Source organism: Longitalea luteola (assembly GCF_017356035.1).
GTDB classification, from domain to species: Bacteria; Bacteroidota; Bacteroidia; order Chitinophagales; family Chitinophagaceae; genus Niastella; species Niastella luteola.
Genome location: NZ_JAFIQX010000001.1, coordinates 519,043 through 576,713, shown reverse-complemented (window position 1 = coordinate 576,713; position 57,671 = coordinate 519,043). Strand labels below are relative to the sequence as shown.

33 protein-coding genes (1 of these 33 running past the window's edge) are annotated in these 57,671 nt (G+C 48.0%); 25 read left to right on the top strand and 8 right to left on the bottom strand.

Annotated elements, in window-relative coordinates; translation table 11 throughout:
* The 5 genes from JUB15_RS02130 to JUB15_RS02110 form a co-directional block, all read left to right on the top strand.
* On the top strand, positions 1-349 hold the final stretch of the coding sequence (locus tag JUB15_RS02130) for an AraC family transcriptional regulator (protein WP_207510668.1). The gene continues 524 nt to the left of window position 1, outside the view; 349 of the gene's 873 nt are visible here — the last part of the coding sequence; the start codon falls outside the window, past its left edge; the stop codon is at positions 347-349.
* Positions 350-476: 127 nt separating this feature from the next.
* Positions 477-1,019, top strand: coding sequence for a YceI family protein (locus tag JUB15_RS02125; RefSeq protein ID WP_207510667.1), 543 nt, complete (start codon positions 477-479; stop codon positions 1,017-1,019).
* Positions 1,020-1,338: 319 nt separating this feature from the next.
* On the top strand, positions 1,339-1,875 hold the full coding sequence (locus JUB15_RS02120) for a YceI family protein (RefSeq protein WP_207510666.1): 537 nt from the start codon (positions 1,339-1,341) through the stop codon (positions 1,873-1,875).
* Positions 1,876-1,979: 104 nt separating this feature from the next.
* Complete coding sequence (locus JUB15_RS02115) at positions 1,980-2,918, top strand: ring-cleaving dioxygenase (RefSeq protein ID WP_207510665.1); 939 nt, start codon at positions 1,980-1,982, stop codon at positions 2,916-2,918.
* A gap of 4 nt (positions 2,919-2,922) precedes the next feature.
* A complete protein-coding gene (locus JUB15_RS02110; RefSeq protein ID WP_207510664.1) occupies positions 2,923-3,552 on the top strand; it encodes an alpha/beta hydrolase in 630 nt (209 codons plus the stop codon).
* Between the two features lie 192 nt (positions 3,553-3,744).
* On the opposite strand, the gene JUB15_RS02105 is transcribed toward JUB15_RS02110, so the two are convergent.
* The 3 genes from JUB15_RS02105 to JUB15_RS02095 form a co-directional block, all read right to left on the bottom strand.
* The gene (locus JUB15_RS02105) at positions 3,745-4,926 is read right to left on the bottom strand and encodes an efflux RND transporter periplasmic adaptor subunit (protein ID WP_207510663.1); all 1,182 of its coding nucleotides are present in this window, start codon (positions 4,924-4,926) and stop codon (positions 3,745-3,747) included.
* A gap of 91 nt (positions 4,927-5,017) precedes the next feature.
* Positions 5,018-8,296 carry an efflux RND transporter permease subunit gene (locus JUB15_RS02100; protein ID WP_207510662.1) on the bottom strand — a complete coding sequence of 1,093 codons (3,279 nt, stop codon included), beginning with the start codon at positions 8,294-8,296 and terminating at the stop codon, positions 5,018-5,020.
* 206 nt (positions 8,297-8,502) lie between these two features.
* Positions 8,503-9,879, bottom strand: a complete 1,377-nt coding sequence (locus tag JUB15_RS02095; RefSeq protein WP_207510661.1) for a TolC family protein — start codon at positions 9,877-9,879, stop codon at positions 8,503-8,505.
* A 346-nt stretch (positions 9,880-10,225) separates the two neighbouring features.
* Here JUB15_RS02095 and JUB15_RS02090 point away from each other — a divergent pair, with 346 nt between their 5' ends.
* Together JUB15_RS02090 and JUB15_RS02085 are read left to right on the top strand one after the other, a co-directional pair.
* Positions 10,226-11,116, top strand: a complete 891-nt coding sequence (locus JUB15_RS02090; protein ID WP_207510660.1) for an AraC family transcriptional regulator — start codon at positions 10,226-10,228, stop codon at positions 11,114-11,116.
* A gap of 104 nt (positions 11,117-11,220) precedes the next feature.
* Complete coding sequence (locus tag JUB15_RS02085; RefSeq protein WP_207510659.1) at positions 11,221-12,375, top strand: MFS transporter; 1,155 nt, start codon at positions 11,221-11,223, stop codon at positions 12,373-12,375.
* A 214-nt stretch (positions 12,376-12,589) separates the two neighbouring features.
* On the opposite strand, the gene JUB15_RS02080 is transcribed toward JUB15_RS02085, so the two are convergent.
* Entirely contained in the window at positions 12,590-16,672 is a 4,083-nt protein-coding gene (locus JUB15_RS02080; protein ID WP_207510658.1) for a glycosyl hydrolase family 18 protein, read from the bottom strand.
* A 1,028-nt stretch (positions 16,673-17,700) separates the two neighbouring features.
* On the opposite strand from JUB15_RS02080, the gene JUB15_RS02075 reads away from it, so the two are divergent.
* From JUB15_RS02075 to JUB15_RS02060, 4 genes are all read left to right on the top strand, one after another.
* On the top strand, positions 17,701-19,152 hold the full coding sequence (locus tag JUB15_RS02075) for a carbohydrate-binding protein (protein WP_207510657.1): 1,452 nt from the start codon (positions 17,701-17,703) through the stop codon (positions 19,150-19,152).
* A 26-nt stretch (positions 19,153-19,178) separates the two neighbouring features.
* A complete protein-coding gene (locus tag JUB15_RS02070) occupies positions 19,179-20,780 on the top strand; it encodes a glycosyl hydrolase family 18 protein (protein ID WP_207510656.1) in 1,602 nt (533 codons plus the stop codon).
* A 147-nt stretch (positions 20,781-20,927) separates the two neighbouring features.
* Positions 20,928-23,540: an Ig-like domain-containing protein gene (locus tag JUB15_RS02065; RefSeq protein WP_207510655.1), complete on the top strand. Its 2,613-nt coding sequence runs from the start codon at positions 20,928-20,930 to the stop codon at positions 23,538-23,540.
* A gap of 302 nt (positions 23,541-23,842) precedes the next feature.
* Positions 23,843-24,163, top strand: coding sequence for an SHOCT domain-containing protein (locus tag JUB15_RS02060; RefSeq protein WP_207510654.1), 321 nt, complete (start codon positions 23,843-23,845; stop codon positions 24,161-24,163).
* Between the two features lie 80 nt (positions 24,164-24,243).
* Here the strand turns inward: JUB15_RS02060 and JUB15_RS02055 are convergent, their stop codons facing one another.
* The gene (locus JUB15_RS02055; RefSeq protein WP_207510653.1) at positions 24,244-24,792 is read right to left on the bottom strand and encodes a Crp/Fnr family transcriptional regulator; all 549 of its coding nucleotides are present in this window, start codon (positions 24,790-24,792) and stop codon (positions 24,244-24,246) included.
* A 567-nt stretch (positions 24,793-25,359) separates the two neighbouring features.
* On the opposite strand from JUB15_RS02055, the gene JUB15_RS02050 reads away from it, so the two are divergent.
* The 9 genes from JUB15_RS02050 to JUB15_RS02010 all read left to right on the top strand — a co-directional run bounded on the left by JUB15_RS02050 (position 25,360) and on the right by JUB15_RS02010 (position 44,175).
* The gene (locus JUB15_RS02050; RefSeq protein WP_242696162.1) at positions 25,360-28,350 is read left to right on the top strand and encodes a SusC/RagA family TonB-linked outer membrane protein; all 2,991 of its coding nucleotides are present in this window, start codon (positions 25,360-25,362) and stop codon (positions 28,348-28,350) included.
* Positions 28,351-28,410: 60 nt separating this feature from the next.
* Complete coding sequence (locus tag JUB15_RS02045; protein ID WP_207510652.1) at positions 28,411-30,045, top strand: RagB/SusD family nutrient uptake outer membrane protein; 1,635 nt, start codon at positions 28,411-28,413, stop codon at positions 30,043-30,045.
* A gap of 394 nt (positions 30,046-30,439) precedes the next feature.
* The gene (locus tag JUB15_RS02040) at positions 30,440-31,741 is read left to right on the top strand and encodes an NCS2 family permease (protein WP_207510651.1); all 1,302 of its coding nucleotides are present in this window, start codon (positions 30,440-30,442) and stop codon (positions 31,739-31,741) included.
* A 661-nt stretch (positions 31,742-32,402) separates the two neighbouring features.
* Complete coding sequence (locus tag JUB15_RS02035) at positions 32,403-35,672, top strand: SusC/RagA family TonB-linked outer membrane protein (RefSeq protein ID WP_207510650.1); 3,270 nt, start codon at positions 32,403-32,405, stop codon at positions 35,670-35,672.
* Between the two features lie 17 nt (positions 35,673-35,689).
* Positions 35,690-37,189 (top strand): SusD/RagB family nutrient-binding outer membrane lipoprotein, encoded by a 1,500-nt coding sequence (locus JUB15_RS02030; RefSeq protein WP_207510649.1) that lies wholly within the window; start codon positions 35,690-35,692, stop codon positions 37,187-37,189.
* A 77-nt stretch (positions 37,190-37,266) separates the two neighbouring features.
* Entirely contained in the window at positions 37,267-39,582 is a 2,316-nt protein-coding gene (locus JUB15_RS02025) for an arylsulfatase (protein WP_207510648.1), read from the top strand.
* Positions 39,583-39,735: 153 nt separating this feature from the next.
* A complete protein-coding gene (locus tag JUB15_RS02020) occupies positions 39,736-40,809 on the top strand; it encodes a sterol desaturase family protein (protein WP_207510647.1) in 1,074 nt (357 codons plus the stop codon).
* 242 nt (positions 40,810-41,051) lie between these two features.
* Complete coding sequence (locus tag JUB15_RS02015) at positions 41,052-41,333, top strand: hypothetical protein (RefSeq protein ID WP_207510646.1); 282 nt, start codon at positions 41,052-41,054, stop codon at positions 41,331-41,333.
* Between the two features lie 640 nt (positions 41,334-41,973).
* Positions 41,974-44,175: an alpha-N-acetylglucosaminidase gene (locus JUB15_RS02010; protein WP_207510645.1), complete on the top strand. Its 2,202-nt coding sequence runs from the start codon at positions 41,974-41,976 to the stop codon at positions 44,173-44,175.
* Between the two features lie 85 nt (positions 44,176-44,260).
* On the opposite strand, the gene JUB15_RS02005 is transcribed toward JUB15_RS02010, so the two are convergent.
* The 3 genes from JUB15_RS02005 to JUB15_RS01995 form a co-directional block, all read right to left on the bottom strand.
* Positions 44,261-45,256 carry a phosphatase PAP2 family protein gene (locus tag JUB15_RS02005; protein WP_207510644.1) on the bottom strand — a complete coding sequence of 332 codons (996 nt, stop codon included), beginning with the start codon at positions 45,254-45,256 and terminating at the stop codon, positions 44,261-44,263.
* Positions 45,257-45,425: 169 nt separating this feature from the next.
* Positions 45,426-46,595 carry a mannonate dehydratase gene (gene uxuA / locus JUB15_RS02000; protein ID WP_207510643.1) on the bottom strand — a complete coding sequence of 390 codons (1,170 nt, stop codon included), beginning with the start codon at positions 46,593-46,595 and terminating at the stop codon, positions 45,426-45,428.
* Between the two features lie 188 nt (positions 46,596-46,783).
* A complete protein-coding gene (locus JUB15_RS01995; RefSeq protein ID WP_369411483.1) occupies positions 46,784-48,730 on the bottom strand; it encodes a sialate O-acetylesterase in 1,947 nt (648 codons plus the stop codon).
* Positions 48,731-49,205: 475 nt separating this feature from the next.
* Between JUB15_RS01995 and JUB15_RS01990 the strand changes: the two genes are divergently transcribed.
* The 5 genes from JUB15_RS01990 (at position 49,206) to JUB15_RS01970 (ending at position 57,526) form a co-directional block, all read left to right on the top strand.
* Positions 49,206-50,246, top strand: a complete 1,041-nt coding sequence (locus tag JUB15_RS01990; protein WP_207510642.1) for a LacI family DNA-binding transcriptional regulator — start codon at positions 49,206-49,208, stop codon at positions 50,244-50,246.
* Between the two features lie 154 nt (positions 50,247-50,400).
* Positions 50,401-52,545 carry an alpha-glucuronidase family glycosyl hydrolase gene (locus JUB15_RS01985; protein ID WP_207510641.1) on the top strand — a complete coding sequence of 715 codons (2,145 nt, stop codon included), beginning with the start codon at positions 50,401-50,403 and terminating at the stop codon, positions 52,543-52,545.
* 144 nt (positions 52,546-52,689) lie between these two features.
* The gene (locus tag JUB15_RS01980; protein WP_207510640.1) at positions 52,690-53,439 is read left to right on the top strand and encodes an SDR family NAD(P)-dependent oxidoreductase; all 750 of its coding nucleotides are present in this window, start codon (positions 52,690-52,692) and stop codon (positions 53,437-53,439) included.
* A gap of 88 nt (positions 53,440-53,527) precedes the next feature.
* Complete coding sequence (locus JUB15_RS01975; protein ID WP_207510639.1) at positions 53,528-56,362, top strand: glycosyl hydrolase 115 family protein; 2,835 nt, start codon at positions 53,528-53,530, stop codon at positions 56,360-56,362.
* A gap of 96 nt (positions 56,363-56,458) precedes the next feature.
* Positions 56,459-57,526, top strand: coding sequence for an endo-1,4-beta-xylanase (locus JUB15_RS01970; protein ID WP_242696161.1), 1,068 nt, complete (start codon positions 56,459-56,461; stop codon positions 57,524-57,526).
* Positions 57,527-57,671: the final 145 nt, after the last annotated feature.

The following is a 57,671-nucleotide window of genomic DNA, read 5'->3' as shown; positions in this document are numbered from 1 at the left end:
AGAAACGGAAGCCCAGTCAAAAAGCATCGACCTGGTAAAACAATTCTTTGCCCTGGTAGAAAAAAATTTCACCAGCAAAAAAATGGTCACGGATTATGCCGAAGAGCTGGCCGTTACACCCAATCACCTGAATGAAGTCGTAAAAAAAATAACCGGTTCCCCTGCCAGTCATCACATTCAGCAACGCATTATCCTCGAAGCCAAACGCCAGGCCGTATATTCACGGGTCACTATGAAGGAGATCGCTTACCAGCTCGGCTTCGACGACACAGCCCATTTCAGTAAGTTCTTCAAGAACGCATCAGGTGAAAGTTTTTCCGATTTCAGGGCGAGAAATCAGAAAGAATAACCTTGATAGCCACAGATCATCCGGTGTAACAAGCGATACCAACTTTTCCATGATTTGTACATCAACATCCTTTGAACGTCAATTGCAGGGCAATTTGATTTTCATTTATTTTGTCAATTGAACAAGTATGAACACAACCGTAAAACATGCAACCTGGGCCATCGACCCCACGCACTCAACCATCCGGTTCGATGCCAAATACCTGTTGATCTCGTCTGTATCAGGCTGGTTCCGGGAATTTGAAGGGACCGTAGTGAGCGGGCAGGACGGTTTTTGCAACAGTGAGATCAACCTCACTATATATACCCATTCGTTAAACACCGGTAACGATGAGCGCGACAACCATTTACGATCACCCGATTTCTTTGATTCGAAGAACTTTCCCATGATACATTTCCGCTCAAGGGAAGTTACCATGCAGGAAAAGAACATTCAGATCAATGGAATATTGACCGTAAAAGGCATTGAACATCCATTCAGCTTTACCGCTACCTTTTTAGGGATGTGCGCCGATCCTATGGGTAATACGAAAGCCGGGTTTGAGATGGATACCGTCCTCAACCGGAAAGACTTTAACATCACCTGGAACCAGCTGTTCGACAAAAACGGACTGTTGCTCAGCGATGAAGTGAGGGTGCATTGCGATCTGCAATTGTTAAAACTATCTTAAGGGCTCAAGGCTAAAGGCTGAAGGCTCAAGGCTCAAGGCTGAAAATAAACAGTTAACATATTTAGGTTAAGGTCAGTAGAAATGTTCTGCTGACCTTTCTTTATTTTGTACGCTCTCCTACCCTTTTGCGTTCCGCATTAAGCACCTGCCTGCCGGCAGGCAGGTTCGGCGTTAAGCGTTCCGCGTTCGGCGTTAAGCGTTTGGCTTTCTTCCCATAAAATGTACAACAGATTCCATCATATCACTATTCTCCAGCTCCTGTTTCCGGGCGAAATTTGTGATGTCAATAATTAATAACAAAACAAAAAATAGTAAAACAATGGCACAAGTTAAATGGACACTCGATCCAATGCACAGTGAAATAACTTTCAAAGTAAAACACCTGATGATCAGTACCGTAACCGGACAGTTCAGAAACTTTAATGTAGTTGCAGAAACCGCAGGTGATGATTTCAGCCAGCCCGGTCATGTAGAGGCAACCATCGATGTAGCATCAATCGATACCAATAATGAGCAAAGGGACGGCCACCTGAAAAGCGACGATTTCTTCGGCGCGGCAAATCACAACCAGATCGTTTTCAAAGGCAACAAGCTGGACGTAAATGGTGATGAAGGCAAATTACATGGTGAACTGACCATTAAAGGTGTTACCAAGCCCGTAGTATTGAATGTAGAAGTCGGCGGTGTGGTAGTTGATCCATACGGACAAACAAAGGCAGGTTTTACCGTAACCGGTAAAGTAAGCAGAAAAGAATTCGGCTTGACCTGGAACGCCGTGACAGAAGCCGGAAATGTAGTAGTAGGCGATGACATCAAATTCACTGCAGAAATCCAGCTGGTAAAGCAAGCCGCTTAAGGAAATCGCACAGTTCCCACGTCGGGCAGCCGGTCATGGTATAATACCATGGCCGGCGAAAAAAGCCAAAACCTTATCGTAGCTTCATATTAGAATTTACAATTATGGAAGATAAAATTTTGGGCATCCATCACATTACGGCCATAGCCGGTGAAGCCCAGCGCAATTATGACTTTTATACCAAAGTGCTCGGATTGAGATTGGTAAAGAAAACCGTGAACTTCGATGATCCGGGTACCTACCACTTTTATTTTGGAAATGAAACCGGTACGCCCGGCACTATTCTTACTTTCTTTCCCTGGACCCATGTAAAACCTGGACGTGTAGGAACCGGCATGGCTACCGATATCGGTTATGCAGTACCTGCAGGCAGTCTCGATTTCTGGAGTAACCATTTTGAGAAACACCAGGTACGGTTTGGACAAATAGACGAACAGTTCGGCGAACAGATCCTTCGATTGGAAGACCCGGATGGATTACGTTTACAGCTGGTAGTTCCTTCGAAACCAGACAACCGCACGCCCTGGGTAACCAGCGACATCAACAAGGATGTGGCCATCAAAGGATTTCACAACGTCGTTCTGGCCTTACGGAATATTAAACCTACTGCCAGCATTCTTACCGATATCTTCGGTTATACATTATTGCAGCAGGAAGGTAACCGTTACCGCTTTGTAACCGATGCCGTTGAAAACGCCGCTATCGTTGACCTGGTAGAAGAACCTGAAGTAACGCACGGACTGGTAGCCGGCGGCACCAATCACCACGTAGCCTTCCGGGTAAAGAATGACGAGCAGCTCATGCATTTCCGGGAGATCATTGAAAGCAAAGGCTTCAATATTACCCCGAAAATAGACCGGAACTATTTTTACTCATTGTATTTCCGCGAACCGGGCGGAGTGTTGTTTGAACTGGCGACCGATAATCCCGGTTTTGCCATAGATGAACCGGTAAATGAACTCGGTACCAATTTAAAACTGCCGGTACAATATGAACCGGAACGTGCTACGATAGAAAAAGTATTACCCAAACTGATACAATAATATCATGCATACAAAACAAGTTATACGGGCCGGCAAGCAAACAGGCGAAGCGACAAAAGCGTTAATTATGATCCACGGACGAGGCGGCAGTGCAGAAGACATTCTGGGGCTTGCAGATTATTTGCCGGTGAAAGACTTTGCCCTGTTTGCGCCGCAGGCCACTAATAATACCTGGTACCCGTATTCTTTTCTGGCAGCTCCGAAAGACAACGAGCCGTGGTTATCCAGTGCCCTGGCCCTGCTGAAAGAAGTAGTAGCCGATGTAGAAGCCACCGGCATTAAAAAAGAAGAGATCTATTTTCTCGGCTTCTCACAGGGCGCCTGTTTAACGCTGGAATTTATCACCCGCCATGCAAACCGTTACGGTGGTGCGGTTGCTTTTACCGGCGGACTGATCGGCGATAAAATATATGATCAAAATTATACCGGTGATTTTGCCGGAACCCCCGTCTTCATTGGCACCAGCGATCCCGATCCGCACGTACCGGTAGAAAGGGTTCATGCGTCAGCAGAAATACTGGCAGGAATGCATGCACAGGTAACCAAGAAGATCTATAAGAACATGGGGCATACCATTAGCCAGGACGAGATTGACCAGGTGCGCGAATTGATCTTCCATAATTCTAAGTTATAAGTTTTAAGTTATAAGTTTTAAGTTTTAAGTACTAAGTAAGCAGCCTGAAATTAAAAACCGTGCAAGGATCAACCCTTACACGGCTTTTTGCTTTTTTTTCATCTCTCATCACTTTTCTAAAACTACAAACAATTCCTGACTGAAAAATCAAAACCTGGCTATATACAACGAACAAACTAAAAACGGTAAACTTTAAAACTGTAGACTACTGTTTAATATTACGGTAGAACCATCCCGAACTTCTTCACTCCCCGTCTTCACAATAAGGTCGCCTGCATTCAGCTCACCAAACACTTCGACTTTACCATCGGTTTCCCGGCCTTTCTTCACATCCACCCACTCCGCTTTATTGTTAACCACTTTAATTACAAACACCCGCTCCTGTGAGCTTACCACAGCCGTTTTGGGCAAAATGAACGTGCTGTCTTTCGTTGACAGCGGGATCATGACATTGGCAACCATACCCGGCAGCAATCGTTTGTTCGCATTGGTTACATCCATTTCTATCCGCTGCGAGCGCAGGCGGCTGTCCAGCGCACCAGCCAGCCTTTTTACCTGGGCAGAGAACTTTTCATTCGGAAATGCGTTCACGTTGAAGTTCACAATATCCTGCTGGTTCAGGTAACCGGTATAGGCTTCCGGTACATAGATCACCAACCGCAATTTCTTTTGCTCCTGCAGCGTGAATAACGGAAATTCAGACCCTTTTCCTGACGGACCTACATAAGCGCCGGGGTTAACATTACGGGCGGTGATCACACCATTGAAAGGCGCTCTTATCTCGAGGTAGCCCCTTCTGTTGGCCACTTCGCGGGACTGTGCTTTGGCCGCATCCCATTGGGCAAAGTCTGAATTCTTTTTGGCCAGGGCCTGATCCAGGTCATTCTGCGAAATGGTACCAGGCGTTTTACTCGTCTCCAGCAACCGTTCGTAGTTCGATTTGCTGGCTATATACAGTGCTTCCTGCGATCTTAACCTCGACTGTGCCGCCGCCTCCAGCGAAGCCAGTTCAGGCGCCTCCATGGTTACCAGTAACTGACCGGTCTTTACTTCAGAGCCCACATCTACGTATAATTTCCGTACAAAGCTGTTTTCCTTGGCATACAGGTCAACCTGTTGAAAAGCCACCAACTCACCAGGGATCTGCAAAGAAGAAGAAAGCCTGCCTTTTTGCAGCGACACCACTTCGGTTGAAACCACAACCGGTGCTGCTTTCGTATTATTCGCCGTTTCCTCCCCATTGGTTGACTTGCAGCTTTGCAATAAAGCCAGCAGGCCAATACCCGCCAGCACAAAGCCCGTGCTTCCTTTTAACAACCGGCTGAAAACCGGCTGACGTACAGGATCATGATGTATTACATTTTTCAGTTGCATATATGCGCTTTTTCTATTTGATTGAGGTGTGCCACATTTACTTTCGACGATGCGGGGAAATGTGGCACACCTTTTACATTTTACTCGAACTCTACGAATTTTCACTATTGCCGAATGTCGATTGACGATTGACGATTGCTGACTCACCCTCATGATAATATTTACTCTCCTTATCCTCAGGATCGAGGGATACAGATTGAATGGAAGCTTTTCCCTGCACCCACGCAAATACCATGGGCAGAATAAACAAGGCGGCAATTGTAGAAGCGATCAAACCGCCAATTACGGCACGTCCCAAAGGAGATGCCTGGTCGCCGCCTTCACCGAAACCCGAAGCCATTGGTATCATCCCCGCCACCATCGCAATGGTTGTCATGAGAATAGGCCGTAACCGCAGCGCTGCTGCTTCCCTCGCGGATGCCCAGGCATTGCCGTTGTGCAGGCGGAGGTGCTCTGCATTGGTAATAAGCAGCACCGAGTTGGCGATGGACACACCCACCGACATAATGATACCCATATACGATTGCAGGTTAAGCGTAGAACCGGTTAATTGCAACATCACCAGCGACCCGAACACAACCGCTGGTATGGTGGCCAGGATCACTGCCGACACCTTGAACGATTGAAAGTTCGCAGCCAGCATCAAAAAGATCACCACAATGGCTACCAGCAATCCACCCTGCAGACTGTCGAGCGTATCGGTCAGCACTTCACTTAAACCTTTGGGCTCAACAGTTAAACCGCGCGGTAATTCGCCCATCGATTGAAGGGCCTTTTGAATGTCCCTGGTAGCGGTACCCAGGTCTTTATTATTCAAGTTGGCAGTAACACTCAGCATCGGCATGGCGCCCACGTTATCGTTCTCACCATACGTAAAATCGGGTGTAATGGAAGCCACATCGCTTAGAACCGGCCGTGGCTGATTGCTTACAAGCGGTATTTCGCCGATATCGCTTACGCTGGTCATTTTGTTTTCAGGTACGTACACCATCACACTGTACGACAGGTTTGACCTTTCATCCACCCACACGTTCTTCTCGGTATAACGTGACGAAGAAGTAGACGTGATCAGCGAACGCGAAATATCGTTGATATCCACGCCCAGTTGCGCGGCCCTGGTTCTGTCGATATTGATGTTGATAGCAGGGTATTTGGTCGACTGGCCCAATTGCACATCCCGCAGGTACGGGATCGTTTTCAATTTATCGATCACCTTGTTGGCATATTCCTCATTCAGTTTTTTATTTCTGCCTGAAATGCGGATCTCCACCGGTGTAGGCGATCCCTGGCTCAGGATTTTATCGGTTAGTTGAATCGGTTCAAAAGATAATTTCACTTCCGGGATAACCGTCGCCAGTTTCGCCCTGATCTTTTCCTTCAGTTCATCCAGGTCTTCTTCATATTCCTCACTCAACTGCACCTGCACAACGGCCTCATTGGGGCCAGGCATGAACAGGTAGATGGGGCTGGTACTGAACAATGCGGGGTGCTGACCTACGTATGCAGAAGTAACAGAGATATTTTTTTTGCCGATCAGGTCATCCAGCGACTGAAGCGTTTTCAGCATAAACCCTTCAGTACGTTCAATACGGGTACCTTCAGGCGCTTTTATCCGCAACTGAAATTGTCCGGCATTCGTGCGGGGCAGAACGTCACGGCCAATGTTCGATAGCAACAATACGGCGGCGCCACTTACCAGCACAAGATAGGCGATCACTACAGGTTTGCGGTAAGGTAAGATCCGTTCCTGGAACCGCAGGAAGCGTGCGCGGATCTTTTCAAAACCTTTGGCATCTTTGCCTGTTTTATCGAGCAATACTTTCTTTTGATCCCAGGTATCTTTATCATGTTCAACCACTGCTTTAACCTGTTCCATGGTATGATGGTTTACAGGATGCGCCTTCATGATCCAGTTGGCCATGATGGGTACAAAGGTCTGGGCCAGGAAATAAGAGGTTACCATGGAGAATGCAATTGCCAGCGCCAGCGGCAGGAACAAAGAACCGGGTATGCCGCCCATGGTGAATGCCGGCGCAAAAACCGCCAGGATACACAACAGGATGAGCAACTTGGGAAAAGCGATCTCCTTACAGGCATCCCAGATGGCCAGCGCCTTCGGTTTCCCCATCGCAAAATGCTGGTGTATGTTCTCGATCGTCACCGTTGATTCATCGACAAGGATACCAATGGCCAGCGACAGACCGCTTAAGGTCATGATATTGATGGTTTGCCCGAACAGCGACAGGAACAAGACACCGGAAATGATGGAGGTTGGAATAGTCAATATCACAATTAACGCGCCTCTTGCATCGCCCAGGAACAACAGTACCATCAACCCGGTAAGTATGGCGCCAATAGCGCCTTCCGAGATCAAACTCTTCACCGCATTGATCACATATACCGACTGGTCGAATTCATAAGACAACTTTACATCATCAGGCAACTGGGCCTGAAATTTTGGAATGGCTTTCTTCAGGTTCTGCACCACTTCCCAGGTGCTGGCATCGGCCGATTTGGTGATCGGCAGGTACACCGACCGCTTTCCATTTACCAGGGCATACCCTGAGGTAATATCGGCGCCATCTTCAACGGTTGCCACATCGCGCAGGTACAGGTTCTGAACCCCGCCCTTGAATAACGGAATGTTCTCAAAATCTTTTATCGTTTTGATAGTGGTGTTGGTTGGTGTTATATAGTTCTTATCATTGATACGCACATTGCCCGAAGGAGAGGTCTGGTTGTTGATGCGTATGGCGGCCACCAATTGATCGGGCGTCATATTGTGCGCCCGCAGCAACTCCGGATCGGCCTTTATGACCACCGTACGCACGTTACCACCAAAAGGCGCCGGTGATACCAGGCCGGGAATAGAAGTAAAAGAAGAACGTACATACACGTTGGCGAGGTCCATCAGCTCGTTGTTGCTGCGCACTGCACTGCTCAATACCAGCTGTCCTACCGGCAGCGTGGAGGCGTCGAAACGCAGGATGAACGGCGGCTGTGACCCTTGCGGAAAAATTGCCTGGGCCCGGTTACAATACGCGCTGACCTCCGCTGCAGCCTGCGCCATATTGGTTCCGGGATAAAAAGACAGCTTCATCAACGTTAGCCCCTGGATATTCTTTGTCTCAATGCTCTTTACACCAGATACATACAGTAAAAGGTTCACGTATTGTTTACCAAAGAATGCTTCCATTTGGTTGGGCGTATAACCACCAAAGGGGTGAGAGATATAAATAACCGGCAGGTCGAGCTTGGGGAAGATGTCTACCTTGATGCTCCGCACGGCGCTTACCCCAAAAAAGCACAACCCTGCCACCAACACCAGGATCGTTATGGGTTTTCGTAATGCTAATCTAATGAGATTCATAAATTATATTTAATACGCTGAACGCTGAACGCAAAACGCTGAACGCAGAATGCTTGATACGTAAAAAGTTTAGCGGATTTGCGATTACTGTTCGCATACAATAAAGGACTAAGAACTATAAACTGTAAACTTTGAACTTTGAACTTGGAACTTTGAACTTTGAACTTTGAACTTTGAACTTTGAACTTTGAACTATAAACTTTGAACTATTTAACCTGCCTTATAAAAAGATCAAAATCTCCGGAAGCAGCCGATTTCAACAACAACGACTGCCATACATTGATATACGCCACACTGCGGTCGGTTTCTGCGCGGTTCAGCGTAAACAAGGCCTGCTGCAGGTCAACGATATTGGTTAAGCCATTTTTGTACAAAACGCTTTTCTGTAAAAAGGCGTCGGCAGCGGCCTGGTATTGCTGCGGCACCTCATGCACACTTTCCAGGCTGTTCTCGATGCGCTGATCGGCCAGGATCAATTGATCCTGCAATTGGGTATTCACCTGGTCGTACTCATTCTTGTAGGCCTCGGTAATGAACTGCTGTGCTTTTACCTGCTGTTTTATCTTAGCAATGCTCATGATATTCCAGGTAACGGCCAGTCCTGCCACATAGTTGCTGCGCGTTGGCCTGATACCATCCAGGTAATCACCTGAATACTTTGGGTTGGTAGCCGGTGAATAAGTATGATCAAACCCCGAACCCCTGGTTTGAAAAACACCAAACAGGTTCACGCCCGGTAAAATGCTTCTTTTCAGGTAGGCGGTAGCCACATCGCTTTGATTGATGCGTGACTGAAAAAACTTTATTTGCGGATTTTGCGTAACAGGCGCATTGGTTTTTACCTCGGCGGGCAGCGCCGTAAAAAAGCTGGTGTCGAGATTAAAAGCGGCCGGCGGTACATTCAGGAACTGCGCCAGCTGGATCCGCAATTGCAGCTCGTTGTTGCGTGCATTGATCAGCGCCAGGCGGGCGCGGGAAACTTCCGCATTGGCAATGGCAGAATCAACGCCGGCATTTAACCCGGTGCGGGTTCTTGCCGTCACCACTTCTTTTACCGACAATGCCCTGTTGAGATTCGCCTGCGCATTCTGCACCAGCTTCTGGGAGGTGAGTAAATTCAGGTAAGCCCCTGCAATCTTCACACTATGAATAAATTGTTCCTGTACCAGGTCGGCAGAATCCCGTTGCACCTGGGCACTGGCCAGGTTGATCTTTGATCTCAACCGGCCGAACGTAAAGAATTCCCAGTTGGTGTTTATGAAGTACAGCGAGCCAAAAGAGGCATTCCAGTTTTGCGAAGCACTGACCGGACCACTCGATGCCAGTCCCGGAACGCCCACCGCGCCCAGAGGACCATACTGTCCGTTAATGGTACCATAATCCTGTTGCACCGAGGCAATTACATTAGGCAAATATTCATTGCGGGTATTTTGCACCAATGCGGCTGAAGCATCCAGGTAATTTTTCTTCGCCTTTATGCTTTGATAATTCTTTAATCCCGCATCGATGGCTTCTGATAATAGCATCGGTGATGATGACTGCGCTGTTGCCGGCTTGTCAAATCCAAACAATAGCAGCCCCATAACGATCACCGGTAGTGGAGTGACACGTTTAGTACTTTTTTGGGTTCTTGCTGTAGTTAGAAAGTGTAACCCGTAAATTCTTTCGCGTAAGACCATGATTGGTTGTTAATTGAACGTTAACGGTGAAAAATCCTTCGCAGTGAAAGAAGTTACTCCTCACCTTTTAATCCGTTTTTAATGGAAAGCATCGTGGCAGAGACAGTATGTTTGCTCAGCGTTCATGTAGCAGGTGATCAATGATCCGGTTTTTACCAGGCTGCGCGAATTTTAACAGGCATGTAAAAATGCAAATTCCGGTTCGATATTCTGTTGTACAATTTTGGGTTTATTCTGTACTTTTACAGGCATGAACACGGAGAACCTCCATCAGCCTTTCGAGATACTTTATAAAGAAACAGATGAGTGCCTCAAACCAACCCACAAACACAACTTCTTCGAACTGGTATATATCATCGATGGCACCGGCACCCATTGCATCAATAAGAATAAATTCGAATACAGTAACGGTCATCTTTTCCTGCTTACGCCGCAGGACTCACACAAGCTGACGGTCAGGACTACAACCAAATTTTTCCTGATCCGCTTCAATGATATTTATTTCAAATCACAGAATGAACTGGCTAACAGCCATCAGAATGAATGGATAAAAAAGCTGGAGTTCATTTTTCATAATACCACGCATTCACCCGGCTGCATCCTGAAAGGAATGAACGATCGTGTGTTAGTAAAAGCGTTGATAGAAGGATTGATCAAGGAGCATATCAATAAAGATCCCTATCACCAGGAGATCATTCATCAAATGGTGAATACCGTGATCTCTATTGTTGCCCGCAACCTGTACATCAAAGTGCCGGGGAAAATGAAGTATGATTCCAACAATGATGAAACCATTTACAAGATCATACATTATGTGCAGGCCAATATTTACAAACCTGAATTATTAAAGGCCGAACAAATTGCCAACACTTTCCAGATCTCGGTCAATTACCTCAGTGAGTACTTTAAAAAACATACCGGCGAAACCTTACAACAATATATCACCAACTACAAACTGAAACTGGTAGAAACAAGATTGCTGCACAGCGATATGCGCATTAACGAGATTGCCTTTGAATTACATTTTACCGATGAAAGCCATTTGAACCGCATTTTTAAAAAATACAAAGGCATGAGCCCTACCGGCTACCGTAAACAGGTAATGTTCGACCGGAAAATGGTAGCGGCTGCTACAGCCTGAGAAAACAGTTACAGGTTACAAGTTACCGGTTACAGGGATTTTCCCTGCAACCGGTAACCGGTAACGATTAAATTGATTGAAATCTTAATCTCGTTGTATTAATTATGTCTAGTGCGTCGATCAATGTTTCTCCCCGGAAATCCCGAATAGCTACGGCTGTGTTTTTCTTTGTGTCGGGTTTTGGTTTTTCCTCCTGGGCTTCCCGTATTCCAACCATTCAGCAAAATTTACATTTAAGTGAAGGCAGGCTGGGTGCGGTTCTGTTCGCCCTGCCCGCCGGACTTATGTGCACCTTACCGGTCACGGGTTATTTGTTGCGCCGGGTCAGCAGCCGGTATACCATGTTCACCGGTGCGGTAATCTTTAATCTCATGTTATGCCTGGTTGGATTTACCACCGAAACCTGGCAATTGGTAGTGGTATTGTTCTTCTTCGGCTGTTCGCGCAACCTGTTCAATATTTCGGCCAATGCACAATCCATTGGGGTGCAGGCTATGTATGACCGAAGCATCATTACTACCTTTCATGGTATTTGGAGCATTGCCGGTTTTGCCGCTGCAGCCATCGGGTCGCTGCTGGTCAGTTTCAGCATTCCACCCTCATGGCATTTCCTGTCGGTATGTATTATCCTCACCAGTCTCTGTGTTTTCTTTTTTAAAGATACGGTTCACCAGCAACCACAACCGCATGAGCGGTTACAGAAAACGAAATTCAGGATGCCCGATAAAGCCTTGCTCAAGCTGGGATTCATTTGTTTTGCAGCCATGGCCTGTGAAGGCACCATGTACGACTGGAGCGCTATTTACTTGAAAAAAGCGGTACATGCTTCCAAAGAAATGGCCACGACCGGTTATGCCATTTATATGGTGGCCATTACCCTCGGCCGTTTGACCGGCGATAAACTGGCTGGCAGCATCGGCGTAAAAAATATGTTGAAGTACAGCGGCCTGCTCATCCTCACCGGCTTGTTGCTTGCAGCTGTCTTTCCTTATACCATTACAACCGCCGTGGGTTTTATGATGACGGGCTTCGGATTATCCTGTGTGGTACCAATGGTCTTCAGCATGGCAGGCAAGATCAAACATATGAGTGGCGGACCTGCCATTGCCGGCGTTTCTACCATTGGTTATTTTGGCTTTTTGATCGTGCCACCTGCTGTTGGTTTTATTGCTGAAGCATTTAACCTGCGCTGGTCAATTGCATTGATTGCTTTATTCGGCGCATTGATCACCTGGCTGGTGAGTGAAATGAAGGATTAAGTTGACCAGTTAAAGAGTTGACAGGTTGACGGGTTGACGGGTTGACGAATTAACAAGAATACAGGAAACAGATACAAAAGATAAGGCCCAGGGGGCAGGACCGGATCAGGCGGGGAACCTGAGCCTTGACATCTTCCCCCTGGCACCTTATACCTTGGTTTTTCCAATCATCTTCCAATACCCACTTTATCATCGATCTTCACAGTTCGATATGCTATAGTTTTACCAACCGGGTTGTGCTCACATTGCCTGTTTTTTTGTTAGTGATGCGAACGATCCAGATCCCTTTGGCCAGTCCACCTGTCTGGATAGTTATAGCACTGACGCCGGTAGCTGAGGCAGTATACGTGCGGCTGCTCACCACATAACCACGTGCACTTTGCACTTCAATGATCAACTGATCGCCGGCTTCCGCATATTTCAATACCTGGGCCTGGCTACCGCTGATCGGGTTGGGCACAACAGAAGCCCCTCCTACTGTAGTCGCCATATTGGTGGCTGCACTGCTCATTGTAGCAACACTGCAGGCGCCCAGCGGTTTCCACCACCAGTCAGCCGTACCAGGTGTTACATTGTACAGCGCATCAGACTGGCTTTCGTATAGATTGCCATTGTAAGTAACCTTGTCGCCCCTGCTGTAAATTCTGGGATAAGGCTGGTACTCAGCAACACCGGCGCAATTGCCGCCGCCTGTGCTGCTACCAACGGTGATCGTTACTGCCGCAGATGTAGTAACCGCACCACTGTTATCTGTAGCCTTTGCTGTAAGGGTATAAGAACCGGCCGCTACATTGCTCCAGGTATAGCTGTATGGCGATGCCGTAGCTTCGCCCAGGTAGGTGGCCCCGTTAAAGAATTCCACTTTACTTACTGAACCATCTGCATCGCTGGCAGTGGCCACCATTGTAATTGTTGCAGGAGCCGTAAAGTTAGCACCGGCTGCAGGGGAAGTGAAAGTTACAACAGGCCCATTGTTATTACCGCCGCCATTGCAATCGCTGATATATTTCCAAACCCTGCCTTCGCCTGAATTCAGATCAGGTTGCTCGTTTTGTGTCCACCATTTAGCTTCATACACTTTGTTATTATACACTACCTGGTTAGGCGCTACATAAACTTTAGTTGCGCTCCATGGTTCAATGCCATTACAGCCTGTGCCGCCACCTGTTCCTACTGTGATAATTACAGCAGCAGAAGTGGTTACAGCGCCTTTATTATCCGTGGCTCTTGCCGTTAATGTATAAGTACCATTGGCAACACTGCCCCAGGTATAAGTGTATGGTGATGCGGTAGCTTCGCCCAGTTTACTGGCGCCATTAAAGAACTCCACCTTGCTTACCGTTCCATCGGCATCGCTGGCAGCAGCAGTGATAACCACCGTAGCCGGTGCTGTATAGGTGGCGTTATTGGCAGGTGATGTAATACTCACCACCGGCGCATTGTTATTGCCACCGGTATTGCCAAAGAAATACTCATAATAGTTATTGGCAAACTCGTCGCCGTTGGCCTTATCCCAGTTGATCGACCAGGTCATGATACCTCGCAGCCCGGGATAACCGCCTGCCTTACGCATAACATAACCACCGCCAAAAGATTGCCCTTTTGTGAGGTAATTCAAAGCATTCTTTACATTGACAGGTGTTGTGTAGCCAGAGCCCGCCGCTGAGGTCATAGCAGGTAAACCAAAGGCTACCTGGTCTTCGCGCAAGGCAGGGAAGGTTTGACTGGTACCTGCTACAGGGAAACCACTTAACAACATTTCAGTCATAGCCACAATGAAGTCTGCATTGCCGGAAGAGTAGTTTTTATTGTCCATACCCGTCATTGGACCGGTATTATACAGTTGCGGGTGAATGAACGTTAATTCATTGCGCAACCCATAGATCAAAGGCAGGTAAGCACCTACCAATGGCGAATAGGCGGAAGCATAGGCAGCCTGCACATAATAGGTCTCGGGCGCCATAGTCAACCAGCATTCTTTTCCATTTGCTTTGCGGTAGCTGATGATCTCTTTTACCGCAGCGATCAGGTTCACCACCTTGGCGGTGGTTGGATTCATAAAGTTGTTGTCGCCATTATCAAGCACGAGGTTGCTGCCCCCTTCGAGGTCAATATCAAATCCATCGAAATTGTATTGATCCAGCAACGACTTCATGGAATTTACAAAGGCGGTTTTAGCAGCCGCTGTATTCAGTAACAGAACGCCGTTCTCACCGCCCAGTGACAGCAGCACTTTACGGCCCTGTGATTGTAAGGTTTGAATATCGGCTTTGAAATCCGCTACGGAAGTACCTTCCGGTGTAAAGCTGATGGTAGCATGGTCGGCGCCGCTCATCCCGAAAGCTATTTGTATTACATTGTATTTAGGATTCACATCGCGTAAACGGATATAAGGAGGCGTTCCCGTAGCAGTACCCCAGTTATGCCAGTAACCCACGATCACCTTGTTACCGCCATTGCCGCCGGTATTTCCATTAACCGTTAATGTTATAGCGGAAGAAGTGGTAGTGGCACCGCTGTTATCGGTAGCAACAGCTGTAACCGAATAGCTGCCTGCTGCCACATTACTCCAGTTAACGGTGTAGGGAGAGGCAGTAGCAGTACCGATAGGTGTGCTGCCATTGAAGAACTCCACCTTTGAAATGCTGCCATCGGCATCAGCTGCATTCGCAGTAAGGGTGATGCCGGCCGGTGCGGTAAATGTGGCGTTATTGGCGGGTGCTGTGATTGACACAGTTGGCGCCTGATTTCCACCTGTGCTGCCATTGGCAAACACCTGGTTGATCTTGTTCACCAGCTTCGATTTGGTATTGGGGCAGAAGATCAGTTTGCCTTTTGCCACGGTGCTGCTGATCATGTCGGTCATATCACCATAGACCTGCCAGATGATCACCCCTGCCAGTCCCTGGTCTTTGATGTATTGTGCTTTCGCCTCAATGGATCTTTCGTTATCATAGCTCAGGAAATAGTTGCCTTTTGTTTTGTACGGAACTTTGGCTACATCGTCCCAATGGTCGGTCCAACCCGAACCACTGCCGGTGGCCTGCAGAATATAACTGTAAGGCGGCGTACCATCCCACAGGTCTCTTGCCCAGTTGGTAAAATCGGCACAGGTTTGAATCGGACCATCCGGCTGCACCGTCTCAGCACGTTTGGTAGTAGCGCCATTCAGGGCAGCCGCTCCGCTCGTGATCACGCCTCTGCCATAGAAAGGAGCGCCCAGGTTCACCTTGCTCATATCAATACCCAGGTTACGGATACCCCTCACTGTTCCATCCAAAGAAAAACCCTGGTACTCCATCCCCGGATAATCATACAACGGCGCATTATGACCTGCTTTGTTGCTCCAGCCGCCATTATAATCATAGGTCATCATATTCATGTAGTTGAGCACGCTGTTCATACGGGTCCAGTTAAAGCCGGCCAGCTTTCCAGGGGATGCAGCAAAACAGGAAGTGATCAGTTTGCTGTTACCTATCGCTGCACGCAGTTCCTCGAGCAGGGTGGCAAAATTGTTATAATCGGCCGTACTGTAACGTTCGATATTCATACCGGGATCATTGGGATATTCCCAGTCGAAATCGATGCCATCAAAGCCCATTGCGATCAACTCTTTACAATTAGCAATGAATTTGGCGCGTTTGGCGGCATCTGCGGCTACTTCCGGATAATGTTTACACATGCTCCAGCCGCCGATAGAGGCCATTACTTTCACGCCTTTTGAATGCGCCAGTTCAAGTACGCCGGGGGCACCACCCTGTTTATGGATCGACAGCGGAAAGGCGCCGGTTCTGCCGGTATTCACATTCCGCCAGCCGCTGCCTTCATTGCGATAACCCAGGCTGTAAGCATAACTGCCATCTGAAATAAAATACAAAGTTTCCAGCTCGCCGTACAACAGGAACAGGTCCCAGCTGCTATAGATATCTTCATTCACCAGGGCAGCCGGTTCCTGCACCGCTCCTGCCTGGTAAATATTCTTATTACGGAAATCACCACTGTGTAAGGAACCATCTTTGGCAACGCCAAAGAACGAGAAATTCAGAATGGTATATTGGGAATAATCAACATTCAGGTGATTAAAGCCGCCTTTGGGAACCAGGTTCGACACTTCCTTCCAGGCATCCCATTGCGTAATATAACCGATCACCTGTTTGGTGTGCTGCGCGGTAGTCGCCGGCACCGATGGGCTCACCTGCGCATGGCTGTTGCAAAACAAACAAAACAAAATAGCCAAATGAACATACTGCAAAAATTGCCAGCGGCGCTTTTTGCGTAGGGTAGACAACGTTTTCATACTGTAAGGCATTTTTTTTGGTTAACAATTACGCGGAACGCTCAACGCTAAACGCTCAACGCGGAACGCTAAAGGCACAAGGCTCAAGGCTGAAGGCTCAAGGCTGAAGGCTCAAGGCTCAAGGCACAAGGCTGAAGGCGTAAGGCTGAAAGCAATGTCATTTACATGTAAGCGTTACGTAGGCGCACTTTTATTTGAGCGCATAAAAAAATGCACAGCAAGCCTTAAGCGTTAAGCTTTTTTAGTATTAAAAAATTGAAGAAGGTAATTCGTAAATGCAGTAATATAGTTGCAGAAGCAGGTACAAAGTAAAAGCAGATCGAAATATTCTGTTTACTTAAACAGTTTTATTTTTTTCCACATTAAGGATGTCCGTTACTGTTAAATTGATTCTCAGACCCGAACACATGCAAGACTTACAATTTATCAAAAAATAAACAGATAATCTTAAGAAACCACCCTGCGTCACTGTTATAGGTTCCATAAATAGCGGCGGCAGCGTCTGCCAGCCGCTGCGGCGATTATCGAGTAATTTTACTCTTTGCCATCATGATAATCATGTATAGCTTTGAAATTTCAAACGATTTAGCGAGATGATTCAATTGGAGTGATTTTTGCCTCTACCTTCTTTGCAGAGATCACTTGCCTGTAAATAGTAATTAAGTTGTAGTTGCATCCCTTGGCACTTAAGCGGGTATTGAACCCGCTTCCCTGAGACTGTTTAGATATAGCCATTTTTTTCCCTTTTGAATCTGTTACCAGTTACCGGTTTCCGGTTACCTGTTACCAGTTACCATTACTCGCAGCGCGGCTGCGGGGAATTGTCTATTGCCAATTGACGATTGTCGATTGCCGTTTGGCTTTTGCCCATTGTCTATTGCCAATTGACGATTGTTGATTGCCGTTTTGCTTTTGCCCATTGTCTATTGCCAATTGACGATTGTCGATTGCCGTTTGGCTTTTGCCCATTGTCTATTGCCCATTGACTATTGACTATTGACCATTATAAAACACCAAATTGTTTATCTATGAAAAAGTTTCTACTCGCTTGCTTATTGGCAGGGTCGCTAACCACCCTCCAGAAAAATGCCCAGGCACAGAACTGGCAGCTGGTATGGCAGGATGAATTTACCAACAGCATTGGCGCCGATTGGGTTTTTGAAACCGGCAATGGCAGCAGCGGCTGGGGCAACAATGAACTGCAATATTACCGCGGCGAAAACGCTGCCATTGAGAACGGTCAGCTCGTGATCACGGCCAAACGCGAATCATTCGGCGGTTTCAATTACACCTCTGCCCGCATGAAAACCCAGGGAAGAAGATCATGGAAGTATGGTAAAATAGAAGCGCGCATTAAAATGCCGGCATTTTCCGGTATCTGGCCTGCTTTCTGGATGCTGGGCGATAACATCACTACAGTTGGCTGGCCCGACTGTGGTGAGATAGATGTCATGGAACACATCAATGCTGAAAACAGAACGTATGGCACACCACACTGGAGGGATCACAACAATAACTATGCTTCCTACGGGGGTAACACCTTCTGTACGGTCACCGACTATCACGTATACAGCATTGAATGGGATGCCAATTATATCCGCTGGTTTCTCGATGGAACGAAGTTCCACGAAATGTACATTGGCGGCGGCATCAACGGCACCAGCGAATTCCATAACAATCATTTCCTGTTGTTGAACATGGCCGTTGGTGGCAACTGGCCGGGTTTCAATATCGACCTCAATGGTTTCCCCGCAAAAATGTATGTTGATTACGTACGCGTGTACCAGGATGCCGGTGGCAATCCCCAGCCCGGCACCACCATACAGGCAGAAAGTTATACCAGCATGAACGGCGTTCAAACCGAAGCCACGACAGATGCCGGCGGTGGCCAGAATGTTGGCTGGATAGATGCCAATGACTGGATGGCTTATGGCGCTGTTAACTTCCCCACCACAGGCACATATAAAATTGAATACCGGGTGGCAAGTCTGAACGGTGGTGGCCGCTTATCGCTCGACCTCAACGCAGGTTCTATCGTCCTGGGTCAACTGGATGTACCTGCTACCGGCGGCTGGCAAAACTGGACCACCATCTCGCACAACGTGCATGTAAACGCCGGAACCTATAATCCGGGCATATTTGCCGTGGCAGGTGGCTGGAACCTGAACTGGATCCGTATTACACCGCTATCAACAGCAAGGGTAACCCAAAGCGATATGGTGAACAACCTCATCAACAACCCGGTGCAGGCCGGCAAAGGATTTACCATTTACCCTAACCCCGTCAGGCAGCAATTGAATATCCTCAGCGGAGAATCGCTCACAGGCGGGCTCATCCGCATCTTCGATATCAATGGTAAACAGGTATTAACAGCAAGGCCGGCCGGCAACCAGATAAATGTAACCAAACTGCCGCCTGGTATGTACACGCTTGTTTTCACTAAAAACCAGACAAGAATTACCAAAGAGTTCGTGAAATAAAACCGCAATTTTTAAAATCTGACATCATGAAAAGAAATCTACCGGGAAAGATTTTCCTGCTTGTACTCCTTTTTGCTTCCATGCAACGCGCATCTGCGCAGTTCAGGGTGGTCGGTTATATGCCTTCGTGGGCAGGCGATGTGAACGCTATACAATACAGTAAGCTTACTCATATCAATTATGCCTTCGCATTGCCAACGGCAACAGGTGGTTTGCAGGCAATAGAAAATCCCTGGAAACTGCAAAGCCTTGTATCACTCGCGCATGCAAATGGCGTAAAAGTACTGATAGCAGTTGGCGGCTGGAACGACGGCAACGACAGTGGTTTTGAATCTCTGGCCGCAAACAGTACTTACCGCACCAATTTCGTGAACAACCTGATCAACTTCGTTAATCAGTACAATCTCGACGGTGTTGATATCGACTGGGAATATCCCGATGCCGGCGCTTCTGCCAACAACTATCTTGCGTTGATGTCGCAATTGTCTACTGCTATGCACAGCCGGGGCAAACTGTTGACAGCTGCGGTGGTTGCCGTAAACGGCGGCAGTATCCTGAGCAGTGTGTTCCCTGTTGTCGACTTTCTGAACCTGATGGCTTATGACGCCAACAATGCCGATCACTCAAATTTCAGCTACGCGCAACAGTCAATAAACTACTGGCGGGGCCGTGGTTTACCCAAAGAGAAATGCGTATTGGGTGTTCCCTTCTATGGCAGACCCAGCTGGGAAACGTATGCACAGCTGGTTAACCGGGGCGCTAACCCGTATGCCGATGTTTTCAATGGGGTGTATTACAATGGTATCACTACCATCAAAAACAAAACCAACCTGGCATTCGATCAGGGCAATGGGATAATGATCTGGGAGTTGTCGGGCGATTTCAACGCCGGCAATCCAAACTCATTGTTATCGGCTATTCATGAAGTGGTGTTGCAAAGAGGTGGCACTAACCCTCCTCCCCCGGGCACCCTCATCCAGGCGGAGAACTATAACAGCATGTCAGGTGTACAAACAGAAGCTTGTACCGATGCAGGCGGCGGCTCTAACGTAGGCTGGATCGACGCTACTGACTGGATGGCCTTCTACAACATCAACTTCCCTGTCACCGGTACTTACAAAGTAGAATACCGGGTGGCCAGCTTAAATGGCGGCGGCGTTGTATCCTGCGACCTGAATGCAGGTACGATTCAACTCGGCCAGGTTGCTATTCCATCAACCGGTGGCTGGCAGAACTGGACAACCGTTTCTCATAATGTTACCATCAATGCCGGCACTTATAATTTCGGCGTGTATGCACAGGCAGGCGGCTGGAACCTGAACTGGGTTCGTATTACCCCTGTAACTACTGCAGCGCGTACCGAAGCAGTGAGCACCCTGACCGGCCAACCTGTTCAAACAGCTGACGCTTTCACCATTTATCCCAATCCTGTAAAACAGCAATTGAACATTATAAGCGGTGAATCACTGTCAGGTGGAATTATCAACATTTTCGATATTAACGGTAAACAGGTGTTATCATCACGTGCAGACGGCAACCGGATCAATGTATCTTCGCTGGCACCCGGCGTATATACGTTGGTGTTCGCAAAGAATGGCACCAGGATCACCCGTCAGTTCATTAAGTAAGTGTTATTACTATCCCGCTAATTAGCTCATAAACCCTGTCTGGCTTACACCGGAACATACATATTTAAAAATATGTATGGAACCTGGAAAGGTTTTTGCCCGACAGGGTTTTCGCTTATACTTCATATCATACCTTAATTGACCACCATGAAAAAACTGAATCTGTACCTGCTGGCAGGCCTATGCGCCTTCGGGTCCGTAACCTATGCACAGGACAAACGTTTTGCCATAGGCAGCAGCACCCATGTCTTAAAAAATTATCGCGACCAGTTATTCAAAACAAAACAGCCGAATGGTAAAAGCCTTTTACAATTAAGAATTTCCGCTTCGCTTACTTTACCCGCCGCCATCCATTTCCGCCAGTCAACAGGCGCACAGGTTGAACAGCTGGCCGGCAGCATTGACAATGTTCCCAATTCTTCCTTTTATCTTATGATCGAGGGTAAAACAGTAGTTGGTCATATCCTCATGCGCAATAGTAAAAAAGCTTATAAGTACGTTTCGGATAACAACGGCGCTGTATTTATTGAAGAGACCGACATTAACAAAGTAGTTTGTATCGATTACAATAAAGCGGGCACAACGCCAGCCGGCGATACAGGCGCCAACGAAACACCTGCGGCCAATGCAGCGGCTGCAGTGACCGACCTGCAAAGTTATCCCGGCGGCAATGGTTGTGTATTGCTCGATTTCGATGGACAATATGTTTCAGGTACTGGCTGGAACAACGGTAATCCTATCAATGCGGCCCCGGCTAACCTGTCAGATGCTGATAAGGAAAACGTATGGCGATTGATCAGCGAGGATTTCCGTCCTTTCCATTTGAACGTTACCACCAGTGAGGCTGTTTTTAATACGTACCCAAAGACGAAAAGAATGCGTTGCATTTTTACACCTACCAATACAGCTGCTCCGGGAGCCGGCGGGGTAGCTTATCTGGGTTCTTTCAGGTGGAATGATGAAACACCCTGCTGGGTATTCAACAGTGGCGCCAGGGCAGCCGGCGAGGCCGGTTCACATGAAGTGGGTCACACCTTTGGGCTGTCGCACGACGGCAGAACATCGCCCGATGAGGACTATTACCAGGGCCAGGGCAACTGGGCGCCCATTATGGGCGTTGGCTATTATAAATCGCTGGTGCAATGGAGTAAGGGCGAATATGCCAATCCAAGCACCACCCAGGATGATCTGGCCATGATCGCCAGCACCACTTACGGCGTAGGGTACCGGGTCGATGACCATGGCAATTCCATGTCAGCTGCTGCCGCGCTTACGATCAGTGCTGCAGGCAGTGTAAGCAACACCGGCGTAATTGAACGTACCGGCGATGTGGATATGTTCTCCTTCAGCACCACCGGCGGTAACATCAACCTGAGCTTCAACGCCAATACCTGGTATCCCGACCTGGATGTACTGGCAACTTTGTACGACAGGAACGGAACCGCCATTACCACTGCCAATCCCACTACCCTGAACGCCAGCATCAGCGCCACACTGGCCGCCGGCACTTATTACGTTTCGGTTACAGGTACGGGTTCAGGCAATCCGCTTACCACGGGCTATTCCAACTACGGCTCCCTGGGTGCATACTCGATCACAGGCACTGTGGCCGGTGGTTCTGCCCCAACAGGCATTGCCATCTTTTATAAGGATTGCAACTACACGGGCGCCTTCGCCATCGGGTTGAATGAAGGCGGTTATACAACTGCGCAACTCAGCGCCCGCGGTATTACCAATAAAGACATCTCGTCAATCAAAATTACGCCCGGTTATGAAGTGGTGCTGTACAGGAACGACAATTTCACCGGCGCTTCTGCAGGCTATACAACGGATATTTCGTGTCTGGTAAGCAGCGGCTGGAATGATTCTGCGGCTTCTTTGCGCATTCGCTCTGTAACCAATACCTTACCAATTGTAAGCATTACCGCACCAGCGGGCGGCACCAGTTATACCGCTCCTGCCAGCGTTACCATCAATGCAAATGCATCGGATGCTGACGGCGCGATCAGTAAAGTGGAATTCTTCAATGGTACTACGAAACTGGGCGAAGACCCTGGCAGTCCGTATTCATTTACCTGGGCGAATGCACCTGCCGGAACTCATGCAATACGAGTGGTAGCGACCGACGACCGGGGCGGGCAGGCCACTGCACAGATCAATGTTATCATAAGCAATCCGCCCGGTGCTATTGTGTATAAACATTGCGATTATGGCGGGTATGCCATCCATCTGCCCGTTGGCAGCTACACTGTTAACCAGTTAATGGCGCTCGGCGTCATAAACGACGATGTTTCTTCGGTAAAAGTGAACAGCGGTCATGAAATGATCCTGTACCGCGACAACAATTTCGCAGGTCCGGCTTATCTGTTCAGAAGCAATGCCGCCTGCCTGGTGAGTGCAGGTCTTTCCGGCGGCACTACTGTCAACCTGAACGACTGGACCAGCTCCATAGTGGTTCGCCAGGCTGCGGCCCGCACCATGGCCCCGGGTGCAACTGACGGCGTGGTGCCGTTCACCGGCTACGAGGCCTCGCTGCAGGTATTGCCTAACCCGGTTAACAGTGAGCTGGTTATCCAGTACGGTAATATGGGAGAATTTTTCGATGTAAAAATTATTGACGTAAATGGCGCTATTGTCTACAGTGCACCACGCATCCTGAGCGGGCAGCACCTCAATATAGCCAGTTTGCGCACAGGGGTTTATTTCCTTAAGATCTATACCGGAAAAGAAACCATAACGAAGAAACTGATCAAACGCTAAGAAAGGCAACGAGGCATCAAGGCAACGAGAAAAGGCATAGAGGAAGTTCCTTTATGCCTTTTGCCTTTATGCCTTTTCTTTATGTGAAGTGAACTTTCAATTATTTTTTGTAACTTACTATGAATAGATCTCCCTCCCCAGGAAAGCTGCACTGCTGTTAAATAACCACCAATAGAAAGAACTGTACTTTTTACTTATCATTTTCCCTTCCCAATGAATTAGCTGCCCCGGCTGATGGTGGAAAATTACTGCTATTCCAAAACGAACTACCATTTCTTCATTCTATAAAAACGGTGTACATTATGAACCTACTGATCATGAACAAACAACGCCGGCTTGTTTTAATTGTAGCGGTCATTGGGATTATAGTAGCGGCATTTGGAACAGTATCTTCGGGCAATGGCCTGTGGCTCTCGCTCATGGCGCCACTGGCGTTGATCGTATATGCCATGCTGGTTAAAAACCCGGGCAGCAGCCGGTCAAACGGCATCACCAACCAGCCTGTAACGCCTGCCATAAATAAGCTGGAAGAAATGATAAAACTGATAGATCTGAGAGACGAGGGAAAGATCTCTGATGAAGAATACCAGGAAAGAAGAGCCAACCTGATCTATTATTCTTAAAGCGACGCTTGTCAGGTCCAATTCAACTTTTAATAAAGCAAGACCAATGATGGACCTTACAGGTCTGTTTAACTGTACAATTATTTCCTGCTCAGGGAAGGATCCGGAACGCCCAGTAACGTAACCAGGTCTTTGGCCGGGGTCTTTTGGATGAATTCCTGGTGATTGAACAAATGCTCATACCGGCCTTTGGCAGAGATCGTTTGTACCGACAACACGATCTGCGTGAGTCTGAGGAATGCCTGTTCCCAGGTCTTGCGTACCAGTTCGCCCCAGGCGGCATATTGCGCCAACAGGGCATTCATATTACTCCTGGAAATATATAATAAGGAGCAGTTCTCGATAGCCTGGATATTGAACTTTGCCTGGCATTGATAAGTATAACTTTCAAGATCGGTAAAGAAGTTCCCTTCAAAAGCAAACCAATTGGTGACTACCAGGTTATCAACCATTGTGTATACCCGCAATGAACCCGTTTCAACAAAATAATAATTATCGCAATACTGACCCGCTTTAATAAGGTGGGTTTCTTTTTCGAGGGTCAGTGGCTGAAATAACTGCACCATATACTCCAACTCATCATCCGAAACGGAAATGGTGCGTTTGATATGATCTTTCAGCGTTTTCATTTAAAATAGTGTACACGGCGATGGTGCAACAGGCGGGATATGCACATTTCAACAGGACCATAACCGGTATTCCAAAGGTATGATTTATAATATCTGCTTCACATAAGTGTAAATACTATTTCCGAATTAATAATTTGTTTTCCCTGATTCGTAACCGCTTTATGCTTTTTACGTATATGTTTGTACCTACGCAAACATTACAAGTCCAGCGGAACCCCGGGTAGATCCCGGGGATTCCGCCTGGCACAAGGCCGTGAAACGGCAATTTCAGCTTCTTAAGTTCTAATCAGTTTCCTTTCTTCAGACCGACTTTAGCGAGGCCATCAACCAGTTAACTGGTTAACTAGTTAACGAGTTAACTAGTCAACACGTCAACTACCCATGACCAAACAACCTAAAATTAATGCCGCCTTCACATTTTAGTAACATCGAAAGTTTCCCTTTGCACCGCTTTTCAAAAACGAATCAACCATCCTTTCCTATCGCTAACGGAGCTGGCCTGCATTTAAAAATTTAAATTTATAGAAGGTTCACTGATCACCATCTCATTACACCAAACAATTAATCATGAGAAAAAAAAGCATGCGTTTTTTTTGTTTCCCGCTTGCCCAAAAAACAACATTACTGCTATTGACAGCCTGTTTATTGGTGCTTACCTTCCCGGTATCAGCCTTCCAGCAGCAGGATCGCACAATTAAAGGAAAAGTTACAGATGAGAATAATGCGCCGCTGGCTAATGTGAGCGTTAGCCTGCAGGGCAGCAACAGATCGGTTATGACCGATGAAGCCGGAAATTTTGAAATAACCGTCCCTTCCAAAAAAGCCGTCCTGCAGTTCACTTCTGTAGGGTATGTGCTCAAAGAAGTATCCGTAGGCAATCAAAGCTCCCTCAACGTAGCGCTTAGCCTGCAATCGAAACAGTTAAGCGATGTGGTGGTAACCGGTTATGGCCGGTCGAGCAAAAGGAATATCACCGGTTCCATCACCAGCATCAGCAGCGAGAATTTTAACCAGGTAGTAACCGGTTCGCCCACGCAGTTACTGCAGGGTAAAGTACCCGGCTTGAACATAACCCGCAGCGGCGACCCCAACGTACGCCCCACCGTTATCCTGCGCGGCCCTTCTACCCTGCGGGATGGCGCCAATGAACCCTTGTATGTAATTGACGGCGTTCCCGGCGCCAGCCTCGAACTGGTGGCGCCTACTGATATCGTTTCCATCGATGTACTGAAAGACGCCTCCTCTACAGCTATCTATGGTTCCCGTGCTGCCAATGGCGTTATTATGATCACTACCCGCAGAGCAAAACAGGGGCATACCATGTTGTCATACAATCCCTATGTGGCTATTGAGACCGTATCAAATAAAATTGATATGTTGAGCGGTGATGAGCTACGCGACTACCTGGCGAAGAACGGACAAACGTTATTATCACAATACAACGACAGTGGCGTTAACACGAACTGGCAGGATGAGGTAATGCGCACCGGCATTTCGCATAACCACAATCTGGCGTTCAATGGCTCCCAGGGCAATGCCTTGTTTGGCGCCAGCATCAACTACTTCGACAACCAGGGGATCGTTAAAAACTCCAACCTCAAACGCATCGTTGCCAGGGGCAACCTGGAAAACAAGTTCTTTAACGAGCGCCTGAAACTGGGTGTATCATTGACCAACAGCACCACTAAAAAAGAAGATGTTGACCAGGGCGCTTTGTTCGGTAACATGCTTACCTATATGCCAACGGTGAGCGTTCGCCGTCCGGATGGCTCCTTCACAGAAGACTTCAGCCGGGGTGGTTATTTAAACCCCGTGGGTATTCTGGCCAACAACGTACTGGAGAGCAAAGAGGAAAAGACCCTGCTGACCGGTTTGGCCGAAGTAAAGATCCTGAAAGGACTGATCTACACCCTGAGTATTTCGGGCCAGAAAGAACAGACCACCAGGAACGTTTACAACAATGTTTATTCCGGACAGGCAGTAGGCGCCAATGGCCGCGCTTACCGAGGTTCCTATGAAAATACCAAACAGGTGATTGAGTCCTTCTTCAACTACGACAAATCGTTCGGCCGCCATAATATCAAATTGCTGGGTGGTTACTCCTGGCAGCAGGACCGCATTGGTGACGGTTTCGGCGTTTCAACCCAAGGGTATACCAATGACCTGCTTACCTTCTACAACATGTATGTAAGTAACCCCTTCATTGTAGGTAACATCAAATTTGATACTGCCGTCATCAGTACACTCCGCCTGATCTCTTATTACGGCCGTATCAATTACCAGTTCGACGACAAATATTTAATACAGGTATCATTGCGTAACGACGGTTCTTCTGCCTTTGGTAAGAACAACCGCTGGGGTTATTTCCCGGCTGTTTCTGCCGGCTGGCGTATCACCCAGGAGTCTTTCATGAGCAACCAGCGGATCTTCGATGATCTCAAACTGAGAGCCGGGTACGGAGTATCGGGTAACTCCCTGGGTTTTGATGCCTTTACTTCTATCGTTCGTTACAGCTCCGGTGGCCGTTTTTATCTGAACGGACAGTATCCTACCGGTTTATTGCCTGTACAAAACGAGAACCCCGACCTGAAATGGGAGAGCACCGCGATGACCAATATCGGTCTTGATTTCGCCGTACTGAATAACAGGCTCAGCGGTTCAATTGATTATTATATCAAAAACACATCGGATCTTATTTATAACTACCCGGTATCAACGACCCAATACTTTGTAAACAGGTTAACAGCCAATGTGGGTAAAGTGAGAAATACCGGAATCGAAGTGAGCCTGAATGCGACCCCGGTCACCACTAAAGATTTTAACTGGAATACTTCACTGAACTTTGCGCACAACAAGAATGAAGTAGTATCATTGGCGAATGACAAATTCCCGGCCCTCACCTCTATTCCCAATGCATACCTGGGTGGCAAAGGCCAGTCAGGCAACTGGAGCCAGGTGATCATGGAAGGACAGCCTTTGGGCACTTTCAGTCTGTGGCATTATATGGGCAAGAACGATGCCGGCACCAGCACCTTCCTTACGGCAGATGGAAAGACCATTGCCAGCCAGCCATTGACTTCCGATTATTATATTGCCGGTAATGCACAGCCTAAACTGATGTTTGGCTGGAACAACACTTTTACATATAAAAACTTCGACCTGAATTTCTTCTTACGAGGTGTAACCGGTAACAAGATCCTGAACAATACCCTGGCGCAGTTGAACAGCCCCGCCGATTCCAAGAACAACAATATTCCCCAGTTCACGAAAGGCGAAGCCTTCACGGATAATATTGCCTACCTCACTTCAGACCGTTTCCTGGAAGATGGCACTTACCTCCGGATGGATAACGCGACCCTGGGTTATACGCTGAAAACAAAAGTGAAGGCGATCAGCAGACTGCGCTTTTACGTATCAGGCAACAATCTGTTTACGATCACCGATTACCGCGGTATCGATCCTGAGATCAACATCGGCGGGCTTACGCCGGGTATCGATGCCAAGAACTTCTATCCAAAGACCAGGTCGTTCATCATTGGCGCCAACATTATGTTCTAATACGATGCCGTTCATTTATTGTCATTCAAACAAAACAAGTTCACGCAACATAAAATAATTATGAAAAAGATTGTAATCGCATTAACAGCTATCGCCCTGGCAGCTGGTGCGTGCACCAAACTGGATGTTACCCCCGAATCACAATACATTGATACCAACTTTCCCAAAACGGCGGCCGACTACCAGGCGCTGATCGGTCCCATTTATACGCAGCTGGCCAGCAGGTACGCCATCGAATATTTCCGCATGCAGGAGCTCACCACCGATGAAGTAATTCTGCCCGGCCGTGACGGTAACTATGATGATGGCGGCCAGTACCGCCAGCACCATAACCACACCTATACGCCAGACCATGCAAACGTTAAGGATGTTTGGGAATGGGGATATGGCGCCATCAATACCTGCAACCGCGTATTGAGCAATATCGCCAGCTCAACCCTTGCAGAGACAGATCCCATTCGCGTAAACGCCATTGCCGAAGTGAAAGCGATGCGGGCATTGTTCTACTTTTTTATGATGGACCTCTATGGCAATGTGCCTATTGTTGATACCTTCCCGGTGCTGGAATTACCCAAGACCAAACCAAGGGCCGAAGTATTCCAGTACATAGAATCGAGCCTGAAATCGGTGGTGAAGAACCTGCCCGTAAAAAACGCCAATAACGCTACATTAACGTACGGGCATCCTACCCAGGCGATGGTATATGCCCTGCTGGCAAAAATGTACATCAACGCGGAGGTGTATACCGGCGCTAAAAGAAATACGGAGGCAGTAGCCATGTGCGACAGTGTTATCGCCAATACCCAGTATAAGCTCGATGCCAGTTATGCTTCGGTATTTGCGCCGGACAATGGCCCCAATATTTCCGAAACCATTTTTGCCATCCCGTATGATGCATTGCAGCTGGATGGCAACCAGTTTACCCGTCACGCCTTTATGGCTTATTTATGGCCTAAGTACGGCGTACCCAGCAACCTGAGTATCTCCATCAGCACCACACCGGAATTTCACGACAAATTCAATTTGCCTGGTGATGAACGGAATGACACCTGGCTGATCGGAAAGCAGTATAACTGGGATGGCACACCGTTCACGATAAAAATAAAAAAGAAAGACCTGGATGCCAGCTTTACAGGTACCAATACCGACACTGTATGGCAGCTGGAGATCACCAAACCCATCATCATGACCGGTAAAAAGCCTTTTGATGTAGGTAATGATTACCTGGCGCGTTGTATGGGTGTTCGTTCCATAAAATATTATCCCGACAAATCAACAACAGCGGCTACCCGCATGAGCGGAAATGATATGCCCATCTTCCGGCTGGCGGATATTTATTTAATGAAAGCAGAGGCCATTATGCGTGGAGCTGCTGCAACTACCGTAAATGGAGAATTGCAGGATGAGCTCACTTTATTGAACAAGGTACGCGCCCGGGCAAAAGCGCCCTTAGCCACATCGGTTACCCTGGATGAACTGCTCGACGAGCGTGGCCGGGAATTACATTGGGAAAACTGGCGCCGCAACGACCTCATCCGCTTTGGCAAATATGAAGTGGAGTATCCTATTCCTGGTGATGTAGCCACTTCCGGTTATACACCTGGCATGAATAAAGATATCCGCAGAAGGATCTTTCCCATCCCTACTTCAGAAAGAAAACTGAATGCGAACCTGGATCAGAATCCTGGTTATTGATCTTGCAACTTATGAATACGCGCCCATGAAATGCAGGTCCCGGTTTTTAACCGGGACTTTTTTTTGTGGGACAACCACCCGAACAGGCAGCCAACACCGCTGTAACCCTTGCATAACCCTTGGTTAGTTTCATTGGAGAAATTGAGATATCCCGGAGATATCCCCGAGATATCCCGGAGATGTTCCGGAGATATTTCGCCTCTAATAAGATCCGGAATATCTCCGTAAATGGATGGATACACAAATGCAAAATGTGTAAAATATACTAGAAGCCTTCCTAAAGCCTTGCTGCCCCAGGTGACATTAGGCCCTGAATCCCGTACTTGTACCCTGCCTTTGGACTTGAGCCCTTTTACCTTGCGCCTTGTACCTTGTGTTTTCCTTACCTTCAGGCATGTTTTCAGCCAACCTTCCCAAAGACAGGACAGCCTTTAGCACCGAGATCATTGCCGGAATATCCTCCTTCCTGGCTACATCCTATATTATTGTGGTAAACCCATCCGTCCTCAGCCAGGCAGGTTTGCCCTTCAGTGGAGTGCTTACAGCCACTGTACTGGTTTCGTTCTTCAGCAGTTTGATGATGGGATGGTATGCAAAGAACCCGGTGCTGGTGGCGCCGGGCATGGGCCTCAATGCTTTTTTTACTTTTTCAGCGGTGATCGGTATGAAAGTTCCCTGGCCCGTTGCTTTAGGCGCCGTGTTCTGGAGCGGCATTCTTTTTTTGATCCTATCGGCCTTCAACATCCGCACATATATCGTTCGCGCTATCCCCCGTCCGCTGCGTTACGCCATTGCAGCCGGCATAGGATTGTTTATAACCCTCATTGGTTTTGTAAATGCCGGTTTCATTGTCCACAATCCGGCTACGATCGTGGGCATTGGCAAATTACATCCCACCTTACTTACTTTTCTTGCCGGTTTATTATTTACCGCTGTGCTGGTGACCCGCCAGGTGAAGGGCGCTATCCTCATTGGTATTCTTTTCACCACATTGGCTGCTTTGCCATTGGGCCGCTGGTGGGCCATGGATACACTCCCTTTAATAACATGGAAGGGATTGTTTGCTGCACCGGATTTTAGTCTCGTTCTGAAACTCGATCTTCTCAATTCCCTGCAATGGTCTGTAGTACCGGTGATCTTCGCCTTTGTGTTTACCGATATGTTCGACAGCCTGTCAACCCTCGTCGGTTTATCTGAAGCAGCCAACCTGCTCGATGAGAATGGCGAGCCGCGCAATATAAAACGGGCATTAATAACCGATGCGGTGGCCACTACCCTTGCCGGATTGGTAGGCAGCAGTCCCGGTACTGCTTATATTGAATCGGCGGTCGGCATTAAGGAAGGTGGCCGAACAGGGCTAACCGCTATTACAGGCGCTTTGTTATTCTTACCTTTTTTATTCCTGGCACCGCTCTTATCCGTTGTGCCGGCTATTGCCACAGCACCGGCGCTCGTACTGGTAGGCGTGTTCATGGTTCAACCGGTAACCAGGATCAACTGGGTACAACTCGATGAAGCCATACCGGCCTTTCTCGCTATGGTGATCATTCCTTTCTCTTACAGCATAACACAGGGGATCATCTGGGGCTTTCTTAGCTGGACGGCCATTAAACTGATCGTTGGTAAAAGAAAAGACATCTCCTTAGCACTTTGGATCATAGATCTATTCGCTATACTTGCTTTGATTCTTGAGTAGTTACCGGAAGCCATCAAGGCTGTTACAAGTTACAGGACACAAGGCGTCAATTTGAAAAAGGCTGATAAATACGTTGTCTGCGTGTTGCAGGCCGTCAACTTTCAACCTGCAATTGCTTCACCATTGACCCACGCCTTCGCTATCGCTACGAACGGGCAAGCATTCTCCATTGTATTTCCATTATCACATTTGCTAATTATCACATTAAAATACTAGTCCATTATTTTGGTGGACTTATAAAAAGATAGTAATCTTGTAGGATCAAATAAAAATTATTCAGATCCGGAACCTCTGGCCGGAAAGCGCTGCCGTTAGTACAAAACAATCTATAATGTATATAGCAAAGTGTACCATACACGTCTGTTGTTGTAAAAGCTTTTGTTGCTGATCTCCACGATTGCATCCTGATCTTGCTACCCCTGCCCATTCGGTAATATCAACTTTTCACTTAAATACTTTAAAAGAATGTTTCACAATACATCGTGATGATTTCTGACCATTGAGCATGCAGCTGATAAACGCATGATAAGACGGGAAAAAAATGGCCGGAAACTGTTCCAGCAGTCCCGGCCTGGCAAATAAAAAGGCTTAGCGATCACACCACACCAGCTATCAGTTAGCCAGGTGATGACCTCATTTTTCATTCACCAAAACAAAGATAATGAAGAAGGCGTACTACTTACCGGTCTTCGTTCTTCAAACTGCTCTTTTTAATTCCGTATTGGCACAAACCGGCAACGAACCTGCCACTGTCCCAACCGTTCAGAAAGCACCGGTTCAAAACATCGTATTCGGCGGCAGGATCCTCGACGAAAAGAACCGCACGCCATTGACCGGCGCCACCGTGCACATCAACGGCACCACCCACCAGGTGTTGACCGGTGACCATGGTGAATTCAGTTTTTTAACCGGGCAACGGCTGCCGGCCACGCTCACCATCAGTTATGTGGGTTATGTTACCCGCGTAGTTACAGTAACAGAAAAATATGCGGAAATAACACTGCCGGAAAAAAATAAACACCTGGACGAAGTGGTTGTAACAGCCGTAGGCATTAAACGCAGCGCCAAAGCGCTAAGCTATAGTTTATCCGAAGTAAAAGGAAAAGAACTGGTACAGTCACGCGAAGCCAATGTAGTGGCCGCATTAAGCGGTAAAATAGCCGGTGTGCAGATCAATAGCTCCGGTGGTTCGCCCGGCGGTTCTTCTTCCGTAAAGATCAGGGGCAATAGTTCCCTGCTGGGCAACAATGCGCCCCTGTTCATCCTCGATGGTATTCCGGTCGACAATTCCATACAGGACATATTACCATCCATCACCAATTCGGTTTCACTGGCTACGCCCAGCAACCGCGGTATTGATATCAACAGCGCCGACATTGCCAGCATCACCGTGCTAAAAGGTCCCGCCGCTGCGGCCCTCTATGGCATCCGCGCATCGAACGGCGCCGTGGTCATCAACACGAAAAGAGGCAGCGCCCTTACCAGTAAAAAATTACAGGTAACCTATAGCGGCTCCTTTACCATCGATGCGATCAATCGCCGCATGCAGCCGCGGCAATCACAATTCTCCAACGGCCTGGGCGGTCATTATATTCAACCCGGCATCACCGGTTCCGATGAGAACTGGGGCGCTTTGCTCGACACCCTCACCTACAGCGATTTGCCCAGCGATTTTGATAAGAACGGCCAAATCGTTGGCGCCAGCAGTCCGCTCTCGAATGGCCTACCGGTGAACAGGTACAACAATATCGATAACTTTTTCATTAATGGCTATACGATCGACAACAACATCAGCCTGTATGGTAATACCGGCAACGCTGGTTATTATTTTTCTTATGGTAACCTGAAACAAACCGGTATCATTCCCACCACTGATTTTTACAGATATACCTTCCGCTTCAATGGCGACTATACCGTAAACGATAAATTAAAACTGTCGGGCGGCTTGAACTACATCCAGGATGGGGCCCATAACCGCGCACTGATGGGCGGCTTCAATACGAATGTTGTTCGCGCCCTTGTGAATTCACCGGCCAATTTCGATATTACGAACGGCTATAAAGATGCCTGGAAACATCCCGAAGCGTATAAACTGCCGGCAACCGCCGCCAAACCCTGGGGCGATAGCCGCTCCTATGCCAATGGCATCGGGTGGGACAACCCGTACTGGTCATTGAACATGAACCCCCAGAACGACCAGTTAAACCGCTTTATCGCCTTCGCGGAAGCAAATTATGAAGTGAACAGCTGGTTGAAAGCAACCGCCCGTTATGGCATCGATAATTATACGGATGTGCGAAAAGGCGCCTGGAGCCGCGGCACATCGGGTATTGCCACCGGCACTATTAACGATGTGAACTTCAGCCGCCGCGACAATAACCTCGACTTCCTGTTATCATCGCAGCACCGCCTCGCCAATGACATCGATCTGAATGTGATCGCCGGTTACAATTATTACAATTCCTACAAGAACCAGCTCAATACCCGTGGCGACGGGTTGACCATTCCGGGTAATTTCAATATCAGCAACGCCGCTTCAACCCAAACGGTAAACCAAACCATCAGGAAGAAACTGGTGGCTGGTTATGCCGATATTAAACTGGATTACCGGAAATGGCTATACCTTGAACTTACCGGCCGTAATGAATGGACCAGCACACTGCCTAAAGGCAGGAACTCCTTTTTTTACCCTTCTCTCGGCAGCAGTTTTATCTTCACCGATGCCCTGCACCTGAACGGAAGCACCCTGAACTTTGGCAAGATCCGCGCCACCTATGCACAGGTGGGTAATGACGCTGATCCCTATTCGCTGGATACCTATTACGGCACTACCAGCGCCAGCGGCTGGATCCAAAGCGGCATCAGTTTTCCTTTCAATGGCCAAACAGGACTTAGCTACAGCACTACCATCGGGAATGCTGATCTGAAACCTGAAAGGATCAGCACGTGGGAACTGGGTACTGAATTACATTTCGGGAACAGCCGCACCATTCTGAATGCCGTGTACTACCATAACAACAGTAAAGACCAGATCATCCCCGTATCACTGCCAGGCTCTACGGGCGCACAATACACGCTTACCAATGCCGGCAGTATTACCAACCAGGGCATTGAAGCCTCGCTGCAGCAATATTTCATCAAAAAGAAGCAACTCACCTGGAGCGCTACCGCCATCTTCAGCAGGAACATCAGTAAAGTGAATTACATCACCAACACGATCAACAATGTGATCCTGGGCGGCATCTGGATGGAGGCCCGCGGACAGGCGGGTGATCCCTATGGCGTCTTCTACGGAATTGACGTAAAAAGGAATGAAGCCGGCAAAGTGGTGATCGACGATGATATCAGCAGCAGCAACTATGGCTACCCCGTGGTAAATACCAGCTTTACCAAAATAGGTGATCCCAATCCCGATTTCAACCTCGGTTTGCGGAATGAGATCAGGGCAGGTGCGTTCACCCTCTCGTTCTTATTGGACGGCCGTTTTGGATTTGACATCTTCAACGCCCCGCATTTACAAATGGTATTTAACGGCGTGGATGCCACCACGGCAGACAGGGGCTCTGCTACCGTATTTGACGGTGTTACGGCCGGCAAAGGCGAACCCAATACCATTCCGGCGGTTTTGTCGCAGGCCTGGTATCGCAAGACCTTCAGCATACAGGGCCTTTATGTAGAGCACGACGTATACTGGGTTAAACTGAAAGATGTGAACCTTACCTATGAATTGCCTGCAAAAATTATAAAACCGGCAAAGATCTCTGCCGCCAGCGTTACGATCACTGCCCGCAATTTCATGCTTGGCACCAATTACAGCGGCAGTGATCCGGACCTCGGCACGCGCAACGGTCTGGCCAATTTTTCCGGCATCGACTTCTGGACGACGCCCAATACCCACAGCGTGGGTATAGCCCTCAACATCACTTTCTAACAAGAAAACATGTAAACATGATCAACATCCGTTTCTACCATAAACTAAGCATGGGCATTATCGGTGGCTGGCTCACCGCATTAACCGCCTGCGATCTGTCGAAGACCAACGTGAATCCCAATGCTTCTTCCGAAGTATCACTAAGTGCGGTGTTAACCGGTGCAGAAGTTTCCCTGGCATTCAATACCGGCATCAATGCAGGTTTACTCACCAACATCTATACACAACAGGCCGCAGGCGCAAATGGCGATGCAGCCCCCTTTGATAATTACACCACCTCACCCGGCTATTTCAATGGCACCTGGACAGGCTATTACACCAATGCGCTCACCAATCTGAAGATCATTCAACAGACGGCTTCCGCCCGGCAATTGCCTTATTACAGCGGCATAGCCCGGATATTAACGGCTTTCTCCTATGGCACCCTCACCGACATTTTTGGGGATATTCCCTTCACGGAGTCTTTGTACGGCAATGGCATCACCAACCCGGTGTATGATAAACAGGAAGCGATCTACAAAGCCCTGCAGCTACAGCTCGATTCGGCGATCAGTGAATTATCGCAGCCGGTGGCTGACAACCTGGGCACAGTGCCTTCATCAGACGATGTGATATTCAAAGGAGTGACCGCCAACTGGATCGCTACCGCTTATACATTAAAGGCGCGGTATGCGATCCACGGCAGCAAGATCGATGCAAGCGGTTCGGCACAGAAAGTATTGGAGTACCTGTATAACGGTAATACCTGGCGTGGCATTCAAAGTAATGCCACCGATGCGCAAGTCGTATTTGGCGCTTCTACCACCAATGCAAATCCGTTTTACCAGCAGAATACCAACCGGCCTGGCTGGATCGGTTTGGGCGCCTCCTTTGTGAACCTGCTCAACGGCAACAAAGTGACCGATGCCAACACCAAACCTGAAGGCAATTATGTGGATCCGCGCCGGGCATCTTTTGCCACCAACTACCCTGCCGGCAGCAATACCTATCAGGGAAGCATAGCCGGAATACCGGGCGCGTTCTCCCGGATCGGTCCTTATTACGGGGCTGCCACCTCACCGGTAATACTGGTAAGTTATGCGGAAGCCAAATTCCTGGAAGCCGAAGCCAGGCTCATCCTGGATGCAACCGATCCTAAAGCGCAGGCAGCATTGGATGCTGCTGTGCGGGCGTCTTTTGCCAAAGTGATCAGCAGCAGCAACGATCCGTATGCCACGCCGCAGCAACAAACCGATTATATCACGGTAAAGGCCAGGCTCACCGGCACGTTCTCCAATGACCTGGAAACCATCATCACGCAGAAATACATAGCGCTGTTCCTGCAGCCCGAGGTATGGACAGACTATCGCCGAACCGGATACCCGGCCATTCCATTGGCACAAAATGCCACGCACAACGCAAATCCGAACGGCCAGATCCCACGCCGCATTCCTTATCCGCAAAATGAAACATCACTCAACAGCAACACCCCGGCTGGTTCCAACTATCAATCGCCGCGGCTGTGGTGGGACAAATAACACGATGTGCTGATGTGCTGATTTGCTGATGTGCTAATGAAATACAGGATTCACGATTCACGATTAAACACACTAACATGAATAAACAAACAATTATAGGATTGCTTACGTCAACCATGACCATTACCTCCGTGATGGGTCAATACAGTCCGGTACAAACATTCGGCGGCAGGATCGGCCGTACCCTGGCGGAGACAACGCCGGGCAATAAGCCATTTAATCCGGTGGCGCCTGCTCATGCGCCCAATATTGTGTATATTTTGCTGGATGATGTCGGCTTTGGCGCCAGCAGCGCTTTTGGCGGTTTGGTGGAAACACCCACGTTCGACAGTTTAGCCAACAACGGGCTGCGATACACTAATTTTCATACCACCGCCATCTGCTCGCCTACCCGCGCCTCTTTATTGACAGGCCGTAATCACCATTCGGTAAATATCAGCACGGTGATCGATCTGGCCATCGATGCGCCCGGGCATCATGGCTATATGCCTTTTGAAAAAGCCACTATTGCTGAAATAGCCCGTGAGAACGGTTACAACACTTTTGCCATCGGCAAATGGCATATAACCCCTACACCCGACCTTACCGGTGCCGGTCCGTTTAACCGATGGCCAACCGGCCGGGGATTCGATCGCTTCTACGGCTTTATGGCCGGTGAAACCGATCAGTATACCCCTATGTTGTGGGAGAACACTTCCAAAATAGAACCCGATCTGCAAGGCAAACACCTTACCACAGTACTGGTTGATAAAGCCATAGAATATATTGCCGGTCAAAAATCAGCAGCACCTGATAAACCTTTCTTTCTCTACCTGACGCCAGGTGCAACCCATGGTCCGCACCAGGTTGACCGGCAATGGCTCGACAAGTACAAAGGTCGTTTTGACGCCGGTTGGGATAAATACCGCGAAGAAGTGCTGGCCCGGCAAAAGAAGCTGGGCATTGTTCCAGCCAGCACCACATTGCCGGTGCGCAACCAGGGCGTGAAGGCCTGGGATTCACTGTCGGCAGTTGAAAAGAAAGTATTTGCCCGTTTTTTTGAAGCCTATGCCGGTTTCCTGTCGCATACCGATTATGAAATTGGCCGGCTGATCAATTATTTAAAAACCATCAACCAGCTCAATAATACGTTGATCGTATTGATGATCGGCGACAATGGCGCCAGTAAGGAAGGCGGTATAACCGGTCATGCGCAGGGCATCAATGAGTATATCGATGGCAGTTTGTTCAGCGAGCAATATGAAGACCGCATCAGGGAGATGGAGAAAATCTATGATGATATCGGCACTTCGAGATCAGGCCCCAATTATCCGGCGGGTTGGGCGCAGGCAGCGAATACTCCTTTCCGTTGGTTGAAGCAGGACGCCAACAGCGAAGGCGGCACCCGAAATCCGCTGATCCTTTTCTACCCCAATGGTATTAAAGCAAGAGGCATCCGTACGCAATACTCACACGTGAACAGTGTGACGCCTACGACTATTGAACTGGCAAAACTAACCGTACCAGCCGTGATCAATGGGTACAAACAGGAGCCGCTGGAAGGTATAAGCCTGGCGTACACCATTGCCAACCAGCAGGCGCCCGGCCGGCACCATATACAATATTATGAGATCAGTGGCAGCCGCTCTATTTATAAAGATGGATGGAAAGCGGAAGTATATCATCGCAACGGTACTTCCTTTGCCAATGACAAATGGGAACTGTACAACCTCCATGAAGACTTCAACGAACAGAAAGACCAGGCTGCTGCGCACCCGGAAAAATTAAAAGAGCTGCAGGCGCTGTTCGAACAGGAAGCGCAGAAATATAATGTATATCCCCTGCTCGGTGATACTACTGCCCGCAGTATTCAAAAGCTTACAAAAGGCCCGTTTGATATCCGCCGCCAGGCCATCCTGTATCCCGGAGTGGCGCAGTTACCCAACCGTGCGGCCCCCGCATTATACCAGCACTCTTTCAGCCTCAAAGCCGATGTGGAGCTTACCGGTGAAACTACAGAAGGTGTGCTGCTGGCTACCGGAGGCCGCTTTACCGGGTTCAGCTTCTTTGTGCAGGCTGGCAAACTAAAAGTTGCGCACAACAACAATGGCAAACTGGTGTACCTGGAATCGACGCAGCCATTGCCTAAAGGCAAGGCTGTTCTTCGCTATGATCTTTTATACAAGCCAGCCAAAAACCTCACCGATGAGGCGGGAACCGAAGCATTATACATTAACGATGTAAAAGTAGCGGAACGCACCATCACCAAAGCCGATGCTACCATCATGCCTTATGACGAAGGACTGGATGTAGGTAAAGACAATGGTTCTGCAGTAGCGCCTGTTTACAGATCGCCCTTTGTATTCACCGGTCAGTTGCATAAAGTGATCGTTGACCATCTTTCATTACCATAAACCATTTACTATGACATTGACTGATGTTGTTATCCTGTCAAAGAAGATTGCCGTTGGCATGCTCGTCTTCCTGATACCGCTGGCTGTTATTGCCGGTGGTATCTGGCTGGCCCATGCCTTATTTCAATAACCATCAAATAAAAAGATTGTAGTATGAAAACAGCACCCACACTCACATCAAAAATAACGCGCGATGCATTGATCAGTATCTTTATTTATGCATTGCCGGTAGCCCTTATGTTCCTGACCTTTTATTTAAGCGGTGTACGCCCGTGGGAACATGATAATACAGTTTTACCTTTCAGGGCGCCCTGGTTTTTGGAAGCCGTTTTTAAAAACCTGAGGACCTGGGGCCTGCCGGTAATAATGGTAGTAGTTGGCATTGTTGAGTTCGCCGTTGGGTTATATGAGAACAAATGGACGAAGAATGAGCGGATACTCGATATAGTATGTTTTATAGTTCCCAAAATCGTCATCAGGCCGCTTATTGCTTATTTCGGGCTGAAAGTATTGCCCGTTATTTTACCCGGCGGTAAAGATGCTTTTGCATGGATCCCTTTCTGGTGGGCGATTTTTATCATTGCTATTGCCGATGATTTAACCCAATACTGGTATCACCGGTTGCATCACCAGCTGCCTTTCTTATGGCGTTTTCACCGAACGCATCATTCAGCACCTTATATGGGAATGGCTATGGCGGGCAGACAAAATATTATTTATATTATTTTCTTTTCGCAGATCTATTTAACCACTTCACTCACTTACCTGGGACTGGGTTATGCTGCGTTGTTTGTATCCGGCATCAAGTCGCTTATTACAACGGGAGCGCATTCAAGTATTCCCTGGGATAAACCTTTTTATACCATCAAATGGTTAAAACCGGTGGGCTGGGTGCTGGAACGGCTTATTTCCACGCCGGCTACCCATCACGCCCATCATGCCGATACTACCGACGATGGGGTTGGTTATTACAAAGGCAATTTTGGCAATATGTTCTTTTTATGGGATGTCATTTTTAAAACGGGCATTATTACACGTCAGTACCCAACATCGTATGGCTTGAAACATTATAAAGAAGAAGAATGGTATGCCCAGTTCCTGTGGCCTATTCTTAAGTCGAAAAAAGAAGGCAGTGAACTCGCCGCCAATGGACCAGCGGTGGCAGATGAGAACATACCGTTGAACGGAGATCGCATACCGCCTGCTACCGGCATTGCTAGTTCTTAATCTGTAACTGCAGGGAAACAAATAATAATCCGGTTATTACTTGTTCGTTTAACAATTGTAAGTCTTTGTTATTATATCGCAATGAGATCATATTGGCACGCTTTTTTAATAGTAGTGGCCGTTAAACAAAGCACGGATATTCAAATTATTTGTGCTACTTTCTTTTTAATTAATAATAGCATAAACATCCGGTAACGTAAGCGTAAGGCCGGACCTTTATTTCAAACCATTAAATAAACTATATGAACACATTTACAGCCCGCGTAGAATTGCATAGTGCGAACCCGACCGATTATTCTAACCTGTATAATGAAATGCAGAAAGAATCGTTTGTGGTAGCTGGCGAAAAAGTAGAGACCGGTAATGTAGAATTTAAAAGCAAGGATAAAATATCGATCAGGGATGTGATAGATGCTGTTGTTCGGGCAGCTTCAAAAACAGGCAGGAAATTTTCGTTCACGGTGATGAAAGATAAGAACCTGGACAAAATGGAAAGCAGAATGCGCTATCATCTTCAGCATTGATGAATATCGTTCTTAGGTATGTATCATCTTTAAGTAAACGATTCTTTACTTAGGCAAGGAGGAAGTAGGAAGTATGAAGTATGACATAAGAAGAGATCTAACTTTTTAAACTAACAACTAAATTTTAACTCAAACTTCGTACTTCTTACTTCGTACCTCCTACTTCGTACCTCGTACTTCTTACTTTGCCATTCCTACTTCCCGCGCCTATCAATTCAGCGTAAGCAATCGGGTCAGCTCGCGCCGCCCGATGGTACATACTACGAAACCGGTTTCGTTATTAACGCCAAACGTTTGGCTGCCGCTTTTGGCTGTCAATAAATTTGGATTTATCTTGACGGCCCAATAAGCCCCCAAAAACCAAATCACAAATCTCAAGAACCAGATAAGTACCAGCTTGTAAATCTCAAGCCCCAACTAAAATCCAGCATATAAATCGCAAAAATTTGGGTTTGGGAATTATTTGAGATCCTGGATTTGAGATGTATTTGGTTCCTGGTGCTTGAAATTTGAGATTTTGAATCTGAAATTTATTTGGTTCTTGATGCTTGAAATTTGAGATTTTGAATCTGAAATTTATTTGGTTCTTGATGCTTGAAATTTGAGATTTTGCTTTTGGTATGATAACCAGTAACGATCTATGCTTAAACTAAAAAGAATGCCCCGTGCGGTCAGCCTTATGCTGATCCTGCTGCTGCCTGTAACCATTGCTGCGCAATTAAATGTAAAAGCTTCCTACGCACTTATCCAACGGGTATTACCCAAACACGCATCCCACTTTATTGTAGAGGAAATAGCCCCGGAGAACGGAAAAGATCTTTTTGAAGTGGAAAGCCGTGCCGGTAAAATTGTGCTGCGCGGTAATAATGGTACTTCTGTTGCTTCCGCTTTATATCATTACCTCACCGAATATTGTCATTGCCAGATCACCTGGAATGGCACCAACCTGTTTTTGCCGGCCAGCCTGCCGGTGGTAAAAGAGAAAGTGCATAAGTTCACCCCCTATACATATCGTTATTATCTCAACTATTGCACATTTAATTACAGCATGAGCTGGTGGGACTGGGATCGCTGGCAAAAAGAGATCGACTGGATGGCTTTGCATGGCATCAATATGCCGCTGGCCATTACCGGTGAAGAATACACCTGGTATATGGTATATAAAGACATGGGCTTTACTGACCAGGAATTGAAAGACTTCTTTTGCGGCCCTGCCTATTTCGCCTGGTTCTGGATGGGTAACCTGGATGCCTGGGGCGGCCCGCTGCCAATGAGCTGGATGAAAAGCCATAAAGAGCTGCAGGAAAAAATCCTGCAACGCGAGCGAGAGCTGGGCATGAAACCGGTGCTGCCGGCCTTTACCGGTCACGTTCCACCGGCGATTAAAAAGAAATACCCGAACGCAAAACTAAAAGCCACCAACTGGACGAATGGTTTTGCTGATACCTACATCCTCGATTCGGAAGATCCATTATTTGCGGAGATCGGAAAACGTTTCCTGCAAACGCAAACCAAACTGTTTGGAACAGACCATTTGTATTCCGCAGATACATTTAATGAAAATGAGCCACCGTCTGACGACCCGGCCTTCTTATCGGCATTGAGCGCGCGGATCTATGAAGGCATGAAACAGGCGGATACAGCCGCAACCTGGGTTATGCAGGGCTGGCTGTTCTATAGCGACCGCAAATTCTGGAAAGCGCCGCAAATTGAAGCTTTGCTGAAAGCAGTTCCCGATAATAAAATGATCCTGCTCGATCTTGCTACAGAAATTGAACCGGTTTGGAAACGCACCAACGCCTTTTATGGCAAGCCCTGGATCTGGAATATGTTGCACAATTTTGGCGGCAATGTAAATTTATTCGGACGCATGGATGGAGTTGCAGCCGGGCCTGCCCAGGCATTAAATGATAACAATTCAGGCAAGCTGTGGGGTATAGGATTAACCATGGAAGCCATTGAACAAAATCCGGTGTTGTATGAACTGATGATGCAGCACACCTGGCAAACAAGGGCTGTTGACCTGGATACCTGGTTGCCCAAATACGTATTGAACCGTTATTCAACGGCTGATAAAGACCTGGTGAACGCCTGGCAGATCCTCAGAAAAACGGTTTATAATGGCGCAGCGATCAGGGACGGCGCCGAATCGATCATTACCGGGCGCCCCACTTTTGACTCCACCACTGTATGGACCCGCACCAAACTGAACTACGCCCCCAAAGACCTGCTTCCTGCCTGGGACCTGTTCATACAGGCAGCCGCCAAAGGCGTCAATACTGATGGTTTCCGCTATGACCTGGTTGATCTTACCCGCCAGGTGCTTGCCAATTATGCGGCGCCGTTACAAAAAAAGTGGGTAGCTGCCTATAAAGAAAAAGACAGTACTGCATTTAACAGATACAGCCGCGCTTTTTTAGCATTGATCAGTGATATGGATCAGTTGCTGGCTACCCGCCGTGATTTTATGCTGGGACCGTGGATAGCTGCCGCCCGCAGCCATGGCACCACTGCTGCCGAAAAAGCTTTGTATGAACAGAACGCCCGCGATCTTATTACGCTGTGGGGCGACGCCAATAGTCCTTTGCATGAATACTCGAATCGCCAATGGAGTGGTTTGCTGAATGATTTCTACAAACCGCGCTGGCAGCAATTCTTTGCCATGCTGCAGGAAACATTGCGTACAAGCAGGCAACCCGACCTGAAACAGTTTGAAGAAGCCATTAAAAAATGGGAATGGAAATGGGTGAAAACACAGCAATCATTTCCCACGCAGCCGATTGGTAACGCGGTGCAATTGTCACAAACAATGTACCGTAAATACAGGAAGATAATTGAATAGTTGTTCAGTTATTCAGTTATTTAGTTATTCAACCCCGACTTGACTGTTTTTAAACTTAATAACTTATGAACTCAATAACTTAGATTTAATTGAACGTATACACAACACCAGGCAGCCAGCGCCCGAATTGAAATTGCGGGGCAAACGTGAGTGTGTTCCTGTTTTTAGCGGCCTCTTCCGATTTCAGCTTGGCATAACGGTGATAGTTATTGACCACCTGGCGGCCGATCAAATGGCCCAGAATGCCACCTATCAATACATCGGAAGCCCAGTGCTTGTTTTCGGTGATCCGGCTTAAACCAATTAAAGACGCCGCAGTATATGCAGAGATCTTCACCAGTGGCCGGTCGCTGTATTCCATGGCGTATACAGTAGCTGCTGCAAAGGCCAGACAGGTATGCCCGGATGGAAAGGAGGTATACGAATAACTATCCGGCCGGTTGCCGTTCTCATCTTTCCTGAACTGGTAAAAGGGGCCATGCCAGGCCGGACTGTTTGTGTTGGTTTCAGGATCGTAATAATAGGGCCGCTGCCTGCCCGATAAAAACTTGGCTGCTTCAAAGATCACCGCAGAGGTAATATATGCCTGTGTAGCCAGCAAGGTGGTGGTCTTTATTTTTTCGTTCTTAAAGAGCCAACCATACGTTCCCAGCGCAGCCAGGGTATACACCTCATAAGCGCCGCCAAAGCGGGTTATATATTTACTGGTGCTCACCAGGGTAGTACTATTCTTCCGCCAGTCCACTGCATTCCGGCTGATGGGTACATCCAGCAACAATACGCCGGCAGTAACGCCTGCTACTGCGGCTGTCCGGTACCACAACCGTGGTTTTGCATAAAATGGCGAGGTAACCTGTTGTTTCAGATCACTGGCCAGTAATTTCCAGTAAACGGGGAAGGTGATCTTTGTGGTTTGATTGTAGAATTCGCGCCTTATACTGTCCTTGTTGCCTCGTTTTAAGTAAGGAGGGATGCGGCTTAAACTGTCCATTTTTTTAAACAGCTCCTTTTGGGCTTCTGCCGCAAATGGCAGTGGTAACAGCATCCACCATAAAATACCATATCTAAGTAGGCGCCTCATAAACAATCCAATGGTGAGAACATAAGGTATCTTCGGGAAATGTCTTAAAAAATTATGCCAATACACGAAGTCAGAAGCCTGATGTCAGAAGTCAGAGAATATCTTATTTTAAAATCTCCTTCTAATTTCAGACTTCAGACTTCCGACTTCAGACCTCCGGCTTCAGACTTCAGACCTCCGGCTTCAGACTTCTAACAATGCCCAGTTCCAAACCCCGCAATTCTGCCAGTCCGCGCAAACGGCCGATGGCGCTGTAGCCCGGGTAGGTTGTTTTTTTCAGATCATCGAGCATCTGGTGGCCATGATCGGGGCGCATAGGCAGTGAAACGCCTCGCCTTCGCATAACCAGCACCAGTTCTTTGATCACCGCATACATATCCACGTCACCTGCAAGGTGGTCGGCTTCGAAAAAATTGCCGGCGCCGTCGCGTTTAGTGCTGCGCAGGTGAACGAAATGAATAAAATCGCCATAACGTTGAACCATGCCTGCCAGATCATTGTCTGCCCGCACCCCGAACGAGCCGGTGCAGAAACACAGGCCGTTTGCTTTTGCAGGTACAGCCTGCAGCAGATCCTTTACATCCTGCTCTGTGCTCATGATGCGGGGCAGCCCCAGCACCGGGTACGGCGGATCATCCGGATGGATCGCCATTTTCAGCCCGCATTCTTCTGCTACCGGAACTACCTGTTGCAGAAAATAAAACAAATGCTCTTTTAACTTCCTGGCATCAATGTGATGATACGTTTTTAATGCGGCCAGCACCTGCTCTTTGGTAAATGGTTCATCACTGCCCGGCAGCCCCAGCAGCGCATTACGGTACAGGGTTTCCTTTTTTTGAGGGGATATGGTATCGAGGTAATTTCGCGCAGCAGTAAGTTCTTCCTTTGTATATTCTTTTTCAGCACCTGGTCTTTCCAGCATGAACACATCAAAGGCAATAAAGGCCAGCCGTTCGAAATACAATGCCTTGCTGCCATCGGGCATTTCGTAATCAATATCGGTACGTACCCAATCCAGTATGGGCATGAAATTATAGGTGACCACCTTCAGGCCGCAAGCCGCTACATTACGCAGGCTTTGCTGGTAGTGCTGAATATACTGTTTGTAATTACCGGTTTGCTTTTTAATGTCTTCATGTACGGGCAGGCTTTCAATGACCGTCCAGCTCATACCGGCTGTCTCGATCATATTCTTTCGTTTGTTGATCTCGTCTATGGTCCAGACATCACCAACCGGTATGTGGTGTAATGCGGTTACCACCCCGGTACATCCTGCCTGACGAATATGTTGTAAGGGAACGGGATCATTAGGCCCGAACCAACGCATAGTATACTCCATAGAAAGTCTATCTTAAGTGGTTATTTGAGGATCTAAGTTACAGTTACAGGTTTCATGTTGCAGGTTACAGGAAATTCAGTTACCTGTTACCAGTTACCAGTTGCCGGGGCACAAACCCATGGCAGGCTGAGTATTGGCAGCCATGCTGCATTAAAGGCCTGGTAACCGGGAACCGGGAACAATTGACCTCACCACTCATCCGTCCTGAACGGCGATGCCGGCAATCCTTCTTTATTATACAAATTGGCTCCTTCGGGATTATCGGCCCAGGCGTAACGTACTGCTACGGGCGACGGCACCTGGTCGCTCCAAACAATAACTTTATTGCCTTCAATCGTGGCTTTGGCCCATACAAATTTTTTATCGGCTCCTGCAATAGCAAAATACTTTAACTCGCTGCCGCCTTTTGCCATCAGGCCGCTGCCGGTGCTCGTAAACTGCAGGATGACCTTTTTACCATCGATCTTCATGGACTGGTATAACGGTCCGGAATATACTACTTTCTTGTCGCCATACGCCTGCCGCTGTGCCCATAAGGCCAGCCTTTTACCCACATCCTCTTTGTTCAGCGGGTGAATATCGTTCCATTCGCCTGCGTCAGTGATCACCGCCATGCCGGTGTTGGGCAAAGCCAGGGTTTTCAACTGCGCTTCTCTCGTCATGGCCCAGCTGCTTTCACCGGGTTCCTTTTTAGTTTCCATATAATTTGCCAGCTGCACAAACAGGAAGGGGAAATTTCCCTGTTTCCATTCCTGCCGCCAGGTATTGATCACAGCCGGAAATAAGGTACGGTATTCAGCAGGCCTGCCGGCATTGCTTTCACCCTGGTACCAGATGACGCCTTTGATCCGATAATTCAACATGGGAGCAATCATGGCATTGAATAGTCCGGTCGGCTGATACTGAAAGAAAGTGGCTGGTGGTAAGGGCGAGGCGGTAGTGCCCAATGCAAATTGCCAGTCGCCGGTCAGCGGAATTGTTTGATCGCCCACCGTCAACTGGTAGGGTTTATCAGTAATGAACCCACCGCGGCCGGCATTATTGATCACCCGCACTACGATCGTATTCTTGCCGGGCTGTAACAAACCTGCTGGCAATTCGTATCGCCGGGGCGGGTATTGATAACCGATGGTGCCGGCAAAGCGGCCATTTACAAACACAGAGTCCTGGTCTACAATTCTTCCCAACAGCAGTTTCGCCGGCCTGTTCGCCATGGAAGCAGGCACCTCTATTTCTTTTTTGAACCACACGACTCCATGCACGCCTTTCAAACCATGCTCATCCCAAAATGCGGGTACGGGCATGGTTTTCCAGTCGCTCGTATTAACGCTGGGATCATACCAGGGTTTTGTATCATGTAATCCTTTATCCTGTACCCAGATGTTCTTGTACCAGTTATCGCGAATCTCTTTGTCATGGTTCCGGATGCTATCGAGATACGCGGGGCGTTTATACTTCGCCAGCGTTTCCAGGTGTCGCGGAAAAGCCTTTAAGGCGTTTTCCGTTAACCAGGCCTCAGCAGGTGAGCCACCCACACTGGCTTTTATCAACCCAATAGGGATGCGGTACTTTTCATACAGGGCTTTAGCAAAAAAATAGCCTACAGCCGTGAACTGTAATACCGTTTGCGGATCGGCCGGTTGCCAGCTGCCCGATTCAAGATCGGTACGTGTTTTTTGAAAATCATAAGTAGTAGCTACATTGAATTGCCTGATGGCGGGATTCGTTGCCTGCGCAATCACGGTTGCATACTTTTCCTTTACCCGCTCCATCGGTAACTCCATATTCGACTGGCCCGAACAAACCCATACATCGCCGATGAGGATATTCCTGATGACTATATTGTTGTTGCCACTGATCTCCATATTGTAGGGGCCGCCTGCCTGTTGGGCCGGTAACACGACTGACCAACTGCTGTCTTTACCCGTGGTGGCAGTGTACGTTTTATTGTTAAAGCGGACGTTTACCTTTTCACCTATGGAAGCCCAGCCCCAGATCTTAAGTTTAGTGTCCCGCTGCAGCACCATGTTATCGCTGATCAAACGTGGAAGCCGTATCTGGGCGGTGCCGCGCATGCAAAGGAAGCTTGCTATCAGTATGTGTAAGTAACGGATCATCGTTGATACCAGGTTCACAGTTTATAGTTTATAGTTGGTGAATGGTCAATGGTCAATGGTGAATGGTGAATGGTGAATGCTTGCCCGTCGGTAGCGACAGCGCAGGCGAGGTGAGTGGCTCGCTGCTTATGAAACTAATACTGAACTTGCACGGTCTCAAACTTACAGCAAACTGCCAACTCGTCCCGCCGAAGCCTTGCTGAAGGCCAATTGCCAACTGCTGTTCGCCCACTGGCCCTTCACCACAACCATTAAACAAGAAAGTCCGGAGCAAGCTACCCGCTGGTTGTAACTTCCTGCCGCACTTTCCGTCTTTATTGCGACAATTTGTAGGTGAAACCTTGTTTTCAAACGTTTTTATTAACATGGCAACCAATTGATACGCAATTGTCGACACTAATTTAGAGAGAAAAATGCATCAATGTAACCGATTACATTGTTTTTTTAAAAATAATTTTATTTTACCTTTACTATCATATATGTAAGCGATTGTATGACAAAACCCAAAGAAGTGACAATTTACGACCTCGCTCGTAAGTTGAACGTCTCTATAGCTACTGTAAGCCGGGCTTTGAAAGACGACCCGGTCGTAAGCAAGAAAACCAAGAAGAAGATCTTCGATCTGGCTGAAGAAATGGGCTATCGGTATAACCACTTCGCCCGCAATCTTCGGGAACAGCGCACCTATACCATCGGTGTAATTGTTCCGCGGCTCAACAGCTACTTCATGAGTACGGTGATAGCGGGTATCGAAAGCGTTGCCAACAACGAGGGCTATACCCTTATTATCAGCCAGTCGTCTGAAACAGCAGGTAAAGAAATAACGAACGCCAAAACCATGTTCAATAACCGGGTTGACGGCATGCTGGTGTCACTCGCTTACGATACCGACGATATTTCGCATTTTGACCAGTTCATTAAAAAGAACATCCCCCTCATTTTTTTCGATCGCGTTACTGATCATCCTGAATGCACCAGTGTATTGATCGACAACCGCAAAAGCGCTTATGAAGCTACCAGTCACCTCATAGCGCAGGGTTGCCGTCACATCGTTCATATTACAGCCACGCCAAAACGAAACGTATATATCGACCGGCTGGCTGGTTATAAACAGGCGCTGGCCGATCATCAACTTCCCTTTGATGAAAAATACCTGCTGATCAATAACCTGAGCCAGGAAGCGGGCGTGCAGGCAGCAGCCACCATATTACAGATGAACCCATTGCCCGATGCCGTTTTTGCCGCGAACGATAACTGTGCCGTTGGCTGCATGATGGCCCTGAAAAAAGCAGGCATCCGCATTCCGGCCGATATCGCTTTTGTCGGTTTTAACAATGACCCGGTATCTACGGTCATCGAGCCGAACCTGACAACGATCAACTATCCCGGTTATAAAATGGGAGAAATGGCAGCCGCCAGTCTGATAAATCATTTAAACGGCGTGAACAGCATTGACGCCACCAATACCATATTATTAAGATCAGAACTCATCATAAGGGCTTCTTCGCAAAAAATAATATCAGATAGCGAATAAAGAACAATTGGCAATAAACAATTGGCAATTGGCAATGGCAAAAGTTCCCGGTTATTGGTTTCCCCATACCGGGCAGTTAAATGAGTGACTGCAATCTGCAATAAGGGCCCGGCGACTGGTAACTGGTAACCGGTAACTGAAACTTTGAATTCATATGAAAAAATGGACTGGAATTATTATTGGTATTTTTCTCTCTGTTTCTGTACTTGGAGAAAACGGCTATCGTTTATGGCTGCGGTACAATACCATTGACAATGCTTCCCTTTTACAACAGTACCGGCAACAGATCACCAGTATCAGTTGTCCATCTGACAATGGCAGGCTCATTGCCGCCCACGAGGAATTGCAGGCCGGCCTTTCAGGATTGCTGGGCAAAAAGGTTCCCCTGCAAATGGCAGTCATCAATGGAACGATCATGATGGGCCGGCCGACACATTTACCATTTGTTCGTACCCTGGTAGGTGAAACCACACTGGCCAGTTTGGGCGAAGAAGGGTTCGTCATTCGCACGATACGTCACGATGGTAAAAATGTAATCTTAATTACAGGCAACAAGGAAGCCGGTATCCTGTATGGCGCCTTTCATTTTCTGCGCCTGCTGCAAACCCATCAATCCATTCAGCAACTGAATATTATCAGTGCTCCCAAAATACGTCTTCGGTTGTTGAACCACTGGGATAACCTGAACCGTACGGTGGAGCGGGGATATGCGGGCAATTCCATCTGGGACTGGCAGCGGCTACCCGGCTATATTGATCAACGCTATGTTGACTATGCGCGCGCCAATGCTTCCATCGGCATCAACGGTACGGTGCTTACCAATGTGAACGCCAATGCCATGATCCTGACCGAAAGCTGGCTGCAAAAAGTAGCGGCCCTGGCGGAAGTGTTCCGGAAATATAATATCAAAGTGTATCTCACGGCCCGCTTCAGCGCCCCGGTTGAAATAGGCAGGCTGAAAACAGCCGATCCGCTGGATCCCGACGTACAAAAATGGTGGAAAGAAAAGACCAATGAGATCTACCGGCATATTCCTGACTTCGGTGGCTTCCTGGTAAAAGCCAATTCAGAAGGACAACCCGGTCCGCAGAATTACCAGCGCACCCATGCCGATGGCGCCAATATGCTGGCCGATGCCGTAGCTCCCCATGGAGGCATTGTAATGTGGCGCGCCTTCGTTTACAGCAACGAATCGCCGGAAGACCGTTTCAAACAAGCATATAACGAATTCAAACCGCTCGATGGACAGTTCTGGAAAAATGTATTGATACAGGTGAAGAACGGTCCCATCGATTTTCAGCCACGCGAACCTTTCCATCCTCTTTTTGGCGCTATGCCCAAAACACCTTTGATGATGGAATACCAGCTTACGCAGGAATACATGGGCTTTGCCACCCACCTGGTATACCTTGCGCCCCTGTTTACCGAAGTGCTGAACGCCGATACGCACACGAAAGGAAGCGGCGATACGGTGGCCAGGATCATCGATGGTTCAGCCGATGGACATACCCTCACCGGCATGGCCGGTGTTTCCAATATTGGCAGCGATATCAACTGGACCGGACATCCCTTTGGCCAGAGCAACTGGTATGCATTAGGCCGGTTAGCCTGGGAGCCTGCCCTTACACCCGCGCAGATCGCGAATGAATGGATCAGGCAAACCTTCACCAATAAAAAAGCATTTGTCGATACCGTGCAGCAGATCATGCTCGCTTCGCGCGAGATCATGGTCAACTATATGACACCGTTGGGTTTGCATCATATCATGGGGTACGGCCATCATTATGGTCCTGCTCCCTGGTACGACAAAGCCCCGCGTGCCGACTGGAACCCGACTTATTTTCATAAAGCAGATTCTGTTGGTATCGGCTTCAACCGTACGGCCACCGGCAGCAATGCACTGGGGCAATACCAGCCTGCCGTGCGACAACAATTTGAAGATATGAATTCCTGTCCTGAGCAATTTTTACTCTGGTTTCACCATGTACCCTGGGATCATAAAATGCGCTCGGGCAAAACCCTGTGGGAGACGCTGTGCGACAAATATTACAGCGGCGTTGATTCGGTGCGCTGGATGCAACGCACCTGGAACCGGATGAAAGACCATATCGATCAGGAGCGGTTCAATGAAGTGCGGCAACTGCTGGCCATTCAGGAGCAGGAAGCCGTGTGGTGGCGCAATGCCTGCCTGTTGTATTTTCAAACCTTTTCCCGGCAACCTATTCCGGCAGGTTATGAAAAACCAAACAGGACACTGGAATATTACAAGGGCCTGAGTTTTCCGTATGCACCACATTAAGCAATGTGATAATGTAATAATGTGATAATATGATAATGTTATAATGGAATACAGGGTTTGATGATCGATTGACGATTCACGACAAGAACACGTTTGCACGGGAAAAGAAAACTTAGTAATGTAAGATCTATAAATCTAGTATTAATGAACACAGTTAACCAAACAGTAGCGATCGTAACGGGAGGTGGTTCCGGCATTGGCCTGGCCATTACAGAAAAATTTGTGCAGCACAACATCACTACAGTGATCGTAGGCCGCGACCAGGAAAAATTGCACCAGGCCAAACAAAAGCTGGGTGCATTATGTGTACCCATTGTTGCCGACCTGAGCGATCTGGACGCTATACCCTCACTGGTGAAACAGGTTATTACCCAATTCGGACATATCGATATCCTGGTGAACAACGCCGGTATTAATATGAAAAAAGAGTTCACCGAGGTAACCAATGAAGACTTTCAAAAAGTGATACAAACGAATTTGGTAGCAGTATTCGCATTGACCCGGGAAGTGGTAAAGAACATGTTACCTAATAAAAAAGGAAGTATCATAAACATCAGCTCCATGGCTGCCCAGTATGGTATTCCCAAGGTCATTGCTTATTCAGCGTCTAAAACAGCCATTGAAGGAATGACCCGGGCCATGGCGACGGAATTGTCGCCACAGGGTCTTCGAATCAATTGTATTGCGCCGGGTTTCATTGCCACTGACATGACCTCGAAAGCGTTTAACCAGGATACCGAACGCAAGAACAAAGCCCTGGGCCGTACCCCCATGGGCGTTATGGGCGCTCCTTCAGATATTGGTGATGCAGCTCTTTTCCTGGCTACCGATTCATCACGGTACATCACCGGCGTTGTATTACCGGTAGACGGCGGTAACTCCATCGGCTTTTAATTATTGATCAGGGTTTGCCATGGTCCTGTACCAGGTTCAGGGCCGTGGCCAACCTTGTTACTGACGATACGTTTATTGTTTTCCATATATGAAAAGAAAAGTGCTGATATTACTGGCCTGGCTGATGGCCAGTGCTGCCCTTGCACAGCAAGCGATCCTTCCTGAAAATGCGCCAGGGGCCTTTCCGATTGTTGCGGCGCAAAAAGCCAGTCCGGTGTATGTAGGTGCGGGCGATCACTGGCTGGTGCAAAAAGCAGCCGCTTTACTGCAAACCGATATAGAAAAGGTTACCGGCCAGCGGCCTGATACGGCTCACACCATTGCTGCGGCTTCTAAAAACATTATTATCATTGGGTCGCTGGATCAGTCATCGCTCATTAAGGAATTGGTTCAAACTAAAAAATTAACCGTTGACAGCATAGCCGGTAAATGGGAAGCTTTTCAAATCCAGGTGATAGCGAATCCCTACCCCGGTGTTGCCCATGCGCTGGTAATTGCCGGCAGTGATAAACGCGGCACTGCCTATGGCGTTTTTGAATTGTCGAAACAGCTGGGCGTATCGCCGTGGTACTGGTGGGCAGATGTGCCGGTGAAAAGATCAGCTTCCTGCTGGTATAACAGCGCAGTCAAACAATTCCAGCGCCCCGGTGTTACCTATCGCGGCATTTTTCTCAACGACGAAGCACCCGCTTTGTCGGGCTGGAGTAAAGCCACTTTCGGTGGCTTCAATCACTTATTCTATGAAAAAGTGTTTGAGCTGTTGCTTCGCCTCAAAGGAAATTATTTGTGGCCGGCCATGTGGGGCAATGCTTTCTACGATGATGATACACTGAACCCCGTGGTGGCCGATCAGTATGGCATTGTGATCGGCACCAGCCATCACGAACCCATGCTGCGGGCACATGATGAATGGCGGCGGTATGGAACCGGTAAATGGAATTACGACAGCAACGAATTGCAGTTGAAAAAATTCTGGGAAGCAGGCATTCGCCGTATGCGCAACTATGAAAGTATTGTAACCGTAGGGATGCGGGGCGATGGGGATGAGCCTATGAGTGAAAAAAGCAATATTGCTTTGCTGGAAAAAATAGTAGCCGATCAACGGGCGATCCTGGCGAACGTAACAAAGAAAGAAGCGGCGGCCACACCGCAGCTATGGGCTTTATATAAAGAAGTGCAGGACTATTACGACAAGGGCATGCGGGTGCCGGATGATATTACCCTTTTATTGTGCGACGATAACTGGGGTAACATTCGCAAGCTGCCGAAACGGAATGCACCTGCGCGTGCCGGCGGTTACGGGATCTATTACCATTTCGATTATGTGGGCGGCCCGCGCAATTACAAATGGCTTAATACGAATACCATCGCACGCACCTGGGAACAAATGAACCTGGCCTATGAATATGGGGTCAACCGTATCTGGATCGTAAATGTAGGCGATCTGAAACCCATGGAACTGCCGATATCTTTCTTTCTGGATCATGCCTGGGCCCCGCAGCAATATACAACGGATCGTTCGCGTGCGTATACCGAAGCCTGGGCCGTACAACAATTCGGTCATCAACATGCAAAAGAGATTGCCCGGCTGCTGGCGCTTTATACGCAATACAACAGCCGCCGTAAACCGGAATTGCTGTCGCCGGATACCTACAGCCTGATCAATTACCAGGAAGCTGAAAAAGTGGTACAGGAATACAATGTTTTGGCAGCAAAAGCGGAACGCATCTCCAAAGCATTACCTGCCGACGCAAAAGACGCTTTTTACCAACTGGTGTTATTCCCCATAAAAGCCTGCGCCAACCTGAATGAGTTGTATGTAACCACCGGTAAAAATCACTTGTATGCAAAACAGGGCCGGGCATCCACCAATGCGCTGGCCGCCCGTGTTCAGGAATTATATATGGCAGATTCTTTACTCACCATCCAATACAACCGGGAACTGGCCAATGGAAAATGGAACCATATGATGGATCAAACACATATCGGTTACACCTACTGGCAACAACCCCCGGCTAATAAAATGCCCGCGGTTAAAACCATTACGCCGGTTGCCGGTGCAGCTATGGGTATTGCCATTGAAGGATCGGAACTGGCCTGGCCGGGTAATTCCGATAGCGCTACCCTGCCCGGCTTTTATTCACAAAATCCCCAAAAGCATTATTTCGAGATCTTTAATAAAGGCGCATCCCCTTTTAATTATTCCATTCGTTCTGCAAAACCCTGGTTGCAATTCTCCTCTGCCAGCGGACGAACAGACAAGGAAAAACGCATCTGGGTACAGGTTAACTGGCCGGCCGTTCCAATGGGAACCCATCGCATTCCGGTAACCATCACCGGCCCGGATAAACAAGCGGTAAAGATTTGTGCGGTCATTAAAAAGATAAAACTGCCTAAGATAGATCCATCGACCTATGTGGAAAGCGACGGTCATATTTCCATAGAAGCAGATGCGTATAAAAAAGCAGTCCCCGATAAAGAGGGCCGCTGGATGCGCATACATGATATTGGCAGAACCGGCAATGGCATCACCTATTTCACCAATGCTACTGCAGCGGAACAACCCAACAGATCATCAGCGCACCTGACGTACAACATGTATACAACCGATTCCGGCGCCACCAGGGTAATGCTGTATTGTTCGCCCAGCCTGCCCTTCAATGAATCATCGGGATTGCGCTATGCTATTGCCTTCGACGATGAAACGCCGCAGGTGGTTAACCTCCATGCCGATAATTCAGACAGGGCCTGGGCGCAATCGGTAAGCAACAATATCAGGATCAGCACCTCAACACATAACCTGTCCAAAGCAGGTCATCACACGTTGAAGATCTGGCCGCTTGATAACGGCATTGTGCTGCAAAAGATAGTGATCGATTGGGGCGGGGTTCGCAAGAGCTATCTCGGGCCGCCTAAACAATGAGCTAATATAAATTCCCGACTGACGATTCAGGATTGACGATTGACGATTGTCGACTCACGATTCACGATTCACGATTCACGATCAAACAACGCATATATGAAAAAAGCACCCATAAACTTGCTGACCCTGATGCTGCTATTCAGCATTCAGGCAACCGCGCAAACCAAAGGGCTCAAAGATCATTATTCAAACTACTTTCCCATTGGAGTAGCGGTTAGTCCGCGCTCATTAACAGGCGCCGATGCACAGCTGATCACTGCGCAATTCAACAGCATCACTCCGGAAAATGCGATGAAAATGGGCCCCATTCATCCGCGGGAGGATTTTTACAACTGGACGCTGGCTGATTCCATCGTACACTTTGCACAACGGCATGGCATGAAAGTGCGCGGCCACGCTTTGTGCTGGCACGAACAAACACCTGACTGGTTTTTCAAGGATGCTTCCGGCAAAACGGTTAGCAAAGAGGTCCTGTTACAACGCCTGAAAGATCATATAACCACTGTGGTGAACCGTTATAAGGGAAAAATATATGCCTGGGACGTGGTGAATGAAGCGGTTGATGACGACAGTTCGCGCATCCTGCGCAATTCCCTTTTTCACCAGATCTGTGGCGATGAATTTATTGTAAAGGCTTTTGAATATGCGCATGCAGCTGATCCCGATGCCGTGTTATTCTACAATGACTATAACACAGAACGGCCTGAAAAAAGAGAACGGATCTACAAATTGCTGAAGAAGCTGGTTGATGCCAAAGTGCCCATTCATGGGGTGGGTTTACAGGGGCATTGGTCAGTTTTTGAGCCTTCTGAAGATGAGTTGCGCACGGCCATTGAAAGATATTCCTCCCTTGGTTTAAAGGTGCAGGTCACTGAACTGGATGTTTCCGTTTATCCGTGGGAGAAGAACCGCCGCGCCAAAAGGCCTGGTGAGAATGACAGTTTCACCGCTGAACGCGAGCAACAGCAACTGGAGCAATACAAAAAACTGTTCCGCATTTTCCGGGATTACAAAAATGTGATCACCGGTGTTACCTTCTGGGGCGTTTCTGACCGCCGCACGTGGTTGGATGAATACCCGGTCCATGGCCGCAAAAATTATCCTACCCTGTTCGATCAGCAACTAAAACCCAAGAAGGCCTTCTTTGAAGTGATCTCTTTCTAGGTATAACCAGGTTAAGAAATATGCTTGCAGAATATAGGCACATGAAATAAGAAGTAAGAAGTCAACTGATTTTTAAACCTCATACCTTAATCGCTTAGCTCAGTCTTCGTACTTCTTATTTCTTACTTCGTAATTCTTACCCAGG

Excerpts from the sequence above, each read along its gene's own strand:
- JUB15_RS02125 (WP_207510667.1), top strand. The coding sequence starts at position 477 with ATGAACACAACCGTAAAACATGCAACCTGGGCCATCGACCCCACGCAC.
- JUB15_RS02120 (WP_207510666.1), top strand. The coding sequence starts at position 1,339 with ATGGCACAAGTTAAATGGACACTCGATCCAATGCACAGTGAAATAACT.
- JUB15_RS02115 (WP_207510665.1), top strand. The coding sequence starts at position 1,980 with ATGGAAGATAAAATTTTGGGCATCCATCACATTACGGCCATAGCCGGT.
- JUB15_RS02110 (WP_207510664.1), top strand. The coding sequence starts at position 2,923 with ATGCATACAAAACAAGTTATACGGGCCGGCAAGCAAACAGGCGAAGCG.
- JUB15_RS02105 (WP_207510663.1), bottom strand. The coding sequence starts at position 4,926 with ATGCAACTGAAAAATGTAATACATCATGATCCTGTACGTCAGCCGGTT.
- JUB15_RS02100 (WP_207510662.1), bottom strand. The coding sequence starts at position 8,296 with ATGAATCTCATTAGATTAGCATTACGAAAACCCATAACGATCCTGGTG.
- JUB15_RS02095 (WP_207510661.1), bottom strand. The coding sequence starts at position 9,879 with ATGGGGCTGCTATTGTTTGGATTTGACAAGCCGGCAACAGCGCAGTCA.
- JUB15_RS02090 (WP_207510660.1), top strand. The coding sequence starts at position 10,226 with ATGAACACGGAGAACCTCCATCAGCCTTTCGAGATACTTTATAAAGAA.
- JUB15_RS02085 (WP_207510659.1), top strand. The coding sequence starts at position 11,221 with ATGTCTAGTGCGTCGATCAATGTTTCTCCCCGGAAATCCCGAATAGCT.
- JUB15_RS02080 (WP_207510658.1), bottom strand. The coding sequence starts at position 16,672 with ATGAAAACGTTGTCTACCCTACGCAAAAAGCGCCGCTGGCAATTTTTG.
- JUB15_RS02075 (WP_207510657.1), top strand. The coding sequence starts at position 17,701 with ATGAAAAAGTTTCTACTCGCTTGCTTATTGGCAGGGTCGCTAACCACC.
- JUB15_RS02070 (WP_207510656.1), top strand. The coding sequence starts at position 19,179 with ATGAAAAGAAATCTACCGGGAAAGATTTTCCTGCTTGTACTCCTTTTT.
- JUB15_RS02065 (WP_207510655.1), top strand. The coding sequence starts at position 20,928 with ATGAAAAAACTGAATCTGTACCTGCTGGCAGGCCTATGCGCCTTCGGG.
- JUB15_RS02060 (WP_207510654.1), top strand. The coding sequence starts at position 23,843 with ATGAACCTACTGATCATGAACAAACAACGCCGGCTTGTTTTAATTGTA.
- JUB15_RS02055 (WP_207510653.1), bottom strand. The coding sequence starts at position 24,792 with ATGAAAACGCTGAAAGATCATATCAAACGCACCATTTCCGTTTCGGAT.
- JUB15_RS02050 (WP_242696162.1), top strand. The coding sequence starts at position 25,360 with ATGAGAAAAAAAAGCATGCGTTTTTTTTGTTTCCCGCTTGCCCAAAAA.
- JUB15_RS02045 (WP_207510652.1), top strand. The coding sequence starts at position 28,411 with ATGAAAAAGATTGTAATCGCATTAACAGCTATCGCCCTGGCAGCTGGT.
- JUB15_RS02040 (WP_207510651.1), top strand. The coding sequence starts at position 30,440 with ATGTTTTCAGCCAACCTTCCCAAAGACAGGACAGCCTTTAGCACCGAG.
- JUB15_RS02035 (WP_207510650.1), top strand. The coding sequence starts at position 32,403 with ATGAAGAAGGCGTACTACTTACCGGTCTTCGTTCTTCAAACTGCTCTT.
- JUB15_RS02030 (WP_207510649.1), top strand. The coding sequence starts at position 35,690 with ATGATCAACATCCGTTTCTACCATAAACTAAGCATGGGCATTATCGGT.
- JUB15_RS02025 (WP_207510648.1), top strand. The coding sequence starts at position 37,267 with ATGAATAAACAAACAATTATAGGATTGCTTACGTCAACCATGACCATT.
- JUB15_RS02020 (WP_207510647.1), top strand. The coding sequence starts at position 39,736 with ATGAAAACAGCACCCACACTCACATCAAAAATAACGCGCGATGCATTG.
- JUB15_RS02015 (WP_207510646.1), top strand. The coding sequence starts at position 41,052 with ATGAACACATTTACAGCCCGCGTAGAATTGCATAGTGCGAACCCGACC.
- JUB15_RS02010 (WP_207510645.1), top strand. The coding sequence starts at position 41,974 with ATGCTTAAACTAAAAAGAATGCCCCGTGCGGTCAGCCTTATGCTGATC.
- JUB15_RS02005 (WP_207510644.1), bottom strand. The coding sequence starts at position 45,256 with ATGAGGCGCCTACTTAGATATGGTATTTTATGGTGGATGCTGTTACCA.
- uxuA (WP_207510643.1), bottom strand. The coding sequence starts at position 46,595 with ATGGAGTATACTATGCGTTGGTTCGGGCCTAATGATCCCGTTCCCTTA.
- JUB15_RS01990 (WP_207510642.1), top strand. The coding sequence starts at position 49,206 with ATGACAAAACCCAAAGAAGTGACAATTTACGACCTCGCTCGTAAGTTG.
- JUB15_RS01985 (WP_207510641.1), top strand. The coding sequence starts at position 50,401 with ATGAAAAAATGGACTGGAATTATTATTGGTATTTTTCTCTCTGTTTCT.
- JUB15_RS01980 (WP_207510640.1), top strand. The coding sequence starts at position 52,690 with ATGAACACAGTTAACCAAACAGTAGCGATCGTAACGGGAGGTGGTTCC.
- JUB15_RS01975 (WP_207510639.1), top strand. The coding sequence starts at position 53,528 with ATGAAAAGAAAAGTGCTGATATTACTGGCCTGGCTGATGGCCAGTGCT.
- JUB15_RS01970 (WP_242696161.1), top strand. The coding sequence starts at position 56,459 with ATGAAAAAAGCACCCATAAACTTGCTGACCCTGATGCTGCTATTCAGC.